General features: G+C 56.3%; 61 protein-coding genes, 1 tRNA gene, 1 pseudogene and 1 riboswitch (1 of these 64 running past the window's edge). Of the genes and pseudogenes, 21 read left to right on the top strand and 42 right to left on the bottom strand.

Annotated elements, in window-relative coordinates; all coding sequences use genetic code 11:
* Positions 1-587: 587 nt before the first annotated feature.
* A complete protein-coding gene (locus ABQX22_RS03160) occupies positions 588-1,007 on the top strand; it encodes a hypothetical protein (RefSeq protein WP_235806263.1) in 420 nt (139 codons plus the stop codon).
* 3 nt (positions 1,008-1,010) lie between these two features.
* Positions 1,011-1,382, top strand: a complete 372-nt coding sequence (locus ABQX22_RS03155) for a hypothetical protein (protein ID WP_235806264.1) — start codon at positions 1,011-1,013, stop codon at positions 1,380-1,382.
* 461 nt (positions 1,383-1,843) lie between these two features.
* Here ABQX22_RS03155 and ABQX22_RS03150 read toward each other — a convergent pair whose 3' ends face one another.
* The 4 genes and pseudogenes from ABQX22_RS03150 to tnpB form a co-directional block, all read right to left on the bottom strand.
* A complete protein-coding gene (locus tag ABQX22_RS03150) occupies positions 1,844-3,274 on the bottom strand; it encodes a replication initiation protein (RefSeq protein ID WP_349796444.1) in 1,431 nt (476 codons plus the stop codon).
* A 278-nt stretch (positions 3,275-3,552) separates the two neighbouring features.
* The gene (locus tag ABQX22_RS03145; RefSeq protein ID WP_080544384.1) at positions 3,553-3,753 is read right to left on the bottom strand and encodes a helix-turn-helix transcriptional regulator; all 201 of its coding nucleotides are present in this window, start codon (positions 3,751-3,753) and stop codon (positions 3,553-3,555) included.
* 985 nt (positions 3,754-4,738) lie between these two features.
* Positions 4,739-5,196, bottom strand: a pseudogene (locus tag ABQX22_RS03140) (LysR family transcriptional regulator substrate-binding protein).
* Positions 5,197-5,397: 201 nt separating this feature from the next.
* A complete protein-coding gene (tnpB, locus tag ABQX22_RS26855; RefSeq protein ID WP_416221022.1) occupies positions 5,398-5,586 on the bottom strand; it encodes an IS66 family insertion sequence element accessory protein TnpB in 189 nt (62 codons plus the stop codon).
* Here tnpB and ABQX22_RS03135 point away from each other — a divergent pair.
* Positions 5,515-5,850, top strand: a complete 336-nt coding sequence (locus tag ABQX22_RS03135) for a hypothetical protein (RefSeq protein WP_244647105.1) — start codon at positions 5,515-5,517, stop codon at positions 5,848-5,850. The genes tnpB and ABQX22_RS03135 overlap by 72 nt on opposite strands.
* 596 nt (positions 5,851-6,446) lie before the next feature.
* Here the strand turns inward: ABQX22_RS03135 and ABQX22_RS26850 are convergent.
* The 4 genes from ABQX22_RS26850 to ABQX22_RS03120 all read right to left on the bottom strand — a co-directional run bounded on the left by ABQX22_RS26850 (position 6,447) and on the right by ABQX22_RS03120 (position 9,455).
* Positions 6,447-6,584 (bottom strand): hypothetical protein, encoded by a 138-nt coding sequence (locus tag ABQX22_RS26850; RefSeq protein ID WP_406644087.1) that lies wholly within the window; start codon positions 6,582-6,584, stop codon positions 6,447-6,449.
* A gap of 115 nt (positions 6,585-6,699) precedes the next feature.
* On the bottom strand, positions 6,700-7,080 hold the full coding sequence (locus ABQX22_RS03130; protein ID WP_185795482.1) for a COG4315 family predicted lipoprotein: 381 nt from the start codon (positions 7,078-7,080) through the stop codon (positions 6,700-6,702).
* Positions 7,081-7,408: 328 nt separating this feature from the next.
* Complete coding sequence (locus tag ABQX22_RS03125) at positions 7,409-8,401, bottom strand: beta-propeller fold lactonase family protein (RefSeq protein ID WP_042928567.1); 993 nt, start codon at positions 8,399-8,401, stop codon at positions 7,409-7,411.
* Positions 8,402-8,558: 157 nt separating this feature from the next.
* A complete protein-coding gene (locus ABQX22_RS03120) occupies positions 8,559-9,455 on the bottom strand; it encodes a LysR family transcriptional regulator (protein WP_185795481.1) in 897 nt (298 codons plus the stop codon).
* 117 nt (positions 9,456-9,572) lie between these two features.
* Here ABQX22_RS03120 and ABQX22_RS03115 point away from each other — a divergent pair, with 117 nt between their 5' ends.
* Positions 9,573-10,742 (top strand): TDT family transporter, encoded by a 1,170-nt coding sequence (locus ABQX22_RS03115; protein ID WP_029571626.1) that lies wholly within the window; start codon positions 9,573-9,575, stop codon positions 10,740-10,742.
* A gap of 8 nt (positions 10,743-10,750) precedes the next feature.
* On the opposite strand, the gene ABQX22_RS03110 is transcribed toward ABQX22_RS03115, so the two are convergent.
* The 13 genes from ABQX22_RS03110 to ABQX22_RS03050 all read right to left on the bottom strand — a co-directional run bounded on the left by ABQX22_RS03110 (position 10,751) and on the right by ABQX22_RS03050 (position 20,768).
* Positions 10,751-11,353, bottom strand: coding sequence for a uracil-DNA glycosylase (locus tag ABQX22_RS03110; RefSeq protein ID WP_003317532.1), 603 nt, complete (start codon positions 11,351-11,353; stop codon positions 10,751-10,753).
* Complete coding sequence (ppa, locus tag ABQX22_RS03105; RefSeq protein ID WP_003317533.1) at positions 11,353-11,898, bottom strand: inorganic diphosphatase; 546 nt, start codon at positions 11,896-11,898, stop codon at positions 11,353-11,355. Before ppa ends, ABQX22_RS03110 begins: the two co-directional genes overlap by 1 nt.
* Before the next feature lie 114 nt (positions 11,899-12,012).
* Entirely contained in the window at positions 12,013-13,296 is a 1,284-nt protein-coding gene (gene eno, locus ABQX22_RS03100; protein WP_057409478.1) for a phosphopyruvate hydratase, read from the bottom strand.
* Between the two features lie 73 nt (positions 13,297-13,369).
* Positions 13,370-13,711 carry a hypothetical protein gene (locus tag ABQX22_RS03095; RefSeq protein WP_003317535.1) on the bottom strand — a complete coding sequence of 114 codons (342 nt, stop codon included), beginning with the start codon at positions 13,709-13,711 and terminating at the stop codon, positions 13,370-13,372.
* A 403-nt stretch (positions 13,712-14,114) separates the two neighbouring features.
* Positions 14,115-14,438: a DUF190 domain-containing protein gene (locus ABQX22_RS03090; RefSeq protein WP_003425060.1), complete on the bottom strand. Its 324-nt coding sequence runs from the start codon at positions 14,436-14,438 to the stop codon at positions 14,115-14,117.
* Between the two features lie 80 nt (positions 14,439-14,518).
* Complete coding sequence (locus ABQX22_RS03085; protein ID WP_057409480.1) at positions 14,519-14,884, bottom strand: hypothetical protein; 366 nt, start codon at positions 14,882-14,884, stop codon at positions 14,519-14,521.
* Positions 14,881-16,227: a voltage-gated chloride channel family protein gene (locus tag ABQX22_RS03080; RefSeq protein WP_057409508.1), complete on the bottom strand. Its 1,347-nt coding sequence runs from the start codon at positions 16,225-16,227 to the stop codon at positions 14,881-14,883. The genes ABQX22_RS03085 and ABQX22_RS03080 overlap by 4 nt, the downstream gene beginning before the upstream one ends.
* 79 nt (positions 16,228-16,306) lie before the next feature.
* Positions 16,307-16,379, bottom strand: a riboswitch (Fluoride riboswitch).
* A 95-nt stretch (positions 16,380-16,474) separates the two neighbouring features.
* Complete coding sequence (locus ABQX22_RS03075; RefSeq protein WP_003425054.1) at positions 16,475-16,798, bottom strand: DUF190 domain-containing protein; 324 nt, start codon at positions 16,796-16,798, stop codon at positions 16,475-16,477.
* Between the two features lie 523 nt (positions 16,799-17,321).
* Positions 17,322-17,873, bottom strand: a complete 552-nt coding sequence (locus ABQX22_RS03070; RefSeq protein ID WP_057409481.1) for an arsinothricin resistance N-acetyltransferase ArsN1 family B — start codon at positions 17,871-17,873, stop codon at positions 17,322-17,324.
* 19 nt (positions 17,874-17,892) lie between these two features.
* Positions 17,893-18,627, bottom strand: coding sequence for an arsenical resistance protein ArsH (gene arsH / locus ABQX22_RS03065; RefSeq protein ID WP_057409482.1), 735 nt, complete (start codon positions 18,625-18,627; stop codon positions 17,893-17,895).
* Complete coding sequence (locus ABQX22_RS03060; protein ID WP_057409483.1) at positions 18,627-19,097, bottom strand: arsenate reductase ArsC; 471 nt, start codon at positions 19,095-19,097, stop codon at positions 18,627-18,629. Before ABQX22_RS03060 ends, arsH begins: the two co-directional genes overlap by 1 nt.
* A 9-nt stretch (positions 19,098-19,106) precedes the next feature.
* Positions 19,107-20,396 (bottom strand): arsenic transporter, encoded by a 1,290-nt coding sequence (locus ABQX22_RS03055; RefSeq protein WP_057409484.1) that lies wholly within the window; start codon positions 20,394-20,396, stop codon positions 19,107-19,109.
* A gap of 21 nt (positions 20,397-20,417) precedes the next feature.
* Complete coding sequence (locus ABQX22_RS03050) at positions 20,418-20,768, bottom strand: metalloregulator ArsR/SmtB family transcription factor (RefSeq protein WP_057409485.1); 351 nt, start codon at positions 20,766-20,768, stop codon at positions 20,418-20,420.
* A gap of 632 nt (positions 20,769-21,400) precedes the next feature.
* Between ABQX22_RS03050 and ABQX22_RS03045 the strand changes: the two genes are divergently transcribed.
* Entirely contained in the window at positions 21,401-22,072 is a 672-nt protein-coding gene (locus ABQX22_RS03045; protein WP_081021763.1) for an HNH endonuclease, read from the top strand.
* Between the two features lie 202 nt (positions 22,073-22,274).
* On the opposite strand, the gene ABQX22_RS03040 is transcribed toward ABQX22_RS03045, so the two are convergent.
* The 11 genes from ABQX22_RS03040 to ABQX22_RS02990 all read right to left on the bottom strand — a co-directional run bounded on the left by ABQX22_RS03040 (position 22,275) and on the right by ABQX22_RS02990 (position 32,342).
* Positions 22,275-22,925, bottom strand: a complete 651-nt coding sequence (locus ABQX22_RS03040; protein WP_206683087.1) for a hypothetical protein — start codon at positions 22,923-22,925, stop codon at positions 22,275-22,277.
* Positions 22,926-23,204: 279 nt separating this feature from the next.
* Positions 23,205-24,047 carry a hypothetical protein gene (locus ABQX22_RS03035; RefSeq protein ID WP_057409486.1) on the bottom strand — a complete coding sequence of 281 codons (843 nt, stop codon included), beginning with the start codon at positions 24,045-24,047 and terminating at the stop codon, positions 23,205-23,207.
* Positions 24,044-25,213 (bottom strand): tyrosine-type recombinase/integrase, encoded by a 1,170-nt coding sequence (locus tag ABQX22_RS03030; protein ID WP_057409487.1) that lies wholly within the window; start codon positions 25,211-25,213, stop codon positions 24,044-24,046. The genes ABQX22_RS03035 and ABQX22_RS03030 overlap by 4 nt, the downstream gene beginning before the upstream one ends.
* A 212-nt stretch (positions 25,214-25,425) precedes the next feature.
* Positions 25,426-26,526: a redox-regulated ATPase YchF gene (gene ychF / locus ABQX22_RS03025; RefSeq protein ID WP_349796350.1), complete on the bottom strand. Its 1,101-nt coding sequence runs from the start codon at positions 26,524-26,526 to the stop codon at positions 25,426-25,428.
* Between the two features lie 21 nt (positions 26,527-26,547).
* Entirely contained in the window at positions 26,548-27,132 is a 585-nt protein-coding gene (gene pth, locus ABQX22_RS03020; RefSeq protein ID WP_349796348.1) for an aminoacyl-tRNA hydrolase, read from the bottom strand.
* A 162-nt stretch (positions 27,133-27,294) separates the two neighbouring features.
* The gene (locus ABQX22_RS03015) at positions 27,295-27,906 is read right to left on the bottom strand and encodes a 50S ribosomal protein L25/general stress protein Ctc (RefSeq protein WP_349796346.1); all 612 of its coding nucleotides are present in this window, start codon (positions 27,904-27,906) and stop codon (positions 27,295-27,297) included.
* A 138-nt stretch (positions 27,907-28,044) separates the two neighbouring features.
* A complete protein-coding gene (locus ABQX22_RS03010) occupies positions 28,045-28,977 on the bottom strand; it encodes a ribose-phosphate pyrophosphokinase (RefSeq protein ID WP_349796442.1) in 933 nt (310 codons plus the stop codon).
* 56 nt (positions 28,978-29,033) lie between these two features.
* Positions 29,034-29,108 (bottom strand) — tRNA-Gln (locus ABQX22_RS03005).
* Positions 29,109-29,142: 34 nt separating this feature from the next.
* A complete protein-coding gene (gene ispE / locus ABQX22_RS03000) occupies positions 29,143-29,994 on the bottom strand; it encodes a 4-(cytidine 5'-diphospho)-2-C-methyl-D-erythritol kinase (RefSeq protein WP_349796344.1) in 852 nt (283 codons plus the stop codon).
* A gap of 1 nt (position 29,995) precedes the next feature.
* Positions 29,996-30,613 (bottom strand): lipoprotein insertase outer membrane protein LolB, encoded by a 618-nt coding sequence (gene lolB / locus ABQX22_RS02995; RefSeq protein ID WP_349796342.1) that lies wholly within the window; start codon positions 30,611-30,613, stop codon positions 29,996-29,998.
* A 4-nt stretch (positions 30,614-30,617) separates the two neighbouring features.
* Complete coding sequence (locus tag ABQX22_RS02990; protein WP_349796340.1) at positions 30,618-32,342, bottom strand: tetratricopeptide repeat protein; 1,725 nt, start codon at positions 32,340-32,342, stop codon at positions 30,618-30,620.
* Between the two features lie 257 nt (positions 32,343-32,599).
* Here ABQX22_RS02990 and hemA point away from each other — a divergent pair, with 257 nt between their 5' ends.
* The 6 genes from hemA (at position 32,600) to ABQX22_RS02960 (ending at position 37,985) form a co-directional block, all read left to right on the top strand.
* Positions 32,600-33,877: a glutamyl-tRNA reductase gene (gene hemA / locus ABQX22_RS02985; RefSeq protein WP_349796338.1), complete on the top strand. Its 1,278-nt coding sequence runs from the start codon at positions 32,600-32,602 to the stop codon at positions 33,875-33,877.
* Positions 33,874-34,956 carry a peptide chain release factor 1 gene (gene prfA, locus ABQX22_RS02980; protein ID WP_349796336.1) on the top strand — a complete coding sequence of 361 codons (1,083 nt, stop codon included), beginning with the start codon at positions 33,874-33,876 and terminating at the stop codon, positions 34,954-34,956. The genes hemA and prfA overlap by 4 nt, the downstream gene beginning before the upstream one ends.
* Positions 34,957-35,790: a peptide chain release factor N(5)-glutamine methyltransferase gene (prmC, locus tag ABQX22_RS02975; RefSeq protein ID WP_349796334.1), complete on the top strand. Its 834-nt coding sequence runs from the start codon at positions 34,957-34,959 to the stop codon at positions 35,788-35,790.
* The gene (locus ABQX22_RS02970) at positions 35,784-36,539 is read left to right on the top strand and encodes a molybdopterin-synthase adenylyltransferase MoeB (RefSeq protein ID WP_349796332.1); all 756 of its coding nucleotides are present in this window, start codon (positions 35,784-35,786) and stop codon (positions 36,537-36,539) included. Before prmC ends, ABQX22_RS02970 begins: the two co-directional genes overlap by 7 nt.
* 11 nt (positions 36,540-36,550) lie before the next feature.
* Positions 36,551-37,351 carry a glutamate racemase gene (gene murI, locus ABQX22_RS02965; RefSeq protein ID WP_349796330.1) on the top strand — a complete coding sequence of 267 codons (801 nt, stop codon included), beginning with the start codon at positions 36,551-36,553 and terminating at the stop codon, positions 37,349-37,351.
* 115 nt (positions 37,352-37,466) lie between these two features.
* Positions 37,467-37,985 (top strand): acyloxyacyl hydrolase, encoded by a 519-nt coding sequence (locus tag ABQX22_RS02960; RefSeq protein ID WP_349796328.1) that lies wholly within the window; start codon positions 37,467-37,469, stop codon positions 37,983-37,985.
* Between the two features lie 199 nt (positions 37,986-38,184).
* On the opposite strand, the gene ABQX22_RS02955 is transcribed toward ABQX22_RS02960, so the two are convergent.
* The 6 genes from ABQX22_RS02955 to ABQX22_RS02930 all read right to left on the bottom strand — a co-directional run bounded on the left by ABQX22_RS02955 (position 38,185) and on the right by ABQX22_RS02930 (position 43,388).
* On the bottom strand, positions 38,185-38,502 hold the full coding sequence (locus ABQX22_RS02955; protein WP_349796326.1) for a YkgJ family cysteine cluster protein: 318 nt from the start codon (positions 38,500-38,502) through the stop codon (positions 38,185-38,187).
* A gap of 78 nt (positions 38,503-38,580) precedes the next feature.
* Positions 38,581-40,026 carry a deoxyribodipyrimidine photo-lyase gene (gene phrB, locus ABQX22_RS02950; RefSeq protein WP_349796324.1) on the bottom strand — a complete coding sequence of 482 codons (1,446 nt, stop codon included), beginning with the start codon at positions 40,024-40,026 and terminating at the stop codon, positions 38,581-38,583.
* A 9-nt stretch (positions 40,027-40,035) separates the two neighbouring features.
* Positions 40,036-40,977 carry a MerR family transcriptional regulator gene (locus tag ABQX22_RS02945; RefSeq protein WP_349796322.1) on the bottom strand — a complete coding sequence of 314 codons (942 nt, stop codon included), beginning with the start codon at positions 40,975-40,977 and terminating at the stop codon, positions 40,036-40,038.
* A gap of 2 nt (positions 40,978-40,979) precedes the next feature.
* The gene (locus tag ABQX22_RS02940; protein ID WP_349796320.1) at positions 40,980-41,963 is read right to left on the bottom strand and encodes a YbgA family protein; all 984 of its coding nucleotides are present in this window, start codon (positions 41,961-41,963) and stop codon (positions 40,980-40,982) included.
* 226 nt (positions 41,964-42,189) lie between these two features.
* The gene (locus ABQX22_RS02935) at positions 42,190-42,405 is read right to left on the bottom strand and encodes a TIGR02450 family Trp-rich protein (RefSeq protein WP_349796318.1); all 216 of its coding nucleotides are present in this window, start codon (positions 42,403-42,405) and stop codon (positions 42,190-42,192) included.
* Positions 42,402-43,388, bottom strand: a complete 987-nt coding sequence (locus ABQX22_RS02930; protein ID WP_349796316.1) for an NAD(P)/FAD-dependent oxidoreductase — start codon at positions 43,386-43,388, stop codon at positions 42,402-42,404. The genes ABQX22_RS02935 and ABQX22_RS02930 overlap by 4 nt, the downstream gene beginning before the upstream one ends.
* Positions 43,389-43,693: 305 nt before the next feature.
* Here ABQX22_RS02930 and ABQX22_RS02925 point away from each other — a divergent pair, with 305 nt between their 5' ends.
* Positions 43,694-44,596, top strand: coding sequence for a TIGR01777 family oxidoreductase (locus ABQX22_RS02925; protein ID WP_349796314.1), 903 nt, complete (start codon positions 43,694-43,696; stop codon positions 44,594-44,596).
* 14 nt (positions 44,597-44,610) lie between these two features.
* The gene (gene hemH / locus ABQX22_RS02920) at positions 44,611-45,636 is read left to right on the top strand and encodes a ferrochelatase (RefSeq protein WP_349796312.1); all 1,026 of its coding nucleotides are present in this window, start codon (positions 44,611-44,613) and stop codon (positions 45,634-45,636) included.
* A 107-nt stretch (positions 45,637-45,743) separates the two neighbouring features.
* Here the strand turns inward: hemH and ABQX22_RS02915 are convergent, their stop codons facing one another.
* Together ABQX22_RS02915 and upp are read right to left on the bottom strand one after the other, a co-directional pair.
* Positions 45,744-47,024 carry a uracil-xanthine permease family protein gene (locus ABQX22_RS02915; RefSeq protein WP_349796310.1) on the bottom strand — a complete coding sequence of 427 codons (1,281 nt, stop codon included), beginning with the start codon at positions 47,022-47,024 and terminating at the stop codon, positions 45,744-45,746.
* The gene (upp, locus tag ABQX22_RS02910) at positions 47,024-47,662 is read right to left on the bottom strand and encodes a uracil phosphoribosyltransferase (RefSeq protein WP_349796308.1); all 639 of its coding nucleotides are present in this window, start codon (positions 47,660-47,662) and stop codon (positions 47,024-47,026) included. Before upp ends, ABQX22_RS02915 begins: the two co-directional genes overlap by 1 nt.
* 212 nt (positions 47,663-47,874) lie before the next feature.
* On the opposite strand from upp, the gene ABQX22_RS02905 reads away from it, so the two are divergent.
* The 7 genes from ABQX22_RS02905 (at position 47,875) to ABQX22_RS02875 (ending at position 51,556) form a co-directional block, all read left to right on the top strand.
* Positions 47,875-48,432 carry a hypoxanthine-guanine phosphoribosyltransferase gene (locus tag ABQX22_RS02905; protein ID WP_349796306.1) on the top strand — a complete coding sequence of 186 codons (558 nt, stop codon included), beginning with the start codon at positions 47,875-47,877 and terminating at the stop codon, positions 48,430-48,432.
* A gap of 3 nt (positions 48,433-48,435) precedes the next feature.
* Positions 48,436-48,909, top strand: a complete 474-nt coding sequence (locus ABQX22_RS02900) for a WbuC family cupin fold metalloprotein (RefSeq protein ID WP_349796304.1) — start codon at positions 48,436-48,438, stop codon at positions 48,907-48,909.
* Positions 48,910-48,976: 67 nt separating this feature from the next.
* Complete coding sequence (locus tag ABQX22_RS02895; protein ID WP_349796302.1) at positions 48,977-49,462, top strand: hypothetical protein; 486 nt, start codon at positions 48,977-48,979, stop codon at positions 49,460-49,462.
* A gap of 67 nt (positions 49,463-49,529) precedes the next feature.
* Positions 49,530-49,817, top strand: coding sequence for a PA4642 family protein (locus ABQX22_RS02890; protein ID WP_349796300.1), 288 nt, complete (start codon positions 49,530-49,532; stop codon positions 49,815-49,817).
* Positions 49,818-50,021: 204 nt separating this feature from the next.
* Complete coding sequence (locus ABQX22_RS02885) at positions 50,022-50,468, top strand: hypothetical protein (RefSeq protein ID WP_349796298.1); 447 nt, start codon at positions 50,022-50,024, stop codon at positions 50,466-50,468.
* Positions 50,469-50,550: 82 nt separating this feature from the next.
* Positions 50,551-50,997, top strand: a complete 447-nt coding sequence (locus tag ABQX22_RS02880) for a hypothetical protein (protein WP_349796296.1) — start codon at positions 50,551-50,553, stop codon at positions 50,995-50,997.
* 82 nt (positions 50,998-51,079) lie between these two features.
* Entirely contained in the window at positions 51,080-51,556 is a 477-nt protein-coding gene (locus ABQX22_RS02875) for a hypothetical protein (protein WP_349796294.1), read from the top strand.
* 72 nt (positions 51,557-51,628) lie between these two features.
* On the opposite strand, the gene mqo is transcribed toward ABQX22_RS02875, so the two are convergent.
* Entirely contained in the window at positions 51,629-53,134 is a 1,506-nt protein-coding gene (gene mqo, locus ABQX22_RS02870) for a malate dehydrogenase (quinone) (protein ID WP_349796292.1), read from the bottom strand.
* Positions 53,135-53,869: 735 nt separating this feature from the next.
* A complete protein-coding gene (locus tag ABQX22_RS02865) occupies positions 53,870-54,103 on the bottom strand; it encodes a hypothetical protein (protein WP_349796290.1) in 234 nt (77 codons plus the stop codon).
* A gap of 176 nt (positions 54,104-54,279) precedes the next feature.
* Here ABQX22_RS02865 and ABQX22_RS02860 point away from each other — a divergent pair, with 176 nt between their 5' ends.
* Positions 54,280-54,810: the 5' portion of a YajG family lipoprotein gene (locus ABQX22_RS02860; RefSeq protein WP_349796288.1), read on the top strand. 51 nt of this gene lie beyond the right edge of the window; 531 of the gene's 582 nt are visible here — the first part of the coding sequence; it begins with the start codon at positions 54,280-54,282; the stop codon falls past the right edge of the window.

Raw genomic sequence — 54,810 nt, 5'->3', positions numbered from 1 at the left:
CTAGAGAAAGTACGTACTTACACAATGTTCGCACCATGATGCCACAGAGTTGCCACAGAGTTGCTACAATGTGTACACAATCTTACCATGCAGTTACCGCATTGCCACCACAAAGCTACCACAATGGTTACACGCTATAGCCACAAAATTACCAGCTTGTTAGCACAGTCTTACCATACTAGTACCACTATTTTTGGAACGATATATGGGTCGAAATTTTTCGGTTTTTTCATAAAATGACTTGATGCGTTGAGGCGCTATACAAAAAAGCAAAGGGCATTTTTGAAAGGGGAAGGTTGATCAGCCTTCAGAACTGGCCGTGGTTTCCGATGCGCCCCATAGGGGCTTTGCCCCTCTGGACTCCCCACACTCGCCCGCGTGGCGTCGGGAGCCTGGGATAGAAACGCTCCCAGTCACCCTAGCGAAGGCTATTGACCTCGAACGCGTCAAGGGGCCGAGTCCTCGCCCCTTCGGTGCTGCGGGCCGCACCAACCCCTTGACTCGACCATTAGACTTCAGACATTTTCAAGATATGATGAGCGACGCGTAATGAAAAAGTCAGCATAAAAAATTAAGAGGGGGTTGCGGTGCAGATTTTGACAGTTTCAGATTTTGAAAAAGTGGCCGTTAGGTATTCAACTTTGTTCTATTCAAGATCTCTCAAGGATGGCCCGAAAAGCATCGCGTATTGGATATCAGTTTTTTTCTTTGTGCTAACAATATTGTTTATGTTCTACAGTTTGGTTGAGTTAGCGTTAGGGCGGGATGCGAACACAGGCCTAGCACTGATAGCTGTTCTTTTTGAATTCGTCGGTTTGGCAGTTTGGATTGCTTTTTATGAGCCTGCTTACAGATATGACAAGCTAAAAAGGTCCGGCTTAAATATTTCCGACGTGCTTTGTAAAAAACAAGATAGAGAAATTATCAAAGGCATTTGGCTTAAAAAGAATTTATCTGTCCCGCCTGATAAGTATTTTGATTTGGCCAAGAATTTTTATGAAGCTTAGGGTATGCTTTCCGAGTCTAGAAAGAATAAGCAGCTGGGCGATCGTTTTTTGAGTAGCTTTTTCAGCCTTAAGCCGCTTCAGACCTTGCTTTCAATTCCAGTTATATTGGCTATGATAAATTTCGCATTTAAAATACCCGGCGTGGAATTCACAGTGTCGAATATTGACCTCTCGGTTTTTATGATAACCGCTGCGAAATACTCGCTCACCCTTTTTCTTATTTCACTAACTCTAGTTTTGATTGTTGGATTGTTGTTGACGATGTCTATAGGTGTTTTCGAGCTGGTTAGTGAAACCTACAGAGGCAAATGCTCAGATTTGACTAAGAGAAGGTTTGTTAGAGCTTTGCTTGAGCGAGCCGACTTGGTGGGGTGAGTATAGCGTGCTGATGTGATCTATGCTCGTAGTGTCCGAAAACTTACGATGTATGACTTGGCTCACTTTGGTTGATTTAATTTGACTAATAACTATTAGTTTGTATTTTAGGTATCTGGATGGTGCATTTTTTATAGGTTTTCTGTGGGGTTTTCGAGAGCGTCTATCTAAGGTAGGACCCAAGGGAAAAACGCTCTCTGAATTATTTGTTAGGTGTTTAACTCTCTCCGAGTATCCGATTTGTGAGTGAGTACAAAGCAGATTTTGGAGAATTGGCGGTGGATGTTAACTGTTTGACTATCAGGTCGACTACCATCCGCGTATCATGAATCAGTGTTTTTTGCGCAATGGTCTGGGCGAGCGCGTTGTGGACGTCGATCCGTTTGCTAGGCGGGGTCTTCGACAAATCGAACGGCGTTGCCCCCTAGTGTCGTGTTTTATTTTACTAGTTTCTGTTTAGGTTAGTTGTTGGTGTTATCTACAACGCTTCCCGATACGGTATCCATCCCATATTCATCAGGTATCGCAGAGGTATCATCGTCCGAGCGCTGCATAGCCTTGTCTATCCAAGCTTGCTGCTCTCTGGTAGTTAACCAAGATTTCGAATTAGTGACGAAATCCTCTTTCCACTCGGGCGGAACGTTCATGTATAGGAATTTCAAAATGCCTATGGATGAACCATCTTCATGTTCTATTTTTAAAGACTCTCCGGCTTGCGGCCCCTGCGGGACCGCAGATATCTGATGTACACCGGATTGCACCCCCAGAGCGCGACTATTTGCAGCCTGACTCGGAGTGGGTTGTGGGGAAGCTGAATCGACTTGGCCACGTGTCCCAGGCGCAGCCTTGGCAGGCCTGAGAACTCTCACAGTGGCCGGTTGAGATATTTCCCTGAGAATGTGCTTGTAGCTGGCCACCGTTCTCACCGAAACGCCGGCGAGAGTCGCTATCGCAGAACGGACCAGTGCCTTGCCCTGGTCTTGAAGCTGCCTGCAAGCAGCGCGTATTTTGGATTCTGTGGCTTTGTGCCGCAGCTCATTAGTGCGCTGCGCAGCCAGGCTCTGCCGTTCTGTAAGCGACAAGCTGCCATCGAGCTGCATTGCGCCTCGATGGCAACGACGATCGCCGGTGTACCGATCCCACGTCCAGCGACCTACGGATTTGACCGTGGAGCGTATCGACGACAGCGGCAGGTTTTCCGAAAAACCCTGTTTGAGAAAGCTGTTGTGGTTGTACGCATACGCATCGAGCGAGCGCATGAACGACTCGAACGACCCCAGCTCACGCTCGCGATTGACGATGCTGTACGCAAAATAGCGCAGTTGCTCGAACAGGATGCAGTGCCGCGAATGGCTGACCTGATCAAGCTTCGGACCTGTGGCCCAGGGTTTGACTGTCAGCTCCACCGCGTTCGCCAGTTCGCCCAGTTCATACACGTGGGTGTGAAATTCGGTCGTCTCCCACCAGGGGTGACCGGGTGTTTTGGCCACCGGGCCACCGTGGTAGTCCATGTCCGCGTCGAGGCGAGCGGCAAACGCGGTATAGATCGCTTTCATGTACTGAATCGGCTTGACCCGTGCGTTCTCTGTGGTGCACACGGACGGCACGGCATAGAACAACTGGGAATGGCCGCTTTTGCGGTTACGCACCATCAGGTTCGGCGCGGGCAACCCGGCATCGTCCCAGGCCAAGGCGTTGGCATGGTCCAGGTCGAACACCAGCCAGGACACCATGCCGAGGCGATTGACCTGCATATAGGGATAACGCAGCGCGTATTCACGGGGACGGACGCGGGTCGCGGTTTTGTCGTCACTGCACCGCGCCATGTACGGCGCTTCCAGCAATAATCGGTTGAGCGCAGTGCCGTCTTCGAAAAAACGCGCCGGAGGCATGTGGGTGCTGGTGGCCAGCGGATCGACCTTGGCCGAGGGTGAGGTCGCGTGGGCAAGACTGATCGCGTTGTCGTGGCTCATGCCTCACCGCCTTGGCCAGCAGGTTGGCCAACGGCGTGAAAGGGTATGACACAAGGGGGCAACTGGGGGGGCACGGTGCTGTCATAGAGGACGCACAGCCGCTGAAGAATCTTTTCCATAAGTCCACCGTTCAGCGGTGAACTGAAGACTTCACTTTTGATGGCTTGAAGATTTCCTGCCTTGTCCGTCGGCCCATCTCAGCTTCTCCCTTGTGTGGTTTTGCGGGCTGCTGCACGGGCCTCCAGCCAATGATCAATTTCGTGCTCGAGAAAACCGATTACACGTCCGCCTCCGATGCTGATGGGTTGCGGAAAGTCATCTTGTTTGCACAGTCTCCACAAAGACGTTCGGCTGATAGCAATTTTTGAGCAGGTATCTTGGATACGAAGAACTCTCATGGCACGCCTCGAAACGTTATGGAATCGAGGGCATGTTCATTTTATCTGCCGCGTGGAGCACGGACATCAATTGTTCCTTTTCCGATGACTTTTTGTCCGTGCACTGAGAATTTGGCGAACCCTCACCTGATCTATGGCATGCCTACGGTTCGCTATCTCAGGGCTGGCGCGATGGCCACTGCGTTGATAGAGAGAGCCCCGCTTTGGCGGGCGTTTGTATTGGAAAATCGGTGTTTCGCCTTTGCCAGTCCGAGAACTAAGCTGGCCTCGCTAAGCTCGCTCACACTTCCCTTTGGTAAGCGGAATCCTTATGCAGTCAGATCGGACCCGGCTACTCGAGCTCGCACTCTATGAGATCAGGGGGCTGCTTGCTGATTATCTGGGCAGCGATGTGCATGCGCCAATGAGCGTACGTGTTGCCGTCCATGTGGGCTATGCAGTTCACAATGAGGCGGAGGCGGCATTCAACAATGTGGATTTCAGACTGATCCTGCGAGCGCTGAAAAGCGCCGTAATCGATCAGGTTCTGGGTGGTACTGATGGGGCAGCTTTGTTGAGGCGATTTCTGCCTGTTGCGAAGGACCGCTTTCGGCCAGAAGCGGTCACTTGTCAGCACCTAGAACTGCCTCAGCTAACTGGTCATCGAAGTATTCCGTGTCTTCGCGGGGCTCTGAATCCAATCGCCGCTTGGCCTCGGCCAACATTTGAGGAAGTGCGATTCGCTGGTTCAGAAAAGTAGCGACCATGATATCTGACAGTTCTTTAAAAGGAGTGTCCCAGGCATCTCGACAATGCTGTAGTAACGTTGTCGGAGCCTCTCCTTTCCAAGGGCCAATGATGTTGGCTACTGTCGTCGGTTGGACCATTGGCATCAATTCGTACTGGTTTGGAAAAAGGGATTCTACCCACAGATCGCACGCAGTGCGAACGGCCGCTTTGGGTCGAAAGCAGCCGGTCGTGGCTGATGGCTTTCGACCCGAAGCGGTCACTCCGCCCGCTGGCCCCTGGCCGACTCCTTCTTAAAAATGTCCGTCGTCTGGACAAAATCGACGAAACGCTTGTTAGCGAAGGAAAGGTATTCGCCCGCGCGCCAGCGCAAACTGAAACTCATGGTTTGTGGGGGGGTGAAAGGCACGCCCAGAATGCCCGGCTCGCGCTTCTGAGCAGAGCGCAATAAGGTGGAAATCCCCATACCATCGGCAGCGGCCTTAATGACGAGTGACACGAAGTTGCTTTGCAGTGCAATCCGGTAATTTGCGCTCCCCGCATCGCAGAAAGCGTCGAGTAATGGCGTTGCAGGAATGTTTGGTCAAACACCACCATGGGCTCATCCTGCAAGTGCCGGGCTTCCAGAAAGGGTTTCTGGGCTAACGGGTTGTGTTCGTTCATGCATAGCACCATCTCGTCTGTTCCCAGTACTACTGAGTCCCAACTCGATTGCACTCGCCGCGACTCCAACAACGCGACGTCGATGTTGCGGTCTTCAAGGCGCTGCCCATCGTGTCGACCCGCGACAGCAACTGCGCTGCCAAAGCACGCAGTTGCTCGGGGGAAATTTGGTCGAGATTGGGAGAAGAAGTCATGCGCCGGATTTTGCCAGAGCAGGCGCTTCGCGGCGATAGACCGATAGACTAATGGCAGCCGTTAAAGCAGTGTGATCGAGCCTCCAGAACCCGCGCGTAGCCATGGCAGACCCGGCACCAATGCCTGAAGTTGCTCGGTATCCAGTTCCATCTCAGAACCATGGCGAATGCCAGGCCGATGGAACTTGCCTTGGTTCAACCGGCGCGCCGCCAGCCATATTCTAAAGCCGTCATGCACCAGCACTTTCATGCGATTGGCGCGGCAATTGGCGAACAGATAAGCACAGTGCGGCTGCGCCGCACCGAACACCGCTATCACGCTGACCAATGCCGTCTAGGTGCCGGCGCGCATGTCCATCGGCTCGATGGCAAGCCAGATGGCGTCGATGCGAATCATCGCAAAAGGTCTCGAAGAAAGGTCGCGCAGGCAGCAGCATTTTCAGCGGGCCAGTTCACTTTGACGGTGCCTCGCGGGTGCTGTATTTCAACGCAACTGTTCGATGAGGACGGGTGAGATTTTGCCCCAGCCAGCCACACGGGTAATGGAATAAATGCAGGTCGCAGCGCTGTGCTTTTCTGCGATTGCAGCCGAATCCATTTGTGGACGAGGTTATGGCTGAGTGCGATGCTGGCAATCGAAGCACCAGGCTGGGCACACTCTTGAATGACTTGGGCTCTGAAGGAATTGGAGTAGGAACGGCGTGTTGGTTGCACGAAATACCCGCTTAAAAGGCTATAACTGGTGTCCACTTAATTTAAGTGAACACCATGTCTTGGCTTTTCGGAGCTGGGTAGATGACTTGGCCGGACGCATACACCGTATCGTTCACAAGTCCCACATCATCGAACTGAAAGGCGAATCAATGCGAAGAATCAAAATTCGCAAACGGTCGTAAGAGCATCTGACGCTTATCCAGGTGGGGAATACGAATGCAATTGGTCAAGTTGAATGCAAGCAGGTGGTCAAATACAACTAAATCAGATTTTTTAAGTAATTTTTCCTTAACGGAATTAAGTTTTTTGCTATGCTCCTTGGATCATCCTACCTAATCAGATCTGTGGGTTGAAACCGTAATAAATCCCAGTCCCGCTGCTAGCCCCTATTGGAGTTCAACAGTCCAGAGGTGATCCAGGTGGGTTGTGTAGATGCGGCTTAGTTTCTGGAGGCTTCATACCCCAGGCTGGCGTTACGGGAATACGTCCAAGGTGTACCGTACCTCGGCCCCATTTTTCGTTGAAATGATCCATCAAAGATTTATGAGGCGCGGCGGCTGTATGTTGGCGAAATTATCAGGTGTGTATTCTTCTGGCTTACGCCACTGACAAAGCCAGTGGGGTAAGCCAGCCTATTAATTATTTGACGTTACGGCTTGGCAACGTGCCAGACTTGGTTGACGCCGTCACCGGTTGTATCCCCTGGCTTGGTATCTTTGACCCAGCTGTAAAGTGGCATGCCTTTGTATGCCCATTGTTTTGTGCCATCGTCTCGAGTGACGACAGAGTAATCATGACCCGCTTTCGCGTCTGCGGATACCGGTAAAGGTGGCCAGTTTGAAGCGCATGGCCCATTGCAGACCGACTTGCCCGAGGTGTCCTTCCCGAAGGTATAAAGAGTCATTCCTTTCGCGTCTACGAGTACTTTTCCCTTGTCCGTTTCAGCAAGCTTGACTGGCGCATCGGCGAGCGCCAAACCCGACATGCAGCTGGCGGCAATAGCGACGGTGAGAATCATCTTTTTGAACATCTGTATTTCCTTTGGTCATTTTTAATTTTTAGAAGACCCACCTGCTTTTGAAACGGCAAGCGATCAGACAGTAGACGAGCCACAAACAGGTTAATTCGATTCCGTAGAAAAAACGTCCCGATATCATTTTTTGCTGGAATGCTGGGCTCCCCCCCCCCCGGACCCTGTGCCTTCCTCAATTGAGCAAAGCGACGCTCACGGTCAAGCATCACTGGCTCATCTCAATGAGCGACGGCGATCCATCATCCAGGACTCATCATTTTCACTCATTATTATTCACTTGGTCGTGGAGTATCAGCAGGCCCCCATGAAGGCCTGCGCTGTTCAATCAGTCGGCCTTGAGCGTCGACACCACCTTGTTGCTGGCGAGATCGACTGTGGAGATACTCAAGTCCTCATTAAGGACATACGCCTTCGATTTGTCTTTGGTGAAGACAATGGCCTGGCGGGGTGCCTTCAAACCGGTCACAGTGGTGGTCACTTTCAGCGTTTTGGTGTCGATCACTGAAAGGCTGTTGTCACCGAGGTTACCCGAGTAGACGTGCAGCCCGTCTGGAGTGAGGGCTGCGCCGTAGGGGTCTTTGCCAACCATGACGGTGGTTGTGATGGCGCGTTTTTGAGTGTCGACAACTGCGATGCTGTTACTGCCGCTGTTAGCCGCGTACAGCGTATTGCCGTCCGCCGATATGGAGATGGCGCGCAACTTGTTGAAGCCAGTGATCTCACCTTCAATCGTATTGGTTTTGCTGTCGACCAAGGTAATTTTGTCCCCAAGAAAGTTGGTGACATAGACGGTTTTGCCGTCAGGGCTTACTCGGATGCCCTGGCGCGGTTGGGAGAAGCCAGGTACCACAGCTACTGGCCGCTGGTGATCAAGGTCAATGACCGACAGCGTGCTGGCCGCTTCATTGTTGACGTAGAGCAGGCTTCCGTCCTTGCTGAGTGTGGTACCAAAAGCACCTGCGCCCAACGGAATATCTGCAATCACTTTTAAAGTCTTGGTGTCAATCTTGCGCACGACCCCCAAACTGCTGTCGGAGAGGTAGAACACATCGCCAGTTGGCGAAAACACAATATTTCGCGGCGTGACGTAGCCGGTGAGAACCTGGCGAACCTTACCGGTTTTCAAATCATAAACCACTACATCTGGACGCTGACTGTAAGAGACCACCGCCGTCGTTTCATCAGGGCTGACGGCCAGCGAGTTGTTGTGAATATCGCCGTCAAACGTCCAGCGATCTTGCGCGGCCCACGCGCTCATTGATGCGGCCAACGCAACACCCAACGTCAGGGCTGTGACGGTTTTCTTTATCACATTCATCAGAGTTTCCTCATAGGGTAAGCAAGGCATCCAGTCGCGCCTTGGCATATACAACTCGTTCATCGCTGCAGGGCAATGAGTTGACTTTATGCGTCGTTGATAAATTCCGGAAACAAATTGTTTTGGTAGCTCTTACCTGTTTTATAAATAGGTCTAGCTATTCCTGGCTCACGAATTGACTGCAGTTTTCCCAGAATCGCTCAAGTCCAGGCGAGATGTATTTGTCCCGGTGGCGGATCAGAAAAAAACGTCGGGTCAGTGCAGGCAACGCGTGCGGCAGTCCAACCAGAACTTCAGAGGCCAGTAGATCCCGAACGACCCAGCGGGACAGGCAACTGATGCCGATGCCTTGTGCGAGGGTATGCTTGATGGCCTCTGAACTGCCGATCTGGCGCGTTTCGGCGAGATCGTGCAGATGAAGCAGCAGCAATCGTTCGACTTCTTCACGGGTACCAGAACCTGGCTCGCGCAGTAGCCATTCAGCCGTACGAAGATCATCAAGTGTGACCTGCTGCTTTAGTGCCAAGGGGTGCCGTTGGCCTGCGACAATAAGCAATTCATCAATTAGCCAAGGCTCGGCACTGAGTTCGGGCAGGTGGCAAGGCCCCTCGATCAGGCCCATATCAATCTCGAAATCAGCGACTCTTCTTGCGATAGCCATGCTGTTGGCCATGTCGACATCGACCCTCAAATGTGGTGCTGATTGACGTAGCTCACCGAGAATCAATGGCAGAACATAATTGCCTATCGTGGTACTGCATCCTACCCGCAAGCGTGTCTTCAGCCCGGCATGGCCGGGTAAGAAACTGGCCTCTATCTGTTGTGCATTCTCAAGCATCCTTCTGGCTTGAGGCAGTAAGGCATGGCCGTTATCGTTCAGCACTAAACGCTTGCCTACTCGGTCGAACAGCCTGGTATCCAAGGCGCTTTCCAACTCGTTCAGTGCGGCGCTGGTTGCAGATTGGGACAGTGACACCGAAATGGCGGCGCTGGTGGTGCTACCGTGCTGCGCGACGGCGCAGAAAATTTGTAGCTGGCGTAGGCTTAGCTTCAAGTAATCTACCTTCTTAATAGGTAATGTAAACCTATACTATCCGTTTTTACCGCTATGCCCATCAAGCTATACTTCAACCATGTCATATTGAAGGCACACTGAAGCGGGAGCGCGAAAATGAGTGAGACACGACTCGCAGCTATAATGGGCGGCAGCCACCCACTGGCGGCTTTGTCCAATCCACGAGAAGCGATCCGCCAGTTCACACCCAACTGGTTCGCCGCCACGATGGGCACCGGGATTCTGGCGCTGGCTCTGGGCCAACTGCCCTTTGTTGCGCAGTGGCCCAAAGCGTTAGGGGAAGCCTTGTGGTTTTTTAATATCGTGCTGTTTTGCCTGTTTACGCTGATGTACGCGAGCCGTTGGGTATTGTTCTTCGATGAGGCCAAACAGATCTTCGGCCACTCCACTGTATCGATGTTTTTTGGAACTATCCCCATGGGATTGGCGACCATCATCAACGGTTTTCTCCTTTATGGTTTGCCACGCTGGGGGGGTGGGGTAGTCGCTTTAGCCGAAGTGTTGTGGTGGATCGATGTCACCATGGCATTGGCCTGCGGGGTGCTGATCCCGTATATGATGTTTACTCGCCAGCAGCACAGCATTGATCAGATGACAGCGGTATGGCTGCTGCCAGTAGTTGCGGCTGAGGTGGCTGCCGCCAGTGGCGGTCTATTGGCTCCGCACCTCGCTGATGCGAGCGCACAGTTCACCATGCTCATCACCAGCTACGTGCTGTGGGCCTACTCGGTGCCCGTCGCCTTGAGCATACTGGTGATCCTGTTACTGCGCATGGCGCTGCACAAACTACCTCATGAAAGCATGGCAGCATCGAGCTGGCTGTCTTTAGGGCCGATCGGTACCGGGGCTTTGGGGATGTTGCTGCTGGGCAACGATGCTCCAGCAATCTTTGCTGCTCATGGAATGGCAAGCATCGGCGGCGTAGCCGAGGGCATTGGCTTGATCGGTGGTGTGCTGTTCTGGGGGCTGGGATTGTGGTGGATGGTATTGGCGCTGCTAATTACCGGGCGCTACTTCAGGGAGGGCATTCCGTTCAACCTCGGCTGGTGGGGCTTCACCTTTCCGCTGGGAGTGTACGCCGTAACAACCCTCAAATTGGGCTCTATGCTGCACCTCACGTTCTTTAGCTTCTTTGGCGTGGTGCTGGTGTTGATGCTGACTGTCATGTGGATGATCGTCGCGGCTAAAACCCTGGCTGGTGCCTATCGCGGCAACTTGTTCGTCTCGCCGTGTATCCGCTCGCTGAGCAAGGCGAGCAAAACCTGAGCCTTTGGCTACTTGATCGACTGTTTGGCGTGACGCAGTGTGGACAAAATGCGCTGCCTAACATTCGGGTGAGTGCAAACAGAAAGGGGACTTGGGTGTGGCATTTCCAGCAATGAAAAATTAGGGAAGGCGAGCCGAACACGCGGTATGGCTTTCTGGGCAACACGTCCAGCAAACACGATAGTGACGAGATCAGGGAAAAGCGTCAGTAGCGTGATCAGCATCTCGATACCTTCCTCAATTTGCGCTCTGCGGAGCGGACCCTTGGGCTTATCGAGATCTGGTAACCAAGGGTACAAATTCCAAAGGACGGTTTTGTGACGTGCCAGTCCAACCTGCTCAATGAAACCTTTCAGGTTGCGTTGTGCAGGCCCCGGATTGTCTCTTGAGACATACCGTGGAAGACTGACCGTTCGAGCGGGCGATTCCAACAAGATCAATACCCTTGCGAAGACGCCGCCATCCAGTGGATCGAAATACGGTAATGTTCTTTCGCCCGTGGACTGGGCCATTACCCAGCGCGTCAATTCAGCAGTTTTCGGCAGCAGCAGAAAGTCTTCTCTTACCTTCAGAGAAATTTCCTGCTCTGCGCTCTTCTGATTGAGTAACACTACTTGGAAGCCTCCTTCTTCAGGTTATAGGCCGCTACCGATTTACGAATATCTTCCCGCGCTTCGTCTGCGCTCCCCCAGCGGCCCATTTTCACCCACTTACCCGGCTCTAACGCTTTGTAGTTTTCGAAGAAGTGCTGAATCTGTGCGAGGAGTAACGCAGGGAGGTCAGAGCATTCCTTTACATTGCTGTACATAGAGCTGAGTTTTTCATGAGGCACTGCGATTACCTTGGCATCCGCACCAGCTTCGTCCGTCATGTACATCACACCTACTGGGCGACTGCGGATGACAACGCCAGGTGATACCGGGTAAGGGCAAATCACGAGGACGTCCAAAGGATCGCCGTCATCGCTCAAGGTATTTGGAATGAACCCGTAGTTAGCCGGGTAGAACATCGGCGTGCTGAGGAAGCGATCAACGAAGATCTGTCCACTTGGCTTGTCCACCTCGTACTTGATCGGCGAGTGGTTTGCAGGAATCTCGATAACGGTGAAGAAGTCATCGGGGATCGCGTTACCAGCTGGAATATCCGTGTAGCTCATGCTCATATCTCCAAGCGTCTAGGAAAGGCCAATGCCACTGACGTTTTTGCCAACAGCTATACGTGGTTCATTTTTTACGGTAACCAGTCCAACAGGTTTAGCGGCGATAGGCCGTCAGCGCACGAATGCATCATGTCCTGCATAAAACGCACGGCTGCCAAGATGCTCTTCTATTCGCAGAAACTGATTGTATTTCTCGACCCGCTCCCCCCGGCATGGAGCTCCTGTCTTGAGATGGCCAGTCCCCATCGCGACAGTCAGATCAGCGATGGAGCTGTCCACCGTCTCCCCGCTACGATGAGAAACCATCGCCCCCCAATTTGCCCCATAGGCCATTTCGATGGCGGCTTTGGTCTCAGTCAGCGTTCCGATTTGATTAGGTTTGATCAATACGGCATTGGCGACGTTTTCTGTGATGCCTCGCTGAATCCGTTCGACATTGGTGACAAATAGGTCATCTCCAACCAACTCGATCCGGTCACCCAGCGCAGTATTCAATAGCTTCCAGCCCGACCAATCGTCTTCCGCGAGGCCATCTTCCAGTACCGCAATCGGGTACTTGTCGACCCAGGAGGAATAGAGGCTAATCAGCTCTTGGGCATCTACCTTCCGACCTTCCGAACGCAGATGGTAAAGACCGTTTTCATAGAAACCGCTGGATGCTGGATCGATAGCGATCTCGATCTGAGATCCAGGGGCGTAACCGGCCCTTTCAATTGCCTTGATGATCAGCTCAATGGCATCTGAGTTTTTCTTGAGCGTCGGAGCAAAGCCGCCTTCGTCTCCGACCGCAGTTGAGTAGCCGGCGTCCTTAAGCACTACTTTCAGCTCGTGGTACACCTCAGCGCCCCAACGAAAGGCTTCCTTGAAACTGCCAGCCCCTGTAGGTGCAATCATGAATTCCTGAAAGTCAGGGCCTTGCCAGTTGGCGTGAACACCGCCATTGAGAATATTGAACATTGGGACGGGCATTCTTGCTGCTTGCTCGCCGCCCAGATATTGGAACAAGGGCAAGTTCAGCGCAGAAGCCGCCGCTCTGGCAACGGCGAGGCTCACGCCTAAGATCGCGTTTCCTCCAAGCCTGGATTTATCAGAGGTTCCATCCAGCTTAATCATCAGATGATCAATCTGTTCCTGGTCAGCCGCATCCAGGCCTCTCAAAGACTCAAATATTTCGGTATTTACATTGCTAACGGCCTTCAAAACTCCTTTGCCGGAATACCGCTGTATATCTTGGTCACGCAACTCAACTGCTTCGTGAGCGCCTGTAGAGGCACCGGACGGTACTGAAGCCCGGCCCATGGCGCCGCACTCCAAGGTGACGTCGACTTCAACGGTAGGGTTGCCGCGTGAATCGAGAATTTCACGTGCATGAATGGCCTGGATTTGCGTTTTCATAGATTTTCTCCAAGTAACGATTCGGGAACGTCATTAACGATGTGAAACCGTTGAGAGGCCTCTATGTCGGACGTCAGCTCTCCATGAGTATCCTGAACAGCTGCACTGCCGACACCGCGATTGCGGGAACCAAGAAGCCTCCAATAATTAGTTCAGGAATCTCTCCCACCAAGGGCATGAACTGCCCTCTTTTTGCCATCTGGAAAAGCTCCATCATTTGGTTTGAAGCAACCATTACAGAGCAGCAATACGCCGTCTGGGCTTGTAGCCTGACGCGCCTTTGATTTAGCAGATGAAAGGTCAGCAAGGACACTCCAACGCTTACGATGAAAAGCGCGGCGAACTCATAGACGGATCCTGTGAAAAACCTGCCCATCACAAGCCCGAATACGATGCTCAGCGTCACTGCGCTCATGTGGTCTCCCAATTCTCTAAAATGATTTTGATGAGCCGACGTCGGTGAGCTCCATTTCGCGATCTCATCTTTGGATTGCCAACCGCCATCGCGCTCAATGTTGCTGTGCTCTCAGCTCGTAGCCCGGTACGCAGGTCTGGGCTACGTCGGCCTTGCAGGACTTCTCACTGGGCATACGCAGCGTAACCAATGCGCCTTCGAGCGAGGTGACGATGTACCACCCCTCGCTCGAGACCTTTTGACTGCCTGCGATGCCGGCCAGAAAAAGTGACCAGAAAACCAGTCCTACGAGAAGCGGCTTGTTGTCACGAGCCCAGTTAGCAGGGGCTGGCTGTGGACGTAGGTTATAAACTCGGTACATGGCGCTTATCCTTTTTATTGGTTGTCCAACAAGGTGCGTTTTTTAGTTTTTCGCCTGGCCCACTCGACCGTATTCGATGGGCAATTTGATATAGCTCAGTGAAAACGACTCCTTGGCCAATGCCTCCAGCAACCTGTCGCACCCAATTTCATCAGTGGATATAGTCACCGTGACGGGATGGTCGGCACCGCCGAGGAAATGCGCCGTATGCAAATGCCCCAAATGATCTAGCCCCTCTGTACCGCTCACCAACGTCGCACCCAACGCGCCCTCTCGCTTGGCGAACTCGACCAACCACTCTCCCAGTGGAAGGTGCTGGTAGTTGGTACTCTGTTCGGTGAAAAACGTCAGTTGAAAGCCGTTCATAGCTACATCCTCTAATGTCGCGAGTGACCGACGCTTCGGTCGGCCGTACCTCTTCATTTCCGAGCTGTTTTCAAACTGAATTACGACGCGTCAGTGAGCGGTAACTCACATAAGAGAAGAACTGCTCGCACTTTGCGTAACTCGTCAGCGTGGTCGCGCAGGAATGCGCGCAGCTTGTCCTCTGTATCTAGCAATTCCAGACACTGGGGATGACGCATATCGCCAAGCTCCGGGTGATGATGGGAGATGCGATAGCTTGGCAAATAACCTGCAGAAATCGTCTTGAGCATGACCTGCTCAATTTTTGCTTTTTGAGCAACTTTAAGGAGGTGCTGGGCTAGTGCAGGTGCGCTTAGGTGGTGCCAGAAGCTGGTCACGCGAGCCCGGCTAGCGCCAGGAAAATAGAGTTGCAAAGCTGTCAGGCGATCTTGGTGATGTTCAATCATTTCTCTTCCCCCGCAAGAGTCACTTTCCGCTCGCTGGCGGATTCACTTTGAGCATGAAATTGCTTGATATCAGAGAGCCGGATTTCCTCCGGAAGAGGACGGTGATGCTTGCTGTGGCCGACGCGCTGGGCGTGATAGATCCCGGTGTGTCCGGATACGAGGTAACTTGCGATACAGGCAATGGCTGCAAGCGGAGCAATTTCGGGCCCGAAGAGCTCCATGGCCATAACGATGGTTGCCAGTGGCGTATTAGCTGCACCGGCAAAGACGGCGACAAAGCCGATACCAGCCAGCATGCCGAAGGGAAGGTGCAAGAGGGGAGCCAGCGCATTCCCCAAGGTGGCACCGATGTAAAACAGCGGTGTCACTTCACCGCCTTTGAATCCAGTGCCCAAGGAGACAACGGTGAACACCATCTTTCCAAGCCAATCCCAAGGGGCCATTGGTATTTGAAAGGATTGGACGATGCTCGGAATGCCTAGCCCGATGTACTTATCAACGTCAATGTAATGGTTACTACCGAGCGCCCACACTGCGACTGCGATCAGCAGGCCGCCGGCGAAGGGTCTTAATGGTGAATAGGTGATAAGCCGCTTAACGAAGGCTCCGAGCTTGTGGGTCGCAGTCGCGAATAGCAGGCCGGTAAGGCCAAAGACAATCCCAGCTGCCACCACAGCCATGACGCTCCACAGCTGCACCGGAACCACTTCGCCAATGACGTAATGCGTGTGAACCACGCCCCAGGCTTGCCCCACCTGGTCAGCAACGATTGCCGCAACCACGCAAGGGAAAAGCGCGTCGTAACGCATACGTCCAATGGCCAATACTTCAAGTCCGAATAAAGCCCCGGCAAGAGGGGTGCCGAAGACGGACGCAAAGCCAGCACTGATACCGGCCATGAGAATCACCCGACGGTCTTCGCGGCGCAGACGGAAGACATGCGTCAGTTGATCGGCAAGGGCACCGCCCATTTGCACCGCCGTCCCCTCACGTCCCACAGATGCACCAAAAAGGTGGGAAACCACGGTTCCAACCAGCACCATCGGCACCATGCGCAAAGGCACGATCTTCTTAGGATCATGGATCTCATCGATGATCAGGTTGTTTCCGGCATCAACGGGTTTGCCTATCAAGTGATATGCAAGTCCCACAGCAAAGCCAGCCACTGGCAGGAGCCAGATCACCAAAGGATGGGTTTCTCGCCACTGGGTGGCATGATCCAAGGAAAGGAGGAATAACGCAGAAGCAGAGCCTGCCAAAAGAGCTACAAGACCTGCAAGCGCAAGCCATTTCGCTATATAGGGCAGTAAGTCGAGTTGTTCAGGTCGTCGAAATTTAGACATTTGGCCAGCCACAAAAAAGTAGGTGGGCCTGACCAAAAAGGGAATCTGAGCGCGAACGCCTACAGACCTGATTGATCAGGTTTCTGTAGGCATCATCAGCTGCTACGGGCGCAGCGGTTTGTTAATGGAGGAATGCCATCTCCAATGCGCCGATCTTAGCTAGGTCTGTCCAAAATGTAAAATCGTGTTTCGGAGTACGAGGCAAGCGAAGGCGTCTTCGAGTCACCGCTTACGAAAGAGGGCCAAACTAGGTGACCTCTGTTCCGACGAAGCCCAGCTCAACTGGGGTTTTTATGTAAAACAACGAGATATCTTCAAGCTCCAATCGCTTGAATAACTGTTCAGATTCGTCCTCGGTAATGGCCATACGAATTTCGGTAGGCTGATCCGCTAGTTCAAAAAAATGCGAGGAATGCAGCCGGCCGGTATGCCCAAAGCCTTCGATACCTGTGGACAGAGTCGCACCCCGCAGTCCCATTTCTTTCGCCAAATCAACGACCCAGTCGCCGAGCATCTTTCCCTGATAGCGACGATTCTGTTGAGTAAAGAAGGTCACCAGAAAAGCTTTCATGTTCCTCTCCTCAGCGCGTGTTGATTATTTGATAGGACAGAAGCCCGGCAGCCGTCATTACCAGCGAGCCCACGACGTGTAGTGAAACTGAGCCTAGCGCCCAGGGCAGCCTACCTTCCTGAATCAGGGCAATTGTTTCTGCGGAAAACTTTCGATTCCACGCTCTGAAAACCGCAACGCATAGCCAGGCTTAACGCTGCGATGTTTAGTAATTATCTCATGAGTTCGTGATTGGCTACCACGGCTGTTGGTCCTGCAAGCCGGGTCGATTGTCTCGCGAAACTCAGAGGCCCTGAGGATCCGGAGCACATCCTACTCCCATGTGCCAAAGTCCGTCTGATCCTCCAAAGGCTGCATGAGGTTCCAAAGCGGCCGAATACGAAGGGCAGCTTTCGGCCATAAGCAGCCGGTCGATTTCACAGAACTCGCGAGAGCCAAGTGACATGAGAAAAAGCCAATATCTTCTCGACCGTCAAACTAGCCCTGATTGCCACTCGCAGCCCATCAAGTCGACCTGCGCAACCTAAACCTGCGGACTGATATCCATAAACGGCAGAGTGGGTTTCGGCGGACTCGAAACATCAAGCGCAATACGCCAATACCCAACGTCATGCCAAGCGCCTTGCTTGAATCCTACTTCTGGATACGTACCTATGTGAGCGAAGCCAAGTGCTTCGTGCAACCCCACGCTGCCATCGTTAGGCAGCGCTATCCCGGCATAGGCTGCGTGAAAGCCTTGCCTTTTCAATGTCGGTAGCAACACGTCATACAGTGCCCGACCGACCCCGCTACGGTGCGCTTCTGGCGATATATAAACGGTGACGTCGACCGACCAGCGATAGGCCTCACGAGCCCGATGCTGACTGGCATATGCATAGCCGATGATTTGGCCGTCTCGCTCCGCTACCAGATACGGGTAAGTCGGCAAAGTCGACCCAATCCGCTTGGCCATCTCTTCGACGGTAGGGGGCTCAAGCTCAAACGAAATCGCGGTGCGTTCAACCATCGGTGCGTAAATTGCCTGGATGGCTTGAGCGTCCGAAATCTGCGCATTCCTTACTGTGGTGTTGCTCATTCTCTATCCCCTTGGTCGCTCAAATCGATCTTTGATTGACTCGTTTCGAGAGTGCCTCGGCGCTTTCCTTGCGCTCCGAATAGCGGTCTACCAGATACGTTTCCCGGCCCCGAACCATCAGCGTGAACTTCACCAGTTCCTCCATCACGTCCACAACACGGTCGTAGTAGGCAGATGGCTTCATACGCCCTGCGTCGTCGAACTCCAGAAAGGCCTTGGGTACTGACGACTGGTTTGGGATGGTGATCATCCGCATCCAGCGCCCGAGGATCCGCAGCTGGTTTACCGTGTTGAACGACTGTGATCCACCGCAGACCTGCATGACCGCCAGCGTCTTGCCCTGGCTGGGGCGGACAGCGCCCATCGTGAGAGGAATCCAGTCGATCTGGGCTTTGAACACAGCAGACATTGCACCGTGACGCTCTGGCGAACACCACACCTGTCCCTCTGACCACAGAACCAGATCCCGCAGCTCTTTAACCTTTGGATGGTCTTCCGGAGCGTCATCAGGGAGAGGCAGACCCGAGGGATCAAAGATGAAGGCCTCGGCTCCCATTAGAGTCAGGATGCGCGCGGCCTCTTGGGCCAGTAGCCTGCTGAAAGAGCGCTCACGGGTTGAGCCATACAGCAACAAGATGCGTGGCTTGTGCGTCGGTTGCTCGTTGCCTTGCAGGCGATCCAGTGTGGCGACGTCGATTAGCGACTGATCCAGGTTAGGTAGATCTAGACTGCTTTCCAAGGAAAATTCGTCCATTACAGTTCACCTATTCGATCTAGTTCGCGCTTCAATTCCTGCGGTGTGAGCGCCGAATGAACCAGACTGAAGAATGCGTCGAAACGCTTTTTAATCTGGACGACGGTTGCGTCAAATGCGGCCTGGATTTCGCTATCTGTTCCTTCAACATTGGAAGGATCGGCAAGCCCCCAGTGGCTTTTGACAGCAGGCCCGAAATAGACCGGGCAGGGTTCGCCTCCAGCCTTATCACACACGGTGATCACCACATCCGGTGGTGAGTCCGAAAAAACCTCTGAGCCTTTGCTGTAGAGATGTGTGGTATCGATGCCTAGCGCTCGCAGCGTGCTCACGGCGCGGGGATTCAGCTGCCCGCTTGGGAAGCTGCCCGAACTGACGGCAGTAAAACCGCTCGGGGCCAAGTGGTTGAACAACCCCTCCGAGAGAACGCTCCGGCAGCTATTTGCCGTACACATAAATAGTACTTTCATGGGTTTCTCCTAGACAGGGATGCTCAGCCGCAACGCCAGTGCCACCAGCGTTACCAGCAAGATAGGAAGGGTGAGGATGCTGCCGACTTTGAAGTAGTAGCCCCAAGTGATGCGGATATTTTTCTGCGACAGCACATGCAGCCACAACAGCGTGGCCAGACTTCCGATGGGCGTGATCTTGGGGCCAAGATCGCAACCGATGACGTTGGCGTAGATCATGGCCTCACGTACCAGTCCCGTAGCGTCGCTGCCCTGAATGGACAGAGCGCCGATAAGCACACTCGGCATGTTGTTCATGATCGAGGACAACAGCGCAGCGGTGATACCGGTACCCAAGGTAGCGGCCCATAGGCCATGCTCGGCAAAAATGTTCAACAGCGCCGAGAGCGAGTCGGTTAGCCCGGCATTACGCAGGCCATAGACCACCAGATACATGCCCAGCGAAAACACGACAATTTGCCAGGGCGCGTGCTTGATGACCTTTCTCGTGGAGATGATGTGGCCTTTACCTGCGATGACCAGCAGGATCACCGCACACGCAGCAGCGACGGCGCTGATGGGGATGCCTAACGGTTCCAGTGCGAAAAGGCCAACCAGCAGCAGACCAAGCACCCACCAGCCAGCAATGAATGTCGCCCGGTCACGAATCACTGCATCTGGGGCTTCAAGCTGATTAGCGTCGTACTGGGCGGGAATGTCCTTGCGATAGAACATCCAGAGCATGAACAGCGTCGCGGCCACCGCCACCAGGTTTACCGGCCACATCACTGAGGCGTACTCACCAAAACCCACGCCAAAAAAGTCTGCCGAAACGATGTTCACCAGATTGGACACCACCATCGGCAGACTGGCGGTATCAGCGATGAAACCTGCGGCCATCACGAATGCCAGGGTCGATGCCGGACTAAAGCGCAGCGCTGTCAGCATCGCGATGACGATTGGGGTCAGAATCAGTGCGGCTCCATCATTGGCGAACAGTGCCGAAACGGCTGCACCGAGCAGGATCATCAGCGCAAACAGGCGTCCACCGTTGCCCTGACCCCAGCGAGCTACATGCAGCGCCGCCCACTTGAAGAATCCCGCTTCATCGAGCAACAAACTGATGATGATCACAGCAATGAAGGTCGCGGTAGCGTTCCAGACGATGTGCCACACAACCGGCACATCCCCCAGACTTACGACGCCAGTCAGTAGTGCCAGAACGGCACCCGCTGCCGCGCTCCAGCCGACACCTAACCCCTTGGGTTGCCAGATAACAGAGACGAGCGTAACTACGAAAATCGATGCTGCGATGAGCATGGGTATGTTCCAGGTCGGAGGTCAGCAGCAGGAGGCTTGGCGCACGGGTCTGTCTTCCATGGAGGCCAGCCGTCCTTGATGGTCGGTAACCCATGACTGGTGTGCCTGCGTAGTGACATTCAGAACATCAAGTGCCCACTGTTCAAGCTCGGGATGCAGGCGGTAGTAAACCCACTGACCCTGCCTGCGATCCGCTAGTAATCCGCAGGCACGCAGCTGGGCCAGGTGCCTCGAAACCTTCGACTGGTTATCGTCCAGTGCCCAGATCAACTCGCACACGCACAGCTCACCCTCAGCCGAAAGCATGAGCATGATCCGAGCGCGGGTTTCATCACCCAAGCACTTGAAGAATGTGTGTGGTGCAAGGCTCATAAGCAATTGCTCTGCATATGTGGATAATCGAATTTACAGATGTAACCACATTCAGCCTGCTTGCACAAATGCCCAGCGATGGGAATTGATGGATATGTGCGCCACCAGTAGGCTAGCGAGGTCAACCTTGATCGTCGGGTGTGTGTACAGCGGCCTGTCTTAAACAGGTATGGCTTCCGATGTTTCGTAGCAACATTTCGAGATCGCTATCGCTCAGCTATGAGCTACGGCTAGCTCATGTGTGAACCACCCGTTACTCACCTTGGGCCCGGTAAAAGAGCGAAAGACGTTATGGGTACCGATAGTCAGAGAGGTCTGCTGCGCAATTGCATCCCCCGGAAGCCGAGCGGTGAAGGAAACTGTATTCGCGCGGCTACGTGAAATCCGTGTCCGAACACCTGTGCAGCCATTTAAGATTTCAAGCTCGTGCGCTTACTTATCTGCCCTGAAAACCGCAGCCGATGTTGTCAACAGAATCGGCAAAAAGGAGTCAGGCAGATACGCCTGCCAGATCAGGAACAATTATCTTTGCATGCCGTCGCGATGGCGCTACGCTAAAGGCACCTTACGCCGTTTTCCGGAACTGATAAGACGGACCGAGAGAAACCACAAGTTTCCTATGGAAGGTTTACATGAATGGCTATGCCTTTGATCTTAAATTAGTCTGTGGCGGCTATGGTTATTTTTCAACTTTAACATCAGGTAGCGCGCCCGACTCAAACGGCCTTGAGGCTCGAAAGCCTTCGTTGGTGAACAGCGAGGTGTTTCCTAGCGCCCTCAAGGAGTTAGGAGTAAGTTATATTGTCGTTAATAGCGAAGAAAGCTATTACGACTGGACTTGTATTCAGGGATGGGCAATTGCAGATGAAAAGTATGTGAGGCAATACATGGCTCACTGGATAAAAACACGAAAGTGCCTTATCTCTCCTTACGGGTCTTTTACCGATATCGAGCTGGCATCGGCATCTATTCGTAAAAGAAGTTTTCGAGGAAAGTTTAAACAAAGAATATTAGATAGAGATGGAAATCACTGTGTTAATTGCGCCGAATCTGACGGGCTAACTTTGCAGCATGTAAGACCATATTCGCAAGGCGGGGAAACTAGCTTTAGAAATTTGGTAACACTATGTGAGCGTTGCAATCATAATATGGGGGCCGAAGTCTATAGGGAGCTATACGATCTCGCAAACTTACGTTACTCGTATGAACCTTCCTTGCTGAGGAACTCTGAGGTTAATGAGAGAGCAATTCTTCGAGCAGCTCAGTTTTCTAGAAATATTATGCATACGAGGTGTGAGCTTTAGTAGATGTTTTTTAAAAAAGACATATTTTAGAGATCAGCGCAAATCCTGACGCTGGTATACACAGAGCATTTCCCTCAATTCGGCCGTTCACCCTCTGCCGCGCTGCCGCTCAGGACAGGCAAGAGTCTTAAGGGACGGGCTTAGCTCCTTCCTGTGAGCGAAGTGAACGACTTTAACTAATTGTATGTTTCCAAGCCATCCCCTAAATTATGCCAGCTTCCTTTTGAACGCTTTTAATGTGGTTATTTAAGGATCTATTAAAAATTGGAATTGTGTCGCTTACAAAGCTCCAGTCAAACGTCAACAAGGCGTTGGTCCACCCCACGCTATAAATAACCCCGTCTTCATTGGGTTTCTTATTTCCGTGCGTCATCACAAAGCTTTCTTGGTCAAAGTGAGCGCCTTGCTTGTTTCGGTATGCTTTGGCATCTTCTATAAATTTATTGAACTTTTCTCTAACGTCACCGGAAAATGCCTGTAAAATTATCTCATCGAGAGTCGGCTCCCAAAATAGCCTCTTATTTGCGGCAATAACTCCTGCTTTCCCGTAACCGTCGTTGAAAATAGTGCATAGTTTAATGATTATTTCTTCGGTTATTAGCTCGTCAATAAGCTGTATATCATGAATGTCAGGGAATAAGGTGCCATGTTTCTCTTCAAAACCATTTAATGCCTCCCCATCAAGTCGTAGGCCAGTTTTCAATCTCCTGCGCTCATCATCATATAACTCGGTTATATGCATCGGTCGTCCAGTGTTGCAGAAGCGATCCACGCGCTGCCTAAGTGCCAGAAGATCGACGATTCTATTGAGAGCTATTTGCCACAAATATAGCCTGCCAAGGATTTCTTTCACTGTTAGCACCGCCTTAATTTGGTGCATGGCTGGCGAACGGTACCAATGTCATCCATCATCAGTCTTGTCGCCCAGTCATCACCTCAGAACATTTACATCAGATAGCTGAATAACTCTACGGTGTCCAGAGTTCCTTAATCATCGAAGGGCTAATTCTGGCCGATTTCTGCCGGTGCTGACCTGCAGCTGGATCCACTCCTGCCTGTCAAAGCCATCAGGCTTTCTGATCAAATCCTATGCAAACGACAGGTCAATCCGAACGCAAACGAGCGCCTTGATTCAATGGTCTTTTGGTATGAAGTTGGGTAGTGCCGAAAGCAGCTTTAGTGATTCACTCACGCTAGCTTTAAGTGAAATATCATAATGCTCATGCTCTTCATATGCGTCAGCCTCCGTTCCGTACGTGTGCAGCACGACGTGCTCCATCCCCTTACGTAACGATCGAAGAGCAGTATTGGCTAGGGTAAGCGAGCGTATAGATGAGATTCCCGCCACTTCAAAAACCGCCGCTAAGCAGATCACGGCATCCGACGGTTCTGGACGTGGGGCCATTTTGCTCTCTGATCCACCGTTAGCGACCTTTACATTGGTCCATCCGTGGGAGTGACATAGGCGAACGAACTCTAGTGATGCCCATTGCTCTTGTGCTTGGAGTTGGCGGCCACGGCCTCGTGGGGCCGTCATACCGGCTGCAGCCTTTTGCAGATCTTCCAGTCCCTGCGTTTGAAGCCATGACACAAGCGTAGAGTCTGACGAGGGCAGCCGGATATCCCGTTGTGTAGTGTCTCCCCCATCGAGATTCCGCCTATCTAAAGCGTCCCCCAGCGCTTCAATACCACATTGGTCAATTGCTTGGAGGGCGGATCGAAGGTCTAGGCTCGCGCGCGAAACCTCCTTTAGGAGAGGAGCTAAAGCAATCGCCCGCTCCTGGTCTTTTTTCAGTCGCATATAGCCGTCCGAAAGCTCAAGCAGCTTTAAGCAGAACGGATAGATTCGGGTAATAGACGGCAGGCCCGCTGAGCGACGTTTGTAAGCGATATCTGCGGCCGTATTAACCATCTTCGTCTCCTGCTCGCTCAGGCTGCTGACAAAGCCGCTGGGTAGGTACCGTGATTGGTTCATCCCTTCCTCCAGACATCCAAATGATCTGCCCAATCCTGCATCATCAGGCGGCGCTCGTCGAAGTACGTCGCATGATTATAGGCTCGACGGACGTTATTCTGATCCGCGTGAGCAAGCTGAGCTTCGATGGCGTCTGGGCGGTATCCGAGCTCGTTCAATCGAGTGCTACCAGTAGTTCGTGTGCCGTGGGGGCTGTATTTACCGCTCCACCCTATAACTTTCAAAGCTTGGCGCATCGATGCAACTGCCATCGGCATCTGTCTGTTGTCTCGGCCAGGGAATAGATGGTGCCGGGTGCCAGTGATGGTGTGGAGCCCCTTGAGCATCTGGATTGCCTGGCGGGGGAGGGGAACTACGTGCTCCTTGCGCGCCTTCATTCTTCGCGAAGGTATTCGCCAAATCGCTGCTTCAAGATCAAATTCCTCCCATTCGGCTTCGGCTACCTCGCTCGGTCGGCCTAGCGTCCACCACATCAGCTGGATGCAATAATTGAGCTGGAAGCTGCAACGGTGGTTGTCGAAATCACGTAATAGCTTGCCGATCTGATCCGTGGTTAGGGCAGTCTTATGCTGCGTTTTGTTGGTGGGCAGTGCTTTACGAACTGGCCAGACTGGATCGCTATCGGCTCGGAGCGTGGCGACGGCATACTCAAACACCGCAGACATGGTGCGACGAGCCTCTGCTGCTACGCTCGGAGCGCCGCGCTTGAATGTGGACTGGAGGATGCTGAGTATCTGAGCTGAGGTAACCTCGCGAACAGGAAGTTTTCCTATGTTGGGAAACACCACTCGCTCCAACATATCGAGGCGTCGATTTTTGGTGATGTCTTCCCAGTCTTTGGTCTGTAACCACTCTTTGGCTATGACATCAAATGTATTGGTCGCCTCGTTTGCTTGCCTAACCCGGTCTAGCTGCCTTTGCTGGGCTGGATTCACGCCCTCCTTGACCAGCTTACGTGCCGCTTCGCTTCGTTCTCGTGCTTCTGACAGTTTCACGGCCGGGTATTCGCCGAGTCCGATCATGCTGGACTTGCCATTCAGCGCGAAGCGATACCGCCATGCTTTCACGCCTGTAGGTTTGACCTCCAAGTACAGACCACGTTGGTCATTGAGCCGATATAGCTTTTCCTTCGGCTTGGCGCTGCGGCAGTGGGCATCGGTTAGCAATCTCAAGTCTCCGTGTGCTGTAAACCCACTGTACTCACCACTCTAGCGCTTAGCAAATTCACGTACTCAAAAACCTACTCACCTCTTGGATGAAAGCGGCAGAAACAAGATGCGACTTTCTGAAACAGAAAAACCGCGCAAAGGCGCGGTTTTAATGGGTTTTGGTCAGTTTCACAGTGTTTCAAAAAACACCGTGAAACTTAATATTCCGATCAGACGTTGAAGCGGAAGTGCAGCACGTCGCCATCTTTGACGATGTAATCCTTGCCTTCCAGGCGCCATTTACCGGCTTCCTTGGTACCGGCTTCGCCCTTGTACTGGATGAAGTCGTTGTAGGCGATGCACTCGGCGCGGATGAAGCCTTTTTCGAAGTCGGTGTGAATCACGCCCGCCGCTTGTGGGGCCGTGGCGCCCACCTTCACGGTCCACGCGCGCACTTCTTCCACGCCGGCGGTGAAGTAAGTTTGCAGATGGAGCATTTCGTAACCGGCGCGGATCACGCGATTCAGACCTGGCTCTTCGAGGCCCAGCGCTTCGAGGAACATGTCTTTCTCTTCGCCGTCATCGAGCTCGGCGATTTCCGCTTCGATCTTGTTGCAGACCGGGACCAGCATTGCGCCTTCTTCTTCAGCAATGGCGCGCACCACGTCCAGCAGCGGGTTGTTCTCGAAACCGTCTTCCGCGACGTTGGCGATGTACATGACCGGCTTGGTGGTCAACAGATGGAAGCCACGGATGACGGCTTTTTCGTCGGCATTCATGGACTTCATCAGGCTGCGTGCTGGCTTGCCCAGGCTGAAGTGAGCGATGAGCTGTTCCAGCAGGCCTTTCTGAACCACTGCGTCCTTGTCGCCGCCCTTGGCGTTGCGAGTGACCTTCTGCAACTGCTTCTCGCAGCTGTCGAGGTCGGCAAAGATCAGTTCGAGGTCGATGATCTCGATGTCGCGCTTGGGGTCGACGCTGTTTGACACGTGAATCACGTTCTCGTCTTCGAAGCAGCGAACCACGTGAGCGATGGCGTCGGTTTCGCGAATGTTGGCGAGGAACTTGTTGCCCAGGCCTTCACCCTTCGATGCACCGGCGACCAGACCCGCGATATCCACGAACTCCATGGTGGTCGGCAGGATCCGCTTCGGGTTGACGATAGCGGCCAGCGCTGCGAGGCGCGGATCGGGCATCGGCACGATGCCGGTGTTCGGTTCGATCGTGCAGAAGGGAAAGTTCTCGGCCGCAATGCCGGATTTGGTCAGGGCGTTGAACAAGGTGGACTTGCCGACGTTGGGCAGGCCGACGATGCCGCAATTGAATCCCATGGTGTTTCCCCTCGAGTGATGTCAGGCCTTCTGGCTGTGCAGGTTTTTCATCGCGCGGTTCCATTCACCGGCGAAGATGTCCGGCAGCACGCCGAGGGCAAAGTCGATACTGGCATCCAGTTTTTCCTGCTCGGCGCGTGGCGCTCGACCCAGAACGAAACCGGATACCTTGCTGGCATCGCCTGGGTGGCCGATGCCAAGCCTCAGACGGTGAAATGTATTCTGGTTACCCAGCTGGGCGATGATGTCGCGCAGCCCGTTGTGTCCACCATGACCGCCGCCTACTTTGAGTTTGGCAACGCCGGGCGGGAGATCAAGTTCGTCGTGAGCCACCAGGATCGAGTCAACCGCAATTCGATAAAAGCCGGCGAGCGCTGCTACGGCCTGGCCACTGCGGTTCATGAAGGTGGTGGGGATCAGCAAACGAACATCCTGACCCTGATGCGTGAAGCGTCCGGTCAGGCCAAAGAATTTGCGCTCGGGCACGAGATTGACTCGATACGCCGCAGCAATACGCTCAACAAAAAGGGCCCCTGCGTTATGCCGGGTCTGTTCGTATTCAGCGCCTGGATTTCCCAGGCCAACGATCAGTTGTATGGCAGTCACGACAAGGGCCCTTTTCTGGAGTTGTGGTTGAAACCGCTGCAGGCAGCGGCAAAACTGGAAGAAAACTGCTCATTTACCATGATGTAAACTCCGCGATCCTGCCCGTTTTGCCTGACTTTTACAGCGGTCTCCCGAGCAACTCCGGTATTACCAAGTAATGAATTACTCGGCAGTATCTTCTTCTGCTTCATCGTCTTCGGTCGGTACAACGCGCGGTGCGTGAACGTTGGCAACAGCCAGGTCGTTACCGTGCGCCAGTGCCACGAACTCAACGCCTTTAGGCGCAGTGAGGTCGGACAAGTGGATGATCGAACCGATCTCCAAAGCAGACACGTCTACTTCGATGAACTCAGGCAGGTCTTTCGGCAGGCAGGTCACTTCCAGCTCGGAAGTTACGTGCGAAACTTCGCCGCCTTTCTTGGTCGGAGCTTCTTCACCAACGAAGTGTACAGGCACGATAGCGGTCAGTTTCTGGCCGGCTACAACGCGTACGAAGTCAGCGTGCATCACGTGGCCTTTGGCCGGGTGACGTTGCAGCGCCTTGATGATGACGTTCTGCTTCTGGCCACCAACGTTCAGCTCGATGATGTGGCTGTACGAAGCTTCGTTTTCCAGCAGTTTTGCAACTTCCTTGGCCAGCATGCTGATGGATTCAGGGGCTTTGTCGCCACCGTAAACTACAGCTGGAACCAGGCTTGCGAGACGACGCAGGCGGCGGCTCGCACCTTTCCCCAAGTCGGAACGCAGTTCAGCATTCAAAGTAAAATCGTTCATGTTGTTTCTCCAAAATAACCACATTCGCCTCTGCGTTTGCGACCGACGCTCGGGCGATACGGGCAAAAAAGCCCCGCCCTGACGGGCTGTCAGGGCGGGGCGCTTTTCGTCAGCGGGATGTCTGCGAAGGGAAAACCCTTAGCGGAACATCGCGCTGATCGATTCTTCGTTGCTGATGCGACGCATCGCCTCAGCGACTACCGGCGCGATATCCAGTTGGCGGATACGGCTACAGGCTTGTGCGGCGGCGGACAAGGGGATGGTGTTGGTCACCACCAGTTCGTCCAGCACGGAATTTTCAATGTTCTCGATCGCGCGACCGGACAGAACAGGGTGTGTGCAGTAGGCAAACACCTTGGCAGCACCGTGTTCTTTCAGGGCCTTGGCCGCGTGGCACAGTGTGCCTGCGGTATCGACCATGTCGTCGACGAGAATACAGGTACGTCCTTCGACGTCACCGATGATGTGCATCACTTCAGAGTGATTGGCTTTCTCACGGCGCTTGTCGATGATCCCGAGATCGACGCCCAGGGATTTGGCAACAGCACGTGCACGCACGACGCCGCCAATGTCCGGGGATACGATCATCAGGTTTTCAAAGCGTTGGTCTTCGATGTCATCCACCAGAACCGGGGAGCCGTAGATGTTATCTACCGGGATATCGAAGAAGCCCTGGATTTGGTCAGCGTGCAGATCGACGGTGAGTACACGGTCGATACCGACGACCGTCAGCATGTCAGCGACCACTTTGGCGCTGATAGCCACACGTGCAGAGCGCGGACGGCGATCCTGACGGGCGTAACCAAAATAAGGGATAACAGCAGTGATACGAGTAGCCGAGGAGCGGCGGAAGGCATCAGCCATCACGACGAGTTCCATCAGGTTATCGTTGGTTGGGGCGCATGTAGGCTGGATAATGAAGACATCTTTACCGCGGACGTTTTCATTGATCTCGGCTGTAATCTCGCCATCGGAAAACTTACCGACTGAGATGTCACCGAGGGGGATATGCAGCTGACGTACGACACGCCGAGCCAGATCGGGGTTGGCGTTCCCCGTAAAGACCATCATCTTGGACACGCGCAGTACCTGCCGGCTGAGGGTATACCTGGATGAGTATAGGAAAATGGCAGGGGCGGCTGGATTCGAACCAACGCATGGCAGGATCAAAACCTGCTGCCTTACCGCTTGGCGACGCCCCTGTAGCGATGTTGCCGAGTGCCTAGCACTCGTTTCTTAGAACAGACTCTGTAACTTGCGATGCAACATCGAGATGTTGGATCCTTTCGCTACGAACCCTGTAAGGGTCTCTGTAAGAAGGGCCGAGACTTTATCAGCTTCAGCTTTGTTTGGGAAGGCCCCAAACACACAACTTCCAGTTCCAGTTAATTTTGCGTCGGTAAATTTACCTAGCAAATTCAAAGCGTTACGAACAGCGGGATAACGCCTCTCTACAACTGGCTGACAGTCATTTCGACTGTTTCCCTCGAGAACGGGGCGCACTTTAATGGGAGGCGTGTCACGTGTCAACAGCGGATCTGAAAAAATTTCTGCTGTACTTACAGATACTTGCGGAACAAGCACCAGATACCACGGTTCTTCCGGGTTTACGGGCGTCAGGATTTCTCCGACACCTTCGGCGAAAGCGGCCCTGCCACGCACGAAAACCGGCACGTCGGCGCCTAACGTCAGGCCTAGAGCGGCCAGGCGATCTTCATCCCAGCCCAGATTCCAGAGGTAGTTGAGCCCGAGCAAAGTTGTAGCGGCATCGGAGCTGCCGCCCCCAATTCCACCGCCCATGGGCAGTATTTTTTTCAACCAGATGTCGACGCCAAGCGAGCTGCCGGACTGTTCTTGCAGCGCGCGGGCCGCTCGCACAATCAGGTTGCTGTCGTGAGGGACGTCCGCAATGTCGGTCTGCAGACGCACTTGGCCGTCATCGCGCACGGCAAAACTCAATTCGTCGCCGTAATCCAGGAACTGAAACAGCGTCTGCAGTTCGTGATACCCATCGGCGCGACGGCCGAGAATATGCAGCATCAGGTTGAGCTTGGCCGGGGCGGGCAGTGTCAGGCGCGGCGAGGACACGTTATTGCCCCAGCTTGCGCGGTTGCCAGTCCTTGATGACCAGCGTCACGTCCAGATCCTTGCCGTGCAGCTTGATCCGCTCGGGCAGCCAGAAGCCGTTCTGCTCGGTGTAGCTGAGGTATTCGATCTCCCAGTCGTCCTGGGTCAGATGTGACAGACGACTGTCACCATCGAGTGTCAGCGTGCTCTTGCTGTCAGGGGCAGGCAGGCCTCGGACCCACCAGACCAGATGCGAGACCGGCAATTTCCAGCCCAACTGATCTTGCAGCAGCGTCTCGGGGTCCGGCGCTTCGTAGCGACCCTGATTGGCGACCTCAAGCGACACCGCGCCAGGGCGACCGGTCAGGCGCGCAGCACCACGGCCCAGCGGCCCGGACAAGCGAATGTCGTAGTAGTCCTGCCGTTGCAGCCAGAACAACGTCCCACTGCCGGAATCCTTTGGCGCACGAATGCCGACCTTGCCGTTGATCTGCCAGCCATCAAGGCCGCTCAGTTGCTGTTTGTGTGACTGCCATTGTTTGGCGTTGCCCTGGCCTTGTACGGCTTCGCGGGAACCCATACCGGCGCAGCCGGCGAGCAGAGCGATAAAGCTGAATACGATTACGTGGCGCAATAACATAAATTCAAAGGGTCTCTGATCCGGTCAGGCGCTTGAGGGTGCTGCGCAGAACCGGACTGTCAGGTTGTTGTTCAAGGGCTTTGCCCCAGATTTTACGGGCCTCGCGCTGTTCGCCTTTGGCCCAGAGCACTTCACCCAGGTGCGCGGCGACTTCGTGGTCCGGGAAGCGTTCGAGGGCCATACGCAGCAGGCGCTCGGCTTCATCCAGATTGCCCAGGCGATAGTTGACCCAGCCCAGGCTGTCGAGAACGGCCGGATCATCGGGGTTCAGCGCGTGAGCACGCTCGATCAGTTCCTTGGCTTCGGCATAGCGCGTGGTGCGGTCCGAGAGCGTGTAGCCCAAGGCGTTCAGGGCCATTGCATTGTTCGGCTCGCGCTTGAGAATCGTGCGCAGGTCCGTTTCCATCTGCTTCAGATCGTTGCGCTTTTCAGCCAGCATCGAGCGCGTGTACAGCAGGTTCAAATCGTCCGGATACTGCTTGAGCGCCTGATTCAACACCTGCCAGCCACGGTCGGCCTGGTTGTTGTTGGTCAGCGTTTCGGCTTCGATCAGGTACAGCTGGATGACATAATCCGGTTGGTCGACACGGGCCTGCGCCAGGCGTTTCGAAGCCTCGGCGGTGTTTCCGTTGCTCATCAGAATATCGGCCTGACGCAATTGCGCGGGCAGATAGTCATTGCCTGGCCCGACCTGAGCGTACTCACTCAGCGCGGTCTGAGGGTCATCGCGCTCTTCGGAAATGCGCCCCAGATTGACGTGGGCGGAGTCGACGTGGCTGCCACGGGCGATCAGGTCTTCCAGATAACCCTGGGCCTCATCCCATGCCTTCGCTTCCAGGCAGACCAGCGCCAGTGAGTAGCGAAGCTCGTCATCGTCAGGGTATTGCTGAACCAAGCTGGAGAATTGCACTTTGGCGTCGTCCATGCGGTTCTGCTCGACCAGCGTGCGCGCGTAGGTCAGGCGCAGGCGCTTGTCGTCGGGGTATTTCTTGATGTTCTTTTCCAGCAGAGGCAGCGCTTCCTTGCCGCGATTCATGCTTTGCAGCAAGCGCGCGTGCAGCAGGATGGGCGCAACTTCACCTTCGTTCGGCGGGTTGTCTTCCAGCAGTTTCAGCGATGCTGCGCTGTCGCCTTCCTGTTGCAGCAGCAGGGCTTTGCCGAAGATCAGCTGACCATTTTTTGGATATTTACCCAGCAAACGGTCGAAGCTGGTGAGCAGGCCTTTGCGGGTATTGGAGTCGGTTTCAGCGGCGGACAGCGCAAGGAAATCGAAGTGCGTGTCGCCCTTGCCCTGCAGCACCTTCTCCATATAACGCATGGAGTCGTCGTAGCGCCCGGACCTTGCCAGCTGAATCGCGGCCGCGCGTTGCGCTTCAAGATTGCTCGGGTCGTTCTTGGCCCAGATCAGCGAGGTATCCAGTGCGGCCTGATCGGCCCCCAGGTACTCGGCAATGCGAAAGGCACGCTCGGAAATCCCCGGGTCCTGAGTCTTGATCGCCTCGGTCACGTAGTTATCCAGCGCGATGTCGAAACGATTGCGCTGCCCCGCCAATTCGGCGGCCAGCAGGCTGACCACGGTTTCCTGAGAGAACGAGCCGTAGACCTGAGGTTTGGCCTCGGGCGCGGGAGTCGTCTCTTTCTCGGCAGGGGGCTGCTGAGAAACTGTGGCCGTGTTTTGGCAGCCACCAAGAGCGAGTAGGGCAATGAACAGCGCGGAGGATTTATTCATATAGAGGAGAGGGCGACTACCTGCGGTTTGAAAGCATCATGACACAAGGCCGGGAGCAAACCCACAGCCCGCGCGAAAAGTAAGGCATCGCAATTTACAGCCCCGGCGTGGACAAATTGCCGCAGCCAGGGCCTCGGAATGCGTGATCTCTATAGAGACAATAGCCTTGGCAGGTCGTTCTGAATGTATTGCGTGGTTGTCCTGAATCTATTGAAGTAGGACAATTGCCGGCTTCACGTCACCATCAGCGACCTTGAATGGCCTTTCTTGCTCTGGGTATCAACCATAAGACTGCTTCAGTCGATGTCCGCGAGCGCGTGGCATTTACCCCTGAGCAGTTGGTTGAAGCATTACAGCAACTGTGTCGCCTGACCGACAGCCGCGAAGCGGCGATCCTCTCGACCTGCAATCGCAGCGAGCTTTATATAGAACAGGACCACCTCACCGCCGACGTCATTCTGCGTTGGCTGGCCGATTATCATCATCTGAGCATCGACGAACTGCGCGCCAGTGCCTACGTGCATGAAGAGGGTGACGCCGTGCGCCACATGATGCGCGTAGCGTCCGGACTCGACTCCCTGGTGCTCGGCGAGCCGCAGATTCTCGGGCAGATGAAGTCCGCCTATGCCGTGGCGCGGGAGGCGGGGACCATCGGCCCGCTGCTGGGGCGCCTGTTTCAGGCCACGTTCAGCGCTGCCAAGCAGGTCCGGACTGACACGGCCATTGGCGAGAACCCGGTGTCGGTTGCGTTTGCCGCCGTCAGCCTGGCGAAACAAATATTCAGTGACCTGCAGCGCAGCCAGGCATTACTGATCGGCGCGGGCGAGACCATCACGCTGGTCGCCCGACACCTGCACGATCTGGGTGTTAAGCGTATCGTCGTCGCCAACCGCACGCTGGAGCGTGCCAGCATCCTGGCCGAACAGTTCGGTGCCCATGCCGTGCTGCTCGCCGATATCCCGGCCGAGCTGGTCAACAGCGACATCGTCATCAGTTCAACCGCCAGCCAGTTGCCGATACTGGGCAAAGGCGCGGTCGAAAGCGCACTCAAGCTGCGCAAGCACAAGCCCATCTTCATGGTGGACATCGCCGTCCCGCGCGATATCGAGCCGGAAGTCGGCGAACTCGACGACGTTTATCTGTACACCGTCGATGATCTGCATGAAGTCGTCGCCGAGAACCTCAAGAGCCGACAGGGCGCTGCACAGGCGGCTGAAGAGCTGATCACCCTGGGCGTTGGCGATTTTATGTCGCGGCTGCGAGAACTCGCAGCGGTCGACGTCCTCAAGGCGTATCGTCAGCAAAGCGAACGGCTGCGCGACGAAGAGTTGGTGAAGGCCCAGCGCTTGCTTGCCAACGGCGCCAACGCCGAAGATGTGCTGGCGGTGCTTGCGCGCAGCCTGACCAACAAGTTGATGCATGCGCCTAGCGTGCAACTGAAAAAGCTCTCTGCCGAAGGTCGCGTCGACGCGCTGACCATGGCCCAGGAACTCTTTGCCCTCGGTGAGGGCTACACGGATAAACCCCCGCAATGAAAGCTTCACTGCTCAATAAGCTGGACATCCTCAGTGACCGTTTCGAGGAACTGACCGCACTGCTTGGCGATGCCGAAGTCATTTCCGACCAGACCAAATTTCGCGCCTACTCGCGTGAGTACGCTGAAGCCGAGCCTGTGATCGCAGCCTACAACCAGCTGCTCAAGGTGCAAGGCGATCTCGAGGGCGCGCAGGCGTTGCTCAAGGACAGCGACCCCGACATGCGAGAAATGGCCGGTGAAGAAGTGCGCGAGGCCAAAGACCAACTGGTCACGCTGGAAAGCAATCTGCAGAAGATGCTGCTGCCCAGGGACCCCAACGACGGCCGCAACGTGTTTCTGGAGATCCGCGCCGGCACCGGCGGGGATGAAGCGGCGATTTTCTCCGGCGATCTGTTTCGCATGTATTCGCGCTACGCCGAGCGTCGCGGTTGGCGGGTCGAGATCATGTCGGAGAACGAAGGCGAGCATGGCGGCTTCAAAGAGGTCATCGCCCGTGTCGAAGGCGAGAATGTCTACGGCAAGCTGAAATTCGAGTCCGGCGCGCACCGTGTGCAGCGGGTTCCGGAGACCGAATCCCAGGGACGTATCCACACGTCAGCCTGTACGGTGGCCGTATTGCCCGAGCCTGATGAGCAGCAGGCGATCGAGATCAATGCATCGGACCTGCGCATCGACACCTACAAGTCCTCCGGCGCGGGTGGTCAGCACGTCAACAAGACCGACTCGGCCATTCGTATTACCCACTTGCCTTCTGGCATTGTGGTCGAGTGCCAGGAAGAACGTTCGCAGCACAAGAACCGGGCCCGGGCCATGTCCTGGCTGTCGGCCAAGCTCAATGATCAGCAAACCAGCGCGGCGGCCAATGCCATCGCCAGTGAGCGTAAATTGTTGGTGGGGTCGGGGGATCGCTCCGAACGCATCCGGACGTACAATTTTCCACAGGGGCGAGTGACGGATCATCGCGTGAATCTGACGTTGTATTCGCTGGATGAAGTGCTGGCCGGCGGAGTCGATGCAGTGATAGAACCGTTGCTGGCTGAGTATCAGGCAGATCAACTTGCGGCACTGGGTGAGTAAATGACCATTATCGCCAGCTTGTTAAGAAGCGCCGAGCTACCGGATTCTCCGACGGCGCGTCTGGATGTCGAATTGCTGCTGGCCGCCGCGTTGGGCAAGCCGCGCAGTTTCCTGCACACCTGGCCCGAGCGCATTGTCAGCAGCGAAGCGGCCCACACCTTTGAAGCGTTCGTGCGCAGACGTCGCACCGGCGAGCCGGTGGCTTACATTCTGGGGCTGCAAGGCTTCTGGAATATCGACCTGGAAGTCGCCACGCACACCCTCATCCCGCGCCCCGAAACCGAAATGCTGGTGGAGACGGCGCTGGAATTGCTGCCAGGCGCCATCCCTCACCGCTTGCTGGATCTGGGCACCGGTACAGGCGCCATTGCGCTGTCGCTGGCCAAGGATCGCCCGCAATGGACCATCACGGCGGTGGATCGTGTGGACGAGGCGGTGGATCTGGCTGAGCGCAATCGTCAACGGCTCAATCTGGACAACGCAGCCGTGATGAAGAGCCATTGGTTCAGTGCATTGAAGCGTCAGCGCTTCGATCTGATCATCAGCAACCCGCCCTACATTGCCTCCGACGATCCGCACCTGGCCAAGGGCGATGTGCGCTTCGAGCCCAGCAGTGCGCTGGTGGCCGGCGTCGACGGGCTGGATGATCTGCGCGTGATCACCTCCGAGGCCCCCGCGCATCTTGAGCCCGGTGGCTGGCTGTTGCTCGAACATGGTTATGACCAGGGCGCGGCGGTGCGTGAACTGCTCAACAGCCATGGTTTTGAACAGATCCAGACCCGTCGCGATCTGGGTGACAACGAGCGCATCACCTTCGGGCGCGTGCCGTGCTGACCGATCAGGAACTGTTGCGCTATAGCCGACAGATCCTTGTGCAGCACGTAGACATCCAGGGCCAGTTGCGCCTCAAGCAAAGCAGGGCGCTGATCGTGGGCCTCGGCGGGCTGGGTTCGCCCGTGGCGCTGTACCTGGCGGCGGCTGGCGTCGGTGAGCTGCATCTGGCGGACTTCGACACGGTCGACCTGACCAATCTGCAACGACAGATCATTCACGACAGCCACAGCGTCGGGCGCAGCAAGGTCGATTCGGCCATCGAGCGCCTCACCGCCATTAATCCCGACGTGAAGCTGGTGCCTCATCGCACCGCGCTGGATGCCGACTCTCTCGCCGCAGCGGTTGAAGCGGTGGACCTGGTGCTCGATTGCTCGGACAATTTTTCAACCCGTGAAGCGGTGAACGCCGCCTGCGTTGCCGCCCGCAAACCTCTGGTCAGCGGGGCCGCCATTCGCCTGGAAGGCCAGCTGTCGGTGTTCGATCCGCGTCTGGCGCACAGCCCTTGTTACCACTGTCTGTACGGGCACGGCAGCGAAGCCGAACTCACCTGCAGCGAAGCGGGAGTGGTCGGGCCGCTGGTGGGGCTGGTGGGCAGTTTGCAGGCGCTGGAGGCGTTGAAGCTACTGGCGGGGTTTGGCGAATCGATGGTGGGCCGCCTGCTGTTGATCGATGCGCTGACCACGCGGTTTCGCGAACTGAAGGTCAAGCGTGACCCGGGCTGCACAGTCTGTGGCAGTGCTCATGCGTGACGTGGCCGGCCATGTCTAGGGCCAGCGACGCACCGGTCGGCGTCTTCGACTCCGGTGTTGGCGGGCTCTCAGTGCTTGGCGAGATCCATCGCCTGCTGCCCAATGAATCAACGTTGTACGTGGCCGACTGCGGGCACATCCCCTATGGCGAGAAAACCCCGGAATTTATTCGCCAGCGCTGCGTGGTCATTGCCGAATTCTTTCGAGCGCAAGGGGCCAAGGCGCTGGTGCTGGCGTGCAACACGGCGACCGTCGCCGGTGTCGCCGATCTGCGCGAACGCTTCCCGGACTGGCCCATTGTGGGCATGGAGCCGGCGGTCAAACCCGCAGCGGCAGCCACCCGCACCGGTGTGGTCGGCGTCCTGGCCACCACCGGCACGCTGCAGAGCGCAAAGTTCGCGGCGCTGCTGGATCGTTTCGCGGCAGACGTTCAGGTGATCACCCAGCCGTGTCCCGGGTTGGTGGAGCTGATCGAAACCGGCGACCTGACCAGCCCGACCATTCGCCACCTGCTGCAGGGCTATGTCGAACCCTTGCTTCAAGCAGGCTGCGACACGATCATTCTCGGCTGCACGCACTACCCCTTTCTCAAGCCGCTGTTGCGCGAGATGGTCCCTGCGGCCGTCACCCTGATCGATACCGGGGGCGCCGTGGCGCGTCAATTACAGCGCCTGCTCGCCCAGCGCGAACTGCTGGCTGGCGGTCCACCACAGCCGACGCAGTTCTGGACGAGTGGTGACATGAATAATTTCAGAAACATCCTACCGGTACTATGGAAAACGTCTGACAATGTGCGAAGCTTCGCCTCGTGAAAAAAACGTGAAAAGTTGCTGTTTAACGCTGAACTAAACCTCGGCTTCAGACTTCTACAGCACGGCTATTCAGAAAAAAAATCCGACTACTGCATTCGAAAATAGGATGTTTCAGATGAAGCGACTGTTTTGTTTGGCTGCGATTGCGGCCGCGTTACTGGGGCAAAGTGCGATAGCACAAGCCGATGGTGTTGAATTCTCGGTTGGGGAAACCGGTGAATCGACGATGACCTATCGCTTGGGCGCGCAATTTGATTGGGACAAAAGTTGGTGGCAGACCGGCGTCGGCCGTCTGACTGGCTACTGGAGCGGGGCCTATACCTACTGGGAAGGCGACAAGAATTCCAGCAACAACAGCCTGTCGTTTTCGCCCGTGTTCGTCTACGAGTTCGCTGGCGAGAACGTGAAGCCTTACGTCGAAGCCGGTATCGGCGTCTCGGTGTTCCAGCGCACGGAAGTTGAAGGTAACAAGTTGGGCAGCGCGTTCCAGTTTGAAGACCGCATCGGTTTTGGTCTGCGCTTCACCGGTGGGCATGAAGTTGGCATTCGCGCCACTCACTACTCCAACGGTGGCATGACCAGCAACAACGATGGTATCGAGAGCTACGCCCTGCACTACACCATGCCGTTCTAACTATCCGTTTGAATGTGTTGGCGTACACTTGCCCGCGATCAGATTTGTTCCAGCGCCTGCATAAGGCCCTGATACGACGCCATCGCGGGCAAGCGCCTTTCTACAGAAAGAAACCGGTTTCCCCCTCTGGGAGCGGACCTGTCCGCGAAGGCGACGGCCCAGGCACTGCAAATACATCGTCTTGCCTGAACCGCGTGCTCTACACGTAAGCCGTAGCAATCCCTTCCCGCTCCACCAGACACTCCGGTGCCCCCATTTCGAACTCCCGGCAAATCAGCGGGCGTCTGTCGTAGATGGTGCACATCATCGTGTCGCGATCCAGCGCCGCGCACCAACCGTCATCCAGACGCAGCATGACTTCGCCGCCCCAGTCATCGGTATCGATGAAGCGTTCGGGCACGCCGGTGTCGGTGATCAGCATCACTTCCAGTTGGCAGCAGCATGCCGCGCAGGTTGAGCACGTGACGGCAGGGTCGACCGGGTCGACGGGGACTTGGAATACAGGGATCGGGGTCATGGGGCGGCAGTGTAAAGCAGCGTGCCCTCAGCTGGGCGTTTGCCTGACAAGCGCGCCTCATGTTTATTCACCGTGCCGTCACTCCAATCCTTCGCCGACGGGTTGAAGGTGGGGCAAGGATTTGAACGCGGCCAGCGCGCGGGCTCTGCTGCTCTTGAGGTCGACGATGGGCGCCGGGTAGTCGGCCTCGGCAAACAGACCGCCCTGCGCAACCGGATTGTGGATATCTTTTTTGTTTCTCGCGGCCAGCTCAGGCACCCAGTGCTTGATGAACACGCCTTGCGGGTCGAATCGTTCCGACTGGCTCAACGGGTTGAATATCCGGAAATAAGGCGATGAATCCGTGCCCGTCGACGAGCTCCACTGCCAACCGCCATTGTTGGCGGCCAGGTCGCCGTCAATCAGGTGCTGCATGAAAAACCGTTCGCCGTCGCGCCAGTCCAGCAGCAGGTTTTTGCTGAAGAACATCGCCACCACCATCCGCAGCCGGTTGTGCATCCAGCCGGTTTCGAGCATTTGACGCATGGCCGCGTCGACAATCGGGAACCCGGTGCGGCCTTGCTGCCAGGCCTCCAGGTCCTTGGGCGCATTGCGCCACTTCACAGCTTCGGTGTCCGGTCGAAAGGCCCGGTGGCGCGACACCCGAGGGAAGCCCGTCAGCACGTGTTTATAAAACTCGCGCCACAGCAACTCGTTGATCCAGGTGATCGAGCCTGCGTTGCCGGTCTCGAACTCACCCTGATTGCTGCTCAACGCCGCATGCAGGCATTGGCGGGGCGAAATCACCCCGGCAGCCAGGTAAGCCGAGAGCTGGCTGGTGCCCGGTTTGGCCGGGAAATCACGTTCGTCCAGGTAATGCTCAATCTGCGCGTCAGCGAAGGTTGAAAGGCGCTTGCTCGCTTCATCCTCGCCTGCCGGCCAGAGGGCGCGTAACGAGTCCGACGGCGATTCAAAGCCATCGACCTGCGACGGGATGTCATCGGCGGCGATTTTCGGGGCATTTTGCTTGCCCGGCAGGCGCACCAGCGGCGGTACGCCATGGTGCAGGCGCACGTAACACACCTTGCGAAACTGAGTGAAGACTTTGAAATAGCTGCCGGTCTTGGTCAGCACGCTGCCCGGCTTGAAGAACAGCTGATCAAGATGACCCTGGAACTGAATGCCGGCGTCGCTCAAGGCCTCAGCCACCGCGGCGTCGCGGCGGGTCTCGTTGATGCCGTACTCATCGTTGACGTGCACTTTTTCGATGGCGTGTCGCTTGCACAGATCGAGCAATGCAGCCGGGGCTTTGTCCCATGTGTCGGCGTGCACGATCAGCAACGGCACATTGAGCGCGGCCAGCGCGGTTTTGAGCGCGACCAGGTTGCGCAGCCAGAAATCGACTTTGCAGGCGGCGTCGTCATGCAGACGCCATTGCCCTTGACTGATCACGTACGCCGCCACCGTCGGCCCCTGCTCCATGGCAGCGGCGAGGGCGGTGTTGTCGTGAACGCGCAAATCGCTGCGCAGCCATATCAGTTGCATGTTTATTCCTTAAATAAGCCCCAGGCGCTGCAGCGCGACCTGAGCGGCAAGCGGGTCTTCGGCGAGGGTGAGCCCCGGGACCTCGGTGACGGATTCGGACAATTCCGTGCTATGGATACGTACCGCGGGGCCTGCCAGCACAATCGGGCAGGCGATGTTGTGCAACAGGCGCGGCATCTGCGGCACGTTCAGCGCTTTACTTGAATACAGCAGCACGGCGCGTGGCTTGAGGTATTCGCTGGCCAGGGCCAGTTCGCCCACCGGCAGCGGCCAATCGAATACTTCCACCGGGCAGTCGGCACTGCTGACCAGCCAGGCGGTGAGCCACAGATGCGGCTCCAGTGCCAGATCGGACTGATTGACCAGCAGGATCGGCGCGCCGCTGAGTTGGCGGTTGTTGTGGTAAAGGCGCGCGCCCAGCTTGCTGCGCAGCCACGAATAGAAGAACACCCGTTCCAGTTGAGCGCCGAACTGACCCTGCCAGCGCTGTTCCAGCGCGGCCAGCAGCGGCAGCATCAGCTGCTCGCAAAGCGTGCGCGGCGGATAAAGCGACATGGCCTGGTTGAACATCTCGTCGACGCGCCGCTCGGCCAGTTCGCTGATCGCTTGCTGCAGCGTCTGGCGCAGTGCATCCCAATCACTTTCCGGCGTGGTCGGCGGGGTTTGATGGGTGTCGATCAGTTGCTTGACCTGGCTGACTGAAACCCCACGGTTGAGCCACGTCAGGATGGCGTGCACGCGCTGCACATGCTCGGTGGAATACAGCCGATGGCCCTTGGGCGTGCGGTGCGGCACGATCAAACCGTACCGCCGCTCCCAGGCACGAAGGGTCACGGCGTTGACGCCGGTCAGGCGCGCGATCTCGCGGATCGGCAGCCAGCCGTGTTCCATGGCATCGGGGTAGGCGTTGGTGTCTTCGGCCTCGGTTGATGCGAGGTGAGGGCTGGTCATGGTCAGAGGGCGTTCCGCAGGCTGAGGTTTTCCGGGTGCGGTTGCAGGTAAACCTGAAGCGCCACGTAAGGGTCCGGGTGTTGGCGAAAATGGTGTTTGAGTAACGTCAGGGGCACCACCAACGGCACGATGCCTTGATGGTATTGATCGATGACGGCCTGGATCTCCTGCTTGTCTTCGGCGCCGATGGTTTTGCGCAGGTATCCACACAGGTGCTGCAGGACATTGGTGTGGGTGCGCCGAGTGGCCGGTTTTTTCAGTGCGCTCATCAACTCGCTGAAATAGCGTGGGGCCAGTTCGCGAGGATCGGATTTGCCCATGGTGCCGAGCAGATTGCCCAGTACGCGATACTGCACCGGGTCATTGGCCATCAGCTGATATTTATAACGTGAGTGAAACTCGGTGAGCGCCCGTCGTGTGACACCGGCTTGCAGCAGCGCTTGCCACGCGGCGTAGGCGTAGACGCGGGTGATGAAGTTTTCCCGCAGGACCGGGTCGTTCAGGCGGCCGTCTTCTTCCACCGGCAGGTCGGGATGCCGGTCGCAGAACGCCCGGGCGTAGATGCCTCGGCCGCCACCGTCCAGCGGTGCACCGTTTTCACGGTAGACCTTGACCCGCTCCAGCCCGCATGACGGCGATTTCTGCATGAAAATGTAGCCGCAGATATCGCCCATCTCCGTGGCCATATGCTCACCGTAATCGGCCAGCGCCTCGGTCACGTTCATCTCACGGTTGACCGAGCCGACCGCCTGCGGATTTTCTATATCACCCACCAGACGAATCGCCTCACGGGGGATGCCCATGCCGATGGCCACTTCCGGGCAGGCCGGGACGAAATCGAAATACTGACTCAACGCATCGGTACACAAGTGGGAAAGCTTGTGTCCGCCGTTAAACCGAACTTCGACACCCATCAGGCACGCGCTGATGCCAAGTTTTGGTCGGGCGAGGGTAGGGGCTTCAAACGAGGGGGCGGACGTTGCCATAACAGAACCTCTGATAACTGCCTGTACAGGATGGTTTGTCTGTACAACTTGCGTTCATCATAGGTTTGTACTTGTACAAGTCAAATTATTTGTACAGGTTTCGTCGCATAACGATTGTTGGAGCGAGGCTTGCCCGCGAAGACGTCGCCCCGATACACACATTTGTGGAAGCCATCACTTGTTCGCGGGCAAGCCTCGCTCCAACAAATGCAGTATCGACCCTCGACTACTTCCACCCCATCTGCCACGCCACATCATTCTGCAGCGTTTGCCAGGCAAAACGTTGTGCGCGTTTGGTCAGCACGGCTTGCAGTTCGACTTCCAGCACGACGCCTTCCTCGTCACAGAACAGCTCGGTGACCATGAAGTGCTTCTCGCGGTTGTGGGGGGTGGCTGCTGTCCATTTCGACAGCAGCAATTTGCGCGGATTGAGTCGATTCACTTGAGGTGTTCCAGCAACCGTCGTGCCGCTTCCTGACCACTGAGCCAGGCACCTTCGACACGTCCGGACAGGCACCAGTCGCCACAGACGTAAAGGCCCAGGTCCGGGTCGGAGAGTGCGCCGACTTCCCTGCCGCCAGCCGGTCGCGCATACAGCCAGCGGTGGGCGAGAGTAAAGGCCGGCGCCGGCATCGCGCAATTCATCAGCTCGGCAAAGGCGCCGTGCAGATGATCGATGACCTGCTCCTTGGGCATGTCCAGGTGTTGACGGCTCCAGGCGCTGGTGGCGTGCAGCACCCACGTGTCCATCTGGCTGTCACGCCCCGGTTTGCTGCGGTTGCGGGCCAGCCAGTCGATGGGACTGTCCTGGACGAAGCAGCCTTCGAGGGGCGTGACCAGAGGGGTATCGAACGCCAGCGCCACGGCCCAGGTTGGGTCCATCTTCACCCCGGCCACAACGCTCGCCAGTTTCGGTGCGGCGGCTAGCAGCGGGGTCGCCTGCGGTGCCGGGATGGCGATGACCACCTGACTGAACGGGCCATGGCTTCGGCCGTCGGCGTCCAGCAGGTGCCAGTGTTCTTCGCCGCGAAACACCTCAGTGATCCGGCACGAAAAAGTGACCGGCATGTCGGCCAGCATCGCGCGAGTGATGGCGCTCATGCGCGGCTTGCCGACCCAGCGCACCTGTTCATCAGGTGACAGGCTCAGTTGCCCGCCGTGGAAGTTGTAAAGCAACGGCTTCCATTCGGCCACGTGGCCGTCGGCTTGCCATTGCTGGACGATGGCGGCAAAACGGCGGTCGCGGGCAGTGAAATACTGCGCGCCCATGTCCAGGGCACCCGCATCGCTGCGCTTGCTGGACATGCGTCCGCCGCTGCCGCGGCTCTTGTCGAATAGTTGGATGGCGTGCCCGGCGGCTTGCAGTGCGCGGGCAGCGGAGAGTCCGGCGATGCCGGTGCCGATGATTGCGATAGGGACAGTCATAGGGGCCTCGTTACCTTGTCTGCACAGACTACGCCGTAGTTAAAACCTGTACAATCTTGTTTTTCGGTATAACTTGGCGTCCTTCTGCAGCGAATTGTGCGACGCCATCCATACGGATAGAGGCCAATTTCACGCCGCCCAGGTGCGGGTCTTCGGTTCGGGCGATCAACTGTTCGAACGAGTCGCGCTGACACCGTTCTCTATAGCGTGGCCTATGGTTCACCTGTCCGCCGCGTTTAACTGCGCGGACCGTGTGAAGAAATAGACTACTGATCTGCGACGAACGCCACGTGAGGAACTCTGTCATGCACATCTTGCTGACCGGCGGTACAGGATTGATAGGACGCAGGCTTTGCCGGCACTGGCTGAGTCAGGGTCACCAACTGACGGTGTGGAGCCGCAAGCCTGAAGAGGTCGCCACACTCTGCGGCGCAGGCGTGCGTGGTGTCGGCCATCCGGATGATATCGGCGCTGAACATGTGGATGCCGTGATCAACCTGGCGGGTGCGCCCATCGCCGACCGGCCGTGGACCCGCAAACGCAAAGCGTTGTTGTGGGACAGCCGCATTACCCTGACCGAGCAGCTGATCACCTGGATGGAGCGCCGAGAGCACAAGCCCGCGGTGATGATCTCCGGCTCCGCGGTGGGGTGGTATGGCGATGGCGGCGAGCGTGAGCTGGACGAAGAGTCACCCCCGGTCAGCGAAGATTTCGCCAGCCGTTTGTGCATCGCCTGGGAAGAAACCGGGCTTCGCGCGCAGGCCCTGGGGATTCGTGTAGTACTGGTGCGAACCGGCCTGGTGCTCGCCCATCAAGGTGGCTTTCTCCAACGCCTGCTGCCGCCTTTCAAGCTGGGCATGGGCGGTCCGATCGGCAATGGTCGGCAGTGGATGCCCTGGATTCACATCGACGATCAAATCGCAGCGATTGATTTTCTGTTGAACCAGGACGATGCCCAAGGTCCTTATAATATCTGCGCGCCATCACCGGCCCGAAATCGCGACTTCGCCAAAACGCTGGCTGCCATCCTTCACCGTCCGTCCTTCATGCCGATGCCCGCCGTCGCGCTGCGCCTGCTGATGGGCGAGTTGTCGGTGCTGTTGCTGGGCGGCCAGCGTGCTCGTCCTTCCCGGCTGCAGGCGGCCGGTTTTACCTTCCGATTCACTGATCTGCGCGCGGCTCTCGAGAACTTGCTCGGCCGCCACTGACTTTAAGGTGTTGCATGACCGATCACGCGTTGCTGCTGGTTAACCTGGGTTCCCCAGCTTCTACTGAGGTAGCGGACGTACGTCGCTACCTCAATCAGTTTTTGATGGACCCTTACGTGATTGATGTGCCTTGGCCGCTTAGGCGGCTGATCGTTTCGCTTATTCTTATAAGGCGCCCCGAACAGTCTGCCCATGCCTACGCCTCGATCTGGTGGGAGGATGGTTCGCCGCTGGTGGTGCTGAGCAAACGCCTGCAACAAGCGATGACCAAAGAATGGACCGCCGGGCCGGTTGAATTGGCCATGCGTTACGGTGAGCCCTCCATTGAAACGGTGCTGAAAAAGCTCACCGCGCAGGGAATCAAGAAGATCACCCTGGCGCCGGTCTATCCGCAGTTCGCCGACAGCACCGTGACCACCGTGATCGAAGAAGCCAAGCGTGTGGTGCGTGAACGCAAACTCGACGTGCAGTTTTCGGTGTTGCAGCCGTTCTATGACCAGCCCGAATACCTGCAAGCGCTGGTGGACAATGTCCGGCCGCAGTTGGAGCAGGCTCACGATCATGTGCTGCTGAGCTTCCACGGGTTGCCGGAACGTCACCTGACCAAACTCGACCCCACTGGCAGCCACTGCTTCAAAGACGCCAACTGCTGCCAGAACGCACCGCCCGAAGTCATCGCCACCTGTTACCGCGCGCAATGCCTGCGTTCGGCGTCGGAGTTCGCGCGATTGATGGGCATTCCGGACGGCAAATGGTCGGTGTCATTCCAGTCGCGTCTGGGGCGCGCCAAATGGATCGAACCCTACACTGAACCGCACCTGGCTGAACTGGCCGCGCAAGGCGTGAAAAAGCTGTTGGTCATGTGCCCGGCATTCGTCGCGGACTGCATCGAGACGCTGGAAGAAATCGGCGATCGGGGTGCCGAGCAGTTCAAGGAAGCGGGCGGCGAAGAGCTGGTGCTGATCCCTTGCCTGAATGACGACCCGAACTGGGCGGCGGCGCTGAACAAACTGTGCGAGCGGGCGCCGTTGATGTTGTAGCTGAAGCTGTAGGAGCGCGCTTGCCCGCGATGACGTTGGGTCTGCGACGAATGTGTTGACTGACACAACGCAATCGCGGGCAAGCGCGCTCCTACACGGCGTTACCGCTACGGCAACTGATCATCCAGATGCTTGTTCTTCCACGCATCATTGCCCGGCAGAATCATGTTCAGCACGATGGCGGTCACGGCGCACAGGGCGATGCCCTTCATGCCGAAATCGTCGGGCCCGGTGCCGGTGCCGATCAGCACACCGCCAATCCCGAACACCAGCGTCACGGACACGATCACCAGATTGCGGGCCTCGGCCAGATCAACCTTGTGCCGGATCAGCGTGTTCATGCCCACCGCCGCAATCGAACCAAACAACAGACACAGAATGCCGCCCATCACCGGTGCCGGAATGCTCTGCAGCAGCGCGCCGAATTTGCCGATGAACGCCAGGGTGATGGCGAATACCGCCGCCCAGGTCATGATTTTCGGGTTGTAGTTCTTGGTCAGCATCACCGCGCCGGTCACTTCGGCATACGTGGTGTTCGGCGGCCCGCCAAACGCCCCGGCCACCGTCGTGGCAATACCGTCTCCCAACAGCGTGCGGTGCAGGCCTGGCTTTTTCAGGTAGTCACGGCCGGTGACGCTGCCCACCGCAATCACACCGCCGATGTGCTCGATGGCGGGCGCAAGGGCGACGGGTACGATGAACAGAATGGCCTGCCAGTTGAATTCCGGTGCGGTGAAATGCGGCAGGGCCAGCCACGGCGCGGCGGCGATCTTCGCGGTGTCGACCACGCCGAAGTAGAACGACAGGGCAAAGCCCATCAGCACGCCGGAGATGATCGGGACCAGGCGGAAAATGCCTTTGCCGAACACCGCGACCACCAGGGTGGTCACCAGCGCCGCCATCGAAATGATAATGGCGGTGTGGTAGGGGATCAGTTCTGCAGCGCCGTCGCCGGTCTTGCCCATCGCCATGTTGGCCGCGATGGGGGCCATGGCCAGACCGATGGAAATAATCACCGGTCCGATGACCACCGGAGGCAGCAGGCGGTCGATGAAGCCGGTGCCTTTTATTTTCACGGCCAGGCCAAGGAAGGTGTAGACGAACCCCGCCGCCATGACACCGCCCATGGTCGCAGCCAGGCCGAATTGGCCCTTGGCCAGGATGATCGGCGTGATGAACGCAAAACTCGAGGCCAGGAACACCGGCACCTGGCGCCCGGTCACCACCTGGAAGCACAGCGTGCCCAGACCTGCAGTGAACAGCGCGACGTTAGGATCGAGCCCGGTGATCAGCGGCATCAGCACCAAGGCACCGAAGGCCACGAACAGCATCTGTGCGCCGGACAGAATGGTGCGCCACATTGGATCGTTGAACTCATCCGTGCTCATCAGGCGTCCTTTTGCTTGGTGCCGAAAATCTTGTCACCGGCATCGCCCAGGCCCGGAATGATGTAGCCGTGTTCGTTCAGGCGTTCGTCGATGGAGGCGGTGTAGATCATTACGTCCGGGTGCGCTTTTTCGACCGTGGCGATGCCTTCGGGTGCAGCAACCAGCACCATGGCGCGGATTTCGCGGCAACCGGCTTTCTTCAGCAGGTCGATGGCAGCCACCATGGAGTTGCCGGTGGCCAGCATCGGGTCGATGATCATCGCCAGCCGCTCATTGATCTCGGGCACCAGCTTTTCCAGATAGGTGTGCGCCTGCAGGGTTTCTTCGTTGCGGGCCAGGCCGACGGCGCTGACCTTGGCGCCCGGGATCAGGCTGAGCACGCCGTCGAGCATGCCGATGCCGGCGCGCAGGATCGGGACCACGGTAATCTTCTTGCCGGCGATCTTTTCGACCTGGACCGTGCCGGCCCAACCCTGAATGTCGTAGGTTTCCAGCGGCAGGTCGGCGGTCGCTTCGTAGGTCAGCAGCGCGCCGACTTCCTGCGCCAGTTCACGGAAATTCTTGGTGCTGATATCGGCGCGGCGCATCAGGCCGAGCTTGTGACGGATCAGCGGATGGCGGATCTCACGAATGGGCATAAGGGGAAGGCTCCAGCGGCGGGCAAAAAAAACGGCTTAGATTAATCTATTCAGCTGTAACTTGTCTTACCGGTTAGGTTCTGGTTTCTTACCTCGATCAGGCGTGTGTCATCGAGACGCGATGGAAACGTTAGTCCAGAATCGCTTGCTCTGATCCCGGGGGATGCGTACCTTTGCCCGCTTTTCTTACACTGCCCCCCATGGAGAGCGTCATGTCCGCTGATCTCGAGCATATCCGTCAAATCATGCGCGAGGCTGACTGCCTGTACACGGAGGCCGAAGTCGAGGCATCCATCGCCCGCGTCGGTCAGCACATCAACAGCGTGCTGGCCGAGCGCAATCCCGTGGTGTTCTGCGTGATGAACGGCGGTCTGATTTTCGCGGGCAAGCTGCTGACGCATCTGAACTTCCCGTTGGAAGCGTCCTACCTGCACGCCACCCGCTATCGCAACGAAACCAGCGGCGGCGACCTGTTCTGGAAGGCCAAGCCCGAAGTCTCGTTCATTGATCGCGATGTGCTGATCATCGATGACATCCTCGACGAAGGTCACACCCTCGGCGCAATCATCGACTTCTGCAAGCACGCAGGTGCCCGTGCAGTACACACCGCGGTCCTGATCGACAAAGACCATGACCGCAAGGCGCGACCTGATCTGAAGGCTGACTTCGTAGGCCTGCCGTGCGTTGACCGTTTCATCTTCGGCTACGGCATGGACTACAAAGGCTACTGGCGCAACGCGGCCGGCATCTACGCAGTGAAAGGAATGTAAACCATGGTGACGCCGCGCTTTCTGGACCAAACGTTGTTTGCCGAACTGGCTGAAGGCGCATCAGCCAACCCGCGCGGCCGACAACACCACAACCTGCACCAGATGGAAGAGCCCTGCCACCGGATGGTGGTCGGTATGCAACCGTCGACCTACGTGCCGCCGCATCGGCATTTGAGTGCCGACAAGGCCGAATGCCTGCTGGTCCTCAAGGGCCGGCTGGGTGTTCTGCTGTTCAGCGAAGAAGGGCAATTGCTCAGCACCACGGTGTTGCAGGCCGGTGGCGAGGTGCTGGGCGTTGATCTGCCGCCGGGCACCTTTCACGGCCTGGTAGTGCTGGAGCCCGACAGCATCATGTTCGAGTGCAAGGCCGGACCTTATCGTCCGGTGAGTGAAGCGGAGCTCGCCAGTTGGGCACCGCACGAGGGTGACGCCGGCGTTGCCGATTACCATGCGTGGATGCGGGCGCAGTTCGCCTGAGCAGGGCGGTCGCCTTGCAGCCATTGCGCGCATGCTAGAGTGCCTCCCACTTTTTCGGGAGGCACCCATGACGTTATCGTTTCGGAATAAAGCGGCGCTGATGTTGCTGTTGAGTCTGCCGCTCCCCGCGCTGGCCGAACCCATGCACGCGCAGTACCTGCCGCCCGATGAGCTGTCCGTTCGTGAAGGCGAGCCCGAGCAGCAGCAATTGATGCAGATCACCGAGTATTCGGTGGTCGTCGGCAGCCAGCGGCAGTCCAACCAGCAACCCATCCCCGTGACCTCGCCGCTGATGCTGCGCCTCAAGGGCAAGCCCATGAACAAGGGCGCGAACATCGCCGACGTGTTGATTCACTTCGACGGCGAAAGCAAGAGCCTGAAGAAGCCGACGTTCGACACCACCACCCGCACCCTGACGCTTTACTACCCCGCGACGCAGTACCGCGTCATGGTCGACCTGTTGCGCAACGAGAAGGTGTATTGCCAGTTCCTCAGCTACGCCAACGGCCACGTCTGGGCTGATATCCACACCGGGGCCGTACGCGCGCGTTGAGCCTGCAGCCGGGCGGGGGGTAAACTGCCCGCCCGTGAAATGTCCCGCAAGTCCGATGGAGTGAGCAATGCGTAAAGATAAAAAGCAGGTGATTGGTGACGAAATCGGCGATGCCCAGATCAAATTGTTCCTCGATTTCGAGCCGGTGGACGCCACTTCGCCGTCGCTGCACAAGCTGATCAAGGCCTACCGTGGCCTGCGCGTTGACGATTTCGCGCGTTTTCTGGTGTTCTTCAAGGAAGCCGGCTACGACCTCGACGGCAAGGACGAGCACGGCAACGACTTTGTCACGTTGATCAAGGATCAGCGCAATGCTGACGAGTACATCGAACTGATCAACCAGGCTCGTGGCTGAAACACCTCCCGTCAGTGCCTGGCGACAGGCACTCGTCAGCCGGATCAGGCTCATACCGTCTGACATGCGTTGCGCTACAGCGTCGTAAGAACTCTCCTACCTCTTCTGTCGTTATATTTCTCCAGCGTTAATATTTATTGAGGCCATACTTTTGTGTGCGCAGGACGCGCATTTATGGACTTGCTAAGGAAATGGATTTCTATAATGACTAGATATATACCGCATGTGACCTCCTTGCTGTTGCTTACACTGGCTGCCAGTGCAGCGAGCGCCAATACTCCACATACGTTTGATGTGACGCTGCAAAATGGGTCGGGGGAGCATCTTGCATTGAATAAAGCTTCCTGGCCGTTCGGAAGCTTTAAAGCGGATGACTATGCCATCCCTAAACATCACTCAGGGAAGTTTAGGATAAAAGTGCCAGACGAGAAAAAGGGCCGAATAAGCTTCAGTTATACGATCGGCAACAAAACATGTAATTTTTCGGGTGGGTTGGATCAAAAGCGAGTGGCGGGTTGGCTCATTTATGAGTTTGAAACCTACTCTTGGGCTCGCGCCAAATCGACGGGAAGCTTCCATGCTGACTGCAGGGCAGCTATCAAAAAGAAGGTGTGGGGCAAGGGCTATGATTTGAAATTCAGTATTAAGTGAGGCAGTGGCCTGACACCAACGCAAACGCACTCCCAGGAGGGGAATGTGTTTTAAATGATCTTTATTGAAATGGAATTCAAAAATGTATTCAAAACAAATTATCGCTGTCTTTATCTCGCTCTTTTTTACCAGCGTACATGCCTCGGAAATGATGAGAGTCGAAGGGGAGATACAAAACAGTTTGAGTCATGACGTGTCCCTGCATTATCAGAGTTGGGACACGGGCGAGTTTGCTGAAGAAGACCTTGTGGTCAGCGCCGGTGGACACGTAGGCTTTAATTTTTTGGCAGATCCCCACGGCGGTGAGATTTATTTCGCGCTCGTCGGAGGAGACAGCGGCGATAGAGCAGCCTGCGTCTATGACATTAAATATGGTCCTCGTACGTATGTTAGAGGCGCGGTCACCCTGACAGGGCCCAGTATCTGGACTGATGCGCAAAGCCAGGGCAAGAAGCCCGCGGAATGTTCAATCACGCTGGATGATTGGGATTACACAAACAATATGCGCCTTAGCTTCACGATGAAATGACGCGGGCTGCATGCACTAACGGACGGTCCGCGCCTTATACCATGTGAGCGGATCTATGCAGATTTGAAAGGAATAAATCAAAATGAAAACAAGACGGATCTTTTTAAGCAGCGCGGTGTTATTGACCAGTGCCCTGGTAATTGCACCTGTCACCCAGGCGGCTTATCCAAAGAAAATGGCCGTGACCATAGAGATGTGGAACGACACCGACGCTGATCTGTACCTGGCGTCTGCCACTTGGCTGGCTCCCGGTACTGATCTGTCTGGCTACGTCATGTCTGGCGGCCTACGCAATGCGTCTTTCGGGATCACGTTGAACAATCCACGAAACGACTCCGCGACCTACCGAATGAAAGACGGCGCCCGCGTATGTGAATTCAAACTCGGGCATGAGAAGACGTTCTCATGGTTTGGGATCAGCCCGGCGCCTGACAAGTTTGCCAGTGCGCGGTCGGTCGGCACGTTGCCGGCGTCGTGCAGTGCTTCTGTGATCAAGGGGCATAAATCGATGGAGGCCTACACCGTTCGGGTCAAAATGGGTGACGCCAATCCGTCGTGAACTCCGCAAATGAAAAGCCCCGCTCAGTGAGCGGGGCTTTTTAGTTTCTACCTGATCAGAGCGGGCGGTGGATCAGGCAAAGCTTGCAGCTTCGTTATTTTGCGTCAACTCCAGGCTGGCATCGCTCTGGGCGCTGACACGCTGGTACAGCGACGCGTCGGTTTCCAGGGCTTTTTCCCGGGCAGGGAAAATCTCGTTCAGCTTGGCCGCCCATTCGGTGCGGGTTTTGTCCGGGAAGCAGCGTTCGATCAGGTCCAGCATGATCGACACGGTGACCGAGGCACCAGGGGAGGCGCCAAGCAGCGCGGCCAACGTACCGTCCTGAGCCGACACCAGTTCGGTACCGAATTGCAGAACCCCACCTTTCTTCGGATCCTTCTTGATGATCTGCACCCGCTGACCGGCCACTTCAAGGCGCCAGTCTTCAGCCTTGGCTTCAGGATAGAAGCGACGCAGGGCATCCAGACGCTGTTCCATGGACTGACGCACTTCGCTGATCAGGTATTTGGTCAGGTCCATGTTGTCCCGCGCAACGGCCAGCATCGGCGCGATATTGGCGGCACGGATCGACAGCGGCAGGTCCATCAGCGAACCGTGTTTCAGGAATTTGGTGGTGAAACCGGCGTATGGCCCGAACAGCAAGGATTTCTTGCCGTCCACCACGCGGGTGTCCAGGTGCGGCACCGACATTGGCGGCGAGCCCACCGCCGCCTGGCTGTAAACCTTGGCCTGGTGGTGCTTGACCACGTCCGGGTTGTCGCAACGCAGCCATTGGCCGCTGACCGGGAAGCCGCCAAAGCCTTTGCTTTCTTCGATGCCGGACATCTGCAGCAACGGCAACGCCGCGCCACCGGCGCCGAGGAACACGAATTTCGCGTCGATCTCGCGGTTGTCGCCACTGTTGACGTCCTTGATCGTGACGCTCCAGCCGCTGCCTTTACGGCTCAAACCGGTGACGCGCTTGCAGTACTTGACCTGCGCATCCGGTGCGCTCGCCAGGTGCTGGAGCAGATTGTTGGTCAGGTTGCCGAAATTGACGTCGGTCCCGTGCATGACGCGGGTCGCAGCGATGGGCTCATCGGCCGGACGGCCGGGCATCATCAGGGGCATCCACTCGGCCAGCCGGGCTTTGTCTTCTGTGTATTCCATGGTCGCAAAGGCGTGATGCGTGTGCATGGCCTCGAAACGCTTTTTCAGGAAATCGATGCCCTTTTCGCCCTGAACGAAGCTCAGGTGCGGCACTGGCGTGATGAACGAGCGTGATGAGCCGAACGTGCCTTTGCGGGCCAGGTAGGCCCAGAACTGCTTCGACACTTCGAACTGCGCGTTGATCTGGACGGCTTTTTTGATATCGATGGAACCGTCGGCCGCTTGCGGCGTGTAGTTAAGCTCGCACAGGCCTGCGTGGCCGGTACCGGCGTTGTTCCAGGGGTTGGAACTCTCGGCGGCACCGGAATCCATCAGCTCGACGACCTCCAGCTTCAGGCTGGGATCGAGCTCTTTAAGCAGTACGGCGAGGGTGGCACTCATGATGCCGGCCCCGACCAGTACTACATCGACTGCTTCGTTATGCGCCATTTAACGCGTCTCCAAAATCTGCAGCACCAAATTGACGGCATGCGCTACCCGGGTCATGTGCCAGGCGTAGGAGGGCGTGCTTCGCGGCATGCCCCCATGATCCTGGCCGGGATCGCCATGTCCGATTCTTCGCAATTTTTTGCATCTTAAGCGGACGCCGGTGAACGAGCCTGGGTTGATGCTGGGTGACCAGCATGAACGCATTTTTCAGCCCGTGCAGCCATTCGACTATCGTCAAGGCATCCGGTTGTGCAACCAAATCCGTAGTGGACAGGCTTCAGACTCCGGTCGTGGAGGCTGCGCAGCAGCGGTCAATCCTGTTCAAGGGGGCTGGGTCAGACGCTAACGGTGCATTTACAAACGCGTAACTATTCATTTGCTTGCCACACTCTTGTGAAGTTTTGAAAACCCGTTTTTTTCACGCTCTTTTGAAGACGTGAACCTCAAAAAGGGCTGCGCCATGGCAGCTCTGGCAGATCAGATGCAGGTCAGGGGTGGGAGGCTGGCGGGTGGGAAAGGTTCGATCGAGTCGAGGGTTTCACACCGTTGGACCGCGCGCACTGGCAGGCACATGTCTGTGTGGAAGGCTCTCTGTGGGCGGTACGAAGGAGTTGATACGCGGTATCAACGATGCTGCGAGGCCCGATCAGGAGACGTCCTTATAATCGGGGGAAGATTATAGCGATGAAACGGTGGGAATTGATCCTGTTTAAATGACTTTTATTCGCCGTTCGGTCACGTAACGATCAGATGCCGTGCGGTAATCGAACGTACACGCTGCGGGACGCGGGCGCTGGCAGGCAGAGGTTGATGCAACCACGCCAATCTCGCTTCAGTGATTTCAACCCAGTCCTGGCCGGCAGGGGGCGTGGCGCAATGCTTGAATGCCAGACAGACACCTTGTTTGTCGAGGCGCGCGTAATGGCGATGACGGCGGCGCAGTGAAAAGAGTGACCAGAGCAAGTCCATGGCGGGCATCCGTGGGGGAGAAGACGTGAAAAGTGTGTCGTACGGCGATGACACCCCGGTGACATTCCTGTGGCGGAACCGTGGCGATGGCGTTTTGTCCTATTTTTCAGCCACTGAGAGGTGGAGAGGTCGTTATACTGCGGCATATTTTGTGCCTGGCCCATGGAGAGATGAGCATGCTGCGTCGCCTTTTGTTCGGTTTGCTTGCTGTTAGCAGTTTGACGCTAGTGGGTTGCGCCCACAGCCCGCAATCACTTAGCCCACAACCCAAATTGAATGCCCAGCTGGCGGCAGTCGGTCGCGGCCAGCCCGTGATCGTCCGCGTCGTGGATGGGCGTCCTTCCCAGACCCTGGGCACGCGCGGTGGCCTGTATCCGGAAACCAGTTCCATCACCGTCAGCGGGCAACAATTGCTGCCACAGTTGCAGGCTCAGGCTGAAGCGGCCGTGCGCTTGCTGGGCTTCACCCCCACCACCGGTGGCAGCGGTCCGCAACTGACCGTGACCTTGGCGGATCTGAAGTATCAGTCGCCCAAGGAAGGCATGTACGTGACCGAGGCCAGCATCAGCTCGACGTTCCGCGCTGACGTGCAGAACAACGGTCGCAGCTACAGCGGTCGTTATGCCGCGTCGCTGGATCAGCGCTTCGGCATGGCGCCAAACGAAGAGACCAACACCAAGCTGGTCAGCGATGTGCTCAGCGATGCG

This window comes from Xanthomonas sp. WHRI 1810A (assembly GCF_040202885.1).
GTDB lineage: Bacteria > Pseudomonadota > Gammaproteobacteria > Pseudomonadales > Pseudomonadaceae > Aquipseudomonas.
This window is presented reverse-complemented; position numbering and strand designations above follow the sequence as displayed.

What these genes read in the sequence shown, in the direction of transcription:
- ABQX22_RS03155 (WP_235806264.1), top strand. Translation starts at nt 1,011, where the DNA reads ATGCTTTCCGAGTCTAGAAAGAATAAGCAGCTGGGCGATCGTTTTTTG.
- ABQX22_RS03150 (WP_349796444.1), bottom strand. Translation starts at nt 3,274, where the DNA reads ATGCCTCCGGCGCGTTTTTTCGAAGACGGCACTGCGCTCAACCGATTA.
- ABQX22_RS03145 (WP_080544384.1), bottom strand. Translation starts at nt 3,753, where the DNA reads ATGAGAGTTCTTCGTATCCAAGATACCTGCTCAAAAATTGCTATCAGC.
- ABQX22_RS03135 (WP_244647105.1), top strand. Translation starts at nt 5,515, where the DNA reads ATGGAACTTGCCTTGGTTCAACCGGCGCGCCGCCAGCCATATTCTAAA.
- tnpB (WP_416221022.1), bottom strand. Translation starts at nt 5,586, where the DNA reads ATGAAAGTGCTGGTGCATGACGGCTTTAGAATATGGCTGGCGGCGCGC.
- ABQX22_RS26850 (WP_406644087.1), bottom strand. Translation starts at nt 6,584, where the DNA reads ATGGATCATTTCAACGAAAAATGGGGCCGAGGTACGGTACACCTTGGA.
- ABQX22_RS03130 (WP_185795482.1), bottom strand. Translation starts at nt 7,080, where the DNA reads ATGTTCAAAAAGATGATTCTCACCGTCGCTATTGCCGCCAGCTGCATG.
- ABQX22_RS03125 (WP_042928567.1), bottom strand. Translation starts at nt 8,401, where the DNA reads ATGAATGTGATAAAGAAAACCGTCACAGCCCTGACGTTGGGTGTTGCG.
- ABQX22_RS03115 (WP_029571626.1), top strand. Translation starts at nt 9,573, where the DNA reads ATGAGTGAGACACGACTCGCAGCTATAATGGGCGGCAGCCACCCACTG.
- ppa (WP_003317533.1), bottom strand. Translation starts at nt 11,898, where the DNA reads ATGAGCTACACGGATATTCCAGCTGGTAACGCGATCCCCGATGACTTC.
- eno (WP_057409478.1), bottom strand. Translation starts at nt 13,296, where the DNA reads ATGAAAACGCAAATCCAGGCCATTCATGCACGTGAAATTCTCGATTCA.
- ABQX22_RS03095 (WP_003317535.1), bottom strand. Translation starts at nt 13,711, where the DNA reads ATGAGCGCAGTGACGCTGAGCATCGTATTCGGGCTTGTGATGGGCAGG.
- ABQX22_RS03090 (WP_003425060.1), bottom strand. Translation starts at nt 14,438, where the DNA reads ATGAACGGCTTTCAACTGACGTTTTTCACCGAACAGAGTACCAACTAC.
- ABQX22_RS03085 (WP_057409480.1), bottom strand. Translation starts at nt 14,884, where the DNA reads ATGATTGAACATCACCAAGATCGCCTGACAGCTTTGCAACTCTATTTT.
- ABQX22_RS03080 (WP_057409508.1), bottom strand. Translation starts at nt 16,227, where the DNA reads ATGTCTAAATTTCGACGACCTGAACAACTCGACTTACTGCCCTATATA.
- ABQX22_RS03075 (WP_003425054.1), bottom strand. Translation starts at nt 16,798, where the DNA reads ATGAAAGCTTTTCTGGTGACCTTCTTTACTCAACAGAATCGTCGCTAT.
- ABQX22_RS03070 (WP_057409481.1), bottom strand. Translation starts at nt 17,873, where the DNA reads ATGAGCAACACCACAGTAAGGAATGCGCAGATTTCGGACGCTCAAGCC.
- arsH (WP_057409482.1), bottom strand. Translation starts at nt 18,627, where the DNA reads ATGGACGAATTTTCCTTGGAAAGCAGTCTAGATCTACCTAACCTGGAT.
- ABQX22_RS03060 (WP_057409483.1), bottom strand. Translation starts at nt 19,097, where the DNA reads ATGAAAGTACTATTTATGTGTACGGCAAATAGCTGCCGGAGCGTTCTC.
- ABQX22_RS03055 (WP_057409484.1), bottom strand. Translation starts at nt 20,396, where the DNA reads ATGCTCATCGCAGCATCGATTTTCGTAGTTACGCTCGTCTCTGTTATC.
- ABQX22_RS03050 (WP_057409485.1), bottom strand. Translation starts at nt 20,768, where the DNA reads ATGAGCCTTGCACCACACACATTCTTCAAGTGCTTGGGTGATGAAACC.
- ABQX22_RS03045 (WP_081021763.1), top strand. Translation starts at nt 21,401, where the DNA reads ATGAATGGCTATGCCTTTGATCTTAAATTAGTCTGTGGCGGCTATGGT.
- ABQX22_RS03035 (WP_057409486.1), bottom strand. Translation starts at nt 24,047, where the DNA reads ATGAACCAATCACGGTACCTACCCAGCGGCTTTGTCAGCAGCCTGAGC.
- ychF (WP_349796350.1), bottom strand. Translation starts at nt 26,526, where the DNA reads ATGGGATTCAATTGCGGCATCGTCGGCCTGCCCAACGTCGGCAAGTCC.
- ABQX22_RS03015 (WP_349796346.1), bottom strand. Translation starts at nt 27,906, where the DNA reads ATGAACGATTTTACTTTGAATGCTGAACTGCGTTCCGACTTGGGGAAA.
- ABQX22_RS03010 (WP_349796442.1), bottom strand. Translation starts at nt 28,977, where the DNA reads ATGATGGTCTTTACGGGGAACGCCAACCCCGATCTGGCTCGGCGTGTC.
- lolB (WP_349796342.1), bottom strand. Translation starts at nt 30,613, where the DNA reads ATGTTATTGCGCCACGTAATCGTATTCAGCTTTATCGCTCTGCTCGCC.
- ABQX22_RS02990 (WP_349796340.1), bottom strand. Translation starts at nt 32,342, where the DNA reads ATGAATAAATCCTCCGCGCTGTTCATTGCCCTACTCGCTCTTGGTGGC.
- hemA (WP_349796338.1), top strand. Translation starts at nt 32,600, where the DNA reads ATGGCCTTTCTTGCTCTGGGTATCAACCATAAGACTGCTTCAGTCGAT.
- prfA (WP_349796336.1), top strand. Translation starts at nt 33,874, where the DNA reads ATGAAAGCTTCACTGCTCAATAAGCTGGACATCCTCAGTGACCGTTTC.
- prmC (WP_349796334.1), top strand. Translation starts at nt 34,957, where the DNA reads ATGACCATTATCGCCAGCTTGTTAAGAAGCGCCGAGCTACCGGATTCT.
- murI (WP_349796330.1), top strand. Translation starts at nt 36,551, where the DNA reads ATGTCTAGGGCCAGCGACGCACCGGTCGGCGTCTTCGACTCCGGTGTT.
- ABQX22_RS02960 (WP_349796328.1), top strand. Translation starts at nt 37,467, where the DNA reads ATGAAGCGACTGTTTTGTTTGGCTGCGATTGCGGCCGCGTTACTGGGG.
- ABQX22_RS02955 (WP_349796326.1), bottom strand. Translation starts at nt 38,502, where the DNA reads ATGACCCCGATCCCTGTATTCCAAGTCCCCGTCGACCCGGTCGACCCT.
- phrB (WP_349796324.1), bottom strand. Translation starts at nt 40,026, where the DNA reads ATGCAACTGATATGGCTGCGCAGCGATTTGCGCGTTCACGACAACACC.
- ABQX22_RS02945 (WP_349796322.1), bottom strand. Translation starts at nt 40,977, where the DNA reads ATGACCAGCCCTCACCTCGCATCAACCGAGGCCGAAGACACCAACGCC.
- ABQX22_RS02940 (WP_349796320.1), bottom strand. Translation starts at nt 41,963, where the DNA reads ATGGCAACGTCCGCCCCCTCGTTTGAAGCCCCTACCCTCGCCCGACCA.
- ABQX22_RS02930 (WP_349796316.1), bottom strand. Translation starts at nt 43,388, where the DNA reads ATGACTGTCCCTATCGCAATCATCGGCACCGGCATCGCCGGACTCTCC.
- ABQX22_RS02925 (WP_349796314.1), top strand. Translation starts at nt 43,694, where the DNA reads ATGCACATCTTGCTGACCGGCGGTACAGGATTGATAGGACGCAGGCTT.
- hemH (WP_349796312.1), top strand. Translation starts at nt 44,611, where the DNA reads ATGACCGATCACGCGTTGCTGCTGGTTAACCTGGGTTCCCCAGCTTCT.
- ABQX22_RS02915 (WP_349796310.1), bottom strand. Translation starts at nt 47,024, where the DNA reads ATGAGCACGGATGAGTTCAACGATCCAATGTGGCGCACCATTCTGTCC.
- upp (WP_349796308.1), bottom strand. Translation starts at nt 47,662, where the DNA reads ATGCCCATTCGTGAGATCCGCCATCCGCTGATCCGTCACAAGCTCGGC.
- ABQX22_RS02905 (WP_349796306.1), top strand. Translation starts at nt 47,875, where the DNA reads ATGTCCGCTGATCTCGAGCATATCCGTCAAATCATGCGCGAGGCTGAC.
- ABQX22_RS02900 (WP_349796304.1), top strand. Translation starts at nt 48,436, where the DNA reads ATGGTGACGCCGCGCTTTCTGGACCAAACGTTGTTTGCCGAACTGGCT.
- ABQX22_RS02895 (WP_349796302.1), top strand. Translation starts at nt 48,977, where the DNA reads ATGACGTTATCGTTTCGGAATAAAGCGGCGCTGATGTTGCTGTTGAGT.
- ABQX22_RS02890 (WP_349796300.1), top strand. Translation starts at nt 49,530, where the DNA reads ATGCGTAAAGATAAAAAGCAGGTGATTGGTGACGAAATCGGCGATGCC.
- ABQX22_RS02885 (WP_349796298.1), top strand. Translation starts at nt 50,022, where the DNA reads ATGACTAGATATATACCGCATGTGACCTCCTTGCTGTTGCTTACACTG.
- ABQX22_RS02880 (WP_349796296.1), top strand. Translation starts at nt 50,551, where the DNA reads ATGTATTCAAAACAAATTATCGCTGTCTTTATCTCGCTCTTTTTTACC.
- ABQX22_RS02875 (WP_349796294.1), top strand. Translation starts at nt 51,080, where the DNA reads ATGAAAACAAGACGGATCTTTTTAAGCAGCGCGGTGTTATTGACCAGT.
- mqo (WP_349796292.1), bottom strand. Translation starts at nt 53,134, where the DNA reads ATGGCGCATAACGAAGCAGTCGATGTAGTACTGGTCGGGGCCGGCATC.
- ABQX22_RS02865 (WP_349796290.1), bottom strand. Translation starts at nt 54,103, where the DNA reads ATGGACTTGCTCTGGTCACTCTTTTCACTGCGCCGCCGTCATCGCCAT.